Source organism: Microcoleus sp. MON1_C1, from assembly GCF_036701945.1.
Classification (GTDB): Bacteria; Cyanobacteriota; Cyanobacteriia; order Cyanobacteriales; family Microcoleaceae; genus Microcoleus.
Genome location: NZ_JAUBRO010000029.1, coordinates 57672 through 98536 on the forward strand (window position 1 = coordinate 57672; position 40865 = coordinate 98536).

Here is a 40865-nt window from a genome sequence, read left to right on the forward strand (position 1 = left end):
ACCAAAGTTTGCAAGCGCTGGGAAATTCAGAAGAGTTAGCAGCCGCTGCGGTAACAGAGCAAACAGATAGCGAAAATTTGTCCGATCGCCCAAACAACAACTCCTCCGATAAATCTACCGCAAAATCACCGCCTAAAATTGCCAAATCATTAGAAATAGTCATGGTAGCCGCCGAACCCGCGCCGGTGCAAGTCCGAGTGGAATGGTCCGACGGAAGAGTAACTAACGAATGGGAGTCGCCGCCCGCGCAGATAGACGAACTCAAACATAAAATTCTCACAATTCTTAACAGAGAAGGTCGATCGCTCCTCGCTCTAAATGCTTTAGTGGAAGCTAGAGATGCCGAAGCAAACATTGCCCGTCACGTTCTCAAATTGCGACAAACAGAAGCCGAAGATTTAATCTGGCAATTTGCCAAATATAAAGCTTTAGCTGTCGGTTTAAATCCAGTGGCATTCTTGGATGTAATGGGAGCAAGTGTCGCAGATTTAGCCTTAATTCGCTCTTTATCCAGACTTTACGGCTTACCCATGACTGGTTACGAAGCCGGGAAACTTTGGCAGACTATTTTCTCCAGTGCTGGCGGCGTACTTTTGGGAGAATTGGGTAGCAGTTTTCTATTGGGATTTGGCAAAAGTGCGGCGGCTGCAGCCCCCCACATCGGCTTTTCTACTTTTGCCGGAGTCGCTGTCACTCAAGCTAGTTTAGCAGCTTACGGAACCTACGCTGTCGGTCGTGCCGCCCAAGTTTACTTAGAAAAAGGCTGCACCTGGGGTCCGCTGGGACAAGATACGGTAATTCAAGAAATTCTCGCCACCATCGAGCGTAATACAATTATCGATCGCTTGCAGCAAGAGTTTAAAATTGGCAATTAAAAATTTCCCTAGTAGTTGAGTAGGGTACGTCAGCAAATGGTTATTTGTGAATAATCAAAAAGCTAGGATCTGACACACCCTACTGCTTTTATTCTTATACAATTTTCAAGAACAATGCAACTGTAGGTAAGCTCCAAACCACGATATTTATCAGTGATTCCCAATTCTTTAATCGAAAATCGAACATCGAAAATCGAAAATCGTATTACCGTCTGGCAATTCTAACACCTTCCCTAAAATGGGCGATCGTCGCAATTACCGCTATAGAAAAGTAAAATATTCTAATCAGCCAAAAACAAACCCGCATTGACCAAGAAACAATAGTCGGAGCAATACCTGTGAACTGTACAAATCGGGAATTAACTTTTTTTTCAAAGCTGTCGAGGTCTTTCATCTCCGATTGTTTCGTCGGAATAACCGGAAACTGACCAGTATATACGTAATAACCTATAAAACCAGGCACTCCTACTTTTCTATTCAAAAATGAGTTAGTTAAGGTTGCAGTTTGCGGAGGCGATAATTTATCCGATTCTTCCACTTTTTCCAGCCAAGAATTATATCGAATGGCTGGCGTAATCATGAAAACTAAGGGAACTATAACTATCAACACAGCAGCACTAATTTTGCGACCGTATTGAGGGTGTAAAAGCCTTGTCGCCACACCCACTCCCATACCGATAAAAGCAAATACCAATATATTTAACAGTTCAATAATTTCGATCCCCCTCAACAAATCGCCGATAATCAGAATTGTATATAATAATTTGTCGGCTAGTAGCAGAGCGGCCCACTTGATGAGAATTGAAACGCCTACAATAGTAGCTACAATCGCCACATACCCGATGGCACCTAGAACGTACAGGAAAATCGAACCGGCTTGTTTGAATGATTGCATGGAATTATTCACTAAGTGAAAGTTTAGGAGTCTGATTGACAAAAATTTTAAAATTTTAGAGCAATCTGGAGTTCCAAATTTGATTTTTAAAATAGATTAGCTTGACATCTTGAAATCAATCTAAAATCTACAATCTACAATCGATCGACAAGTTCCCGCGCCGCCGCTTTGGTGACTTGTGCGATCCGTTCCTTCACAACATCCTCTTCGATCGCCTTCGGCTCTGTTTCTTGTTCGCGATCGATCCCCAACCATAAAAGATACTCGATATTACCGGCCGGGCCAAGTAAAGGCGACCACGTTAAGCCGCGTTGCTGCCATCCTAAAGCTGTGGCTGCCTTCCACACTTGAAAAATCGCATCGGCTTGAGTTGCTGAGTCTCGCACTACGCCTTTCTTCCCGACTCTCTCGCGCCCTACCTCAAACTGCGGCTTTACCAGCAACACCGCTTCTCGCGGTGGTGCCAACAATTCCCACAGCGCCGGTAAAATCTTATCCAGGGAAATAAACGACACATCTACTACCGCCAAATCTGCTCGCTCAGAGTCGCCGTAAAGCTCAGCAGCAGTCATGTAACGCAAATTGGTGCGTTCTTTCAAAATTACCCTCGGATCGTTACGCAAGCCCCAATCTGCTTGACCGTAGCCAACGTCTACGCCGTACACTAGGGCGGCGCCGGCTTGCAGCAAACAGTCGGTAAAACCGCCTGTGGAGATGCCGCCGTCGAGACAAATTCTGCCTGCAACGGGAATCGCAAAAACTTCTAAAGCTTTAGCTAATTTGTCGCCGCCTCTAGAAACATAGCGCGATCGCTCTTTGATCTGAATTTTTGCTGAAATATCGACCTCAGTGCCCGGTTTGTCAACTACCTGTTGGTTGATGGAGACTTTCCCAGTCCGAATCAAGGCCTGAGCTTGCTGTCTGGAACTGCACAAATCTAGGCTGACCAATAATGTGTCTAGTCGCTGTTTAGCCAAGGTTTTTAATCTGTACGGATAGGGTTAAGAACAGTACCAGATTAGCACTTACGCACAAGCCCCACTGCTAATTTTTGGCGATTATTTTGGTTTTGCGATTGTCGCGGGGCGATCGCCCCCAGCTCACATGATGTGACTGAGATCGCTGTGAGTGTGTAGTTGGATCACAGATAAACATTCATAGAATCACACCATAATTTTTGTTACTAGCGGATGATTTATATGCAGCTAAAAGCGCTACAAATACCATCAAGGCGATCGACCATGAAAACAATTAACTTTCCTATCAGAAATCCTGGCAATTGTCAAGAAAATCCCCTAGCATTCGTCAGCGGTGACATCATCCACATTCTTTACCCCAACGGCGAAGTAGAAGCAACAACCGCCGAACAAGTGGATCTGGGTCAAACCAAAAATCCCCTGGACAAATGCCTCGTCTGGGGATGTGTTGACGATTTTTAGCACCAGTTTTAAACAAGAATGCAATTGTAGGGAAGCTCCCAACCCTTAATTCATCAGTCATTCCCAATTATTCAAATTTTTAATCTATTATTTTTAATCGAGAATTTTTAATCGGAAATCTTTAATCTAAAATTGTATAACCCATAAAAAAAGATCGCTTGGAGGCTGTGAGGCCAAAAAAAGCGATCGATCTAACTGCTGCTAACTGCAAGCCACAAGTGCAATTTGCTGTTAAAAGAATTAGCAAATTGACTTAAATATCTTGTTCGCTCAATTCGCGCATCAAGTAATCAAAAGGCTGCTCCAAAAAAGGCCCCACAGACAAGCCAGCAGCTTGCACTTGAGCCTTAACCATCTCCTTCATAATGCCAATCCCCATCACCGTCGGGCCAATGGGAACGCTTAGAGAATTGTAAGTTTCCCGCAAACCTTGCAGCACGCGCTCGTCCAGCACGTCGGTACTTCCAGCCACCAGGGCGTAAGTAGCATAGCGCAAGTAGTAGTCCATATCCCGCAGACAAGCCGCGTAGCGACGAGTCGTGTAGGCATTTCCCCCGGGACGGATCAGTTCCGGCTGTTCAGCAAATAGCTGGATACCAGCTTGCTTGACAATTGCAGCAGCATTGCTGTTAATCGCAGCCGCCGCCTGTACCCGTGCCGTGCCCGTTGCAAAATAAGATTTCAACCGATCGATACCATCTCGGTCTAAATACCTACCAGCAACATCATAATTTTCAATCAGGCTCGTCACTGCATCGCGCATAAGTTTCTCTCCCAAAAATCTTTATCAATACTTTGCTATCTGAGACAGACCGCCTATTGTAGACTACTACAAATCGGCGTTTGATTAAGATTTGAGATGGGATTTTCAGGGAGCGTAGTCTATCCTCGGCAAACGGCAGCAAAATTCAGCCGTTTGCCTTGTATCTTCAGCCGAAAAATAATCTACAGGGCAAGAATCACGAACGGCCCGGCCGCACTGGGCACCAATTTCAAAATTTTGTAGCCATAGATACAAAATAGTGGGTACTGAAGGCCTACGATCGCCCAAACAGTCTGAAATCGGCCGATCGCCAAGACACAACCAATATCAGGAGTAAGTCATGTTCCAGACACCCCAAGAAGCCTTAAACTACATACAAGAAAATAAGATCCAGATCGTTGACCTCAAATTCATCGATATGCCGGGGATCTGGCAGCACCTTTCCCTGTACCACGACCAAATCGACGAAAGCTCATTCACAGACGGCGTACCCTTCGACGGTTCCAGCATTCGGGGCTGGAAAGCCATCAACGAATCAGACATGACGATGGTCATCGATCCGACCACCGCTTGGATGGACCCGTTCATGGCAGAACCGACTATCAGCTTCATTTGCAGCATCAAAGAACCTCGAACCGGCGAACCGTACAGTCGCTGTCCGCGCACCATTGCCCAAAAAGCCATAGACTACTTGCTTTCGACCGGTCTCGGCGATACAGCATTCTTTGGCCCGGAAGCAGAATTCTTTATTTTTGACGACGTTCGCTTCGACCAAACCCAAAATTCCGGCTACTATTACGTAGATTCGATCGAAGGTCGTTGGAATTCCGGCAAAGAAGAAGTAGGCGGCAACCTCGGCTACAAACCGCGTTACAAAGAAGGTTATTTCCCAGTAGCACCAACCGATACCTCTCAAGATATGAGAACGGAAATGCTGCTGACAATGGCAAAATGCGGCGTACCCATCGAAAAACACCACCACGAAGTCGCCACCGGCGGTCAATGCGAACTCGGTTTCCGCTTTGCCACTTTAGTACAAGCCGCCGACTACTTGCTGACTTACAAATACGTCATCAAAAACGTCGGCAAAAAATACGGCAAAACCATCACCTTCATGCCCAAACCGCTGTTTAACGACAACGGTTCCGGGATGCACGTTCACCAGTCGATTTGGAAAGACGGCCAACCTCTATTTGCAGGCGATCAATATGCAGGTTTCAGCCAAATGGGACTGCATTACATCGGCGGCATTCTCAAGCACGCCCCGGCACTTTTGGCAATCACCAACCCCACGACCAATTCCTACAAGCGTTTAGTTCCGGGCTTTGAAGCGCCTGTAAACTTAGCTTACTCTCAAGGGAATCGATCGGCATCAGTACGGATTCCGTTGTCGGGAACAAACCCCAAAGCCAAGCGGTTAGAATTCCGCTGTCCCGATGCCACATCCAACCCCTATTTAGCATTTGCAGCCATGCTGTGCGCCGGCATAGACGGCATCAAGAATCAAATCGATCCGGGCGAACCTTTGGACGTGGATATCTACGACCTTTCCCCTGAAGAATTGAGCAAAATTCCTTCGACTCCCGGTTCTTTGGAAGGCGCTTTAGAAGCTTTAGAAAAAGACCACAGTTTCTTAACTGAAACCGGCGTATTTACCGAAGACTTCATCCAAACCTGGATTTCCTACAAACTCGACAACGAAGTCAACCCGATGCGCCTGCGTCCTCACCCCTACGAGTTTGCTCTCTACTACGACTGTTAGAAAATAAATAATTAAAAATTAAAAGTTAAAAATGGTGATTATACCATTTTTAACCGGTAATTTTTAATTAATAAGAACGCCGCCCTTAAAAGCGGCGTTTTTTTGGAGTTTAGAACTTCTGGATCAGAGCCCAGACTCTCCCGTTACCCGACACTATCTGGGCAACGCTGTTAGTAGTAGCGCCCTCTGTAGCCTCAGAGACATCCTCTACAGCCCATTTATTTGCTTTCTCATCAACAATAAACAAATCGTCAGCGGTAGTGCCTTCCTGAACCCGATATATCTTATTCAAAATGAAACGCTGTCGCGCCTCAGCTTTTGGTATGCCTGTAACTTCATCAGGATCGATAGAGAGGGCACTGCCTTCTTTTAATGTACCTTTCGAGTTACTTAAATTGCGATCTTCCCTTTGAGCAACCCGCACGCCGTGAAGCTGTAAACAAGGCTCTGTCTCAGAGATATTCGAGACAGCAGCTAGCGCCCCACTTTTTTCTAAACTGAGAACCGCTGCAAAAGCCGTCAAAATTAGCAAAAGCTTGAAATGATTCACTGTATTTATGCTCCTTTGTTTGTAAGGTGCTGCACTCATTTTAAATTAGCAATTAGCAATTAACAATGACCAAACGATGTCCGATATTTTTGTGATGATCCGCAATCAGAGCAACGTCGCCATGACTTCAGTTGACGGCATTGCCTTTGTCACTTTACTGACTCGGGAGGGACGAGTGCTGGCCGAGGAGACAGTTGACCTGTTTGAGGCAGATGTGAATTTTGATAACCTGAAGCAGGGAAAATATACTGTAGTTGTCAGGCACGAAGGCGTTGAACCTCGATCGGCAACCTGTAGTGTTACAATCACCGATGAAGATAAAGTAATCATGCTGACATTTGTTTACTTGGAGCTAGAACGGGTGCTGCTCCGCATTCAAACTTCAACAGAAGAAAGACTATGACCGTGAAAGTTACTCCGCCAAATTCAATTAAAATGTTTCGCTATCGAGTACATTTCTTGGCAAAAGACCTCTGGAGGGAAAAAAACCCGGTTTGTCGCATGAATCTGGCTTTACAGTTAGCCGATGTGGCGACAACTCTGGCTAGGTTGGAAGTAGAAGAGGCGCGAAAATTTCAACAAGAGTCTGCTATTGTTGAGGCAAAAGACTCGACGGAACCTGAAGAGTTTTGAGTGCGTGAGATTGCTTTCTGCGATCCTCGCAACGCTTGCGTGATAGCAGTTTAAAAAAATAACGTAACTGTAGAAAAGCTCCAAACCCTGATAGTCATCAGTCATTTTTAATCTAAAATCTAAAATCTAAAATCTAAAATGGTATGGCTCCCAACTCAAAACTATTGTCATTTGTTGAGCTAGTAAAAAAATTGTCTGTATAAAATTGAATCTCCGTGCTAAACAATAACTTTCTGCCTTGCGAGGTAATTGGTTGTCGAAAAAACTGCGTTACACTTATATAGGTATCTTTACAAAACAACATAAAAGCATGACTGTTGCCTACCCCCGCAAGCTTCGCAACGCAATGGGAGCGCGCGAGATTTTAGCTCAAGTAGTCCGCGATCGCGAAATTCACCTGATCACCCTCAACCGCTACCGCTACAGCGAACAGCGCAGTTGCAAAGACCTCACAGACGTAATCGAACAGCTAGACGGGAACCCGGCAGAACTGGTGCGCGACCTCTCGCGGCACATTTCCGACGAAGCGCGACACGCCATGTGGCTGACAGATTTGCTGGTAGACTTGGGCCACAATGTGGGAACGCCGCCAGGAGTCTCCTACATTGACGAATTTGAAAGGTTGTATGACAGCGAACAACAAGACCCCACCAAAGAGCGCGAAGACTTCGTAATTTCTTCCCTAGCCGCGATTAACGTCACCGAGAAGCGGGGCTGCGAATACTTCTCAGCCCACATCCACGCCCTCAAACAGGCTCCCCAAACCGACGAAAACATCAAAATCCGCGAAACAATCGAAAAGATTTTTCCCGAAGAAGCTGGTCACGTCCGCTGGGGCAACCGCTGGCTGGCCCAAATCGCCGACAAAAGCCCGGAACACCGCCAGAAGGTGGAACAGGCAAAGCGCAAGTATGTGGCGATCGAACAAGCAGCATTTGAATCGGGAATGGATATCATGCTGGGGGCAGAACTCCGCCGCGTCACCCGCCTCGTGGACATTGCCAACACCATGCCGATGTGGGAACGCCCGCAATACCTGATGGAACGCTTGCCCAGAACCCTGTTGGCCCCGGATCTGCAAATGACCAGAGTCGATGTAGCTCAGCGCGCCTGGAACCGCGACCCGCAGGCCTTTATGGAGAAATTGGTGCCCATGTTCCTCAACGGCTTGAATACCATTGAGAAGAAGCCGGCGACTAAGCCCAAGGCTTAAACACGATCGCGAACCTGGTTGAAACCGCTCTGCAAGTCAAACTTGCGCCTGCCTCCGCAAACAAGCGAGATCTACTGGTTCCCAGGCTATGCCTCGGAACCAGTTATTTAAAGTCATAATTTTAAGCTTTAGCAAGTAAACTGATTATTGGAATAGTTTTCCATCTAAATATAATCATGACTACCAGCGAGCCGAACATACAAACAGTTTCCACAGAAAGCCTTTTAAGTGAAAGCGCGATCGCCTCCGAGCAGGTCGAAAAAGCCACAGCCGTCACCTATGCAGAAGAAATTGAAACTGTCATCGCCAGCATGGCTGTAGACCAAAAAGTGATGGTCGGTCAAAGTGAAGCTGGCGGACATCTTTGGAAGTTCAAGTACGGCAGTGTCGAAGTGTTCGTGCAACTTACGGGCGAAACCGAAGATGATACTTTGACTGTTTGGGCTTTTGTACTGCAGTTGCCAGCGAACAATGAAGCTCAATTAATGCGGAAAATTCTAGAAATGAATTGGCTGTCTACTTTAGAAGCTCATTTTGCCATTGTTGATAATCAAGTTGCCGTAGTATCGACTCGGACGATGGCCGAAATCTCGACCGGGGAAATTTCTCGGGTTATTACTATTGTCGCCACGGTCGCCGATGACAACGATGACCTGCTGCAAGCAGAATTCGGTCAGTAGTCATTAGTTAACAGTTAACAGTCAACAGTTAACAGTCAACAGTTAACAGTTAACTAATATGCAGGCCCTGCGATCCAAGCAATAGTGATTCCCAGCCCCAAACCTACAAGCACTTGAAAAGGAGTGTGTCCCAGCAACTCTTTCAGGCGAGCCTCATTAAGGTTGTGATCTTCCTCAAAAAACTCGTCAATAATTTGGTTGAGGATGCGAGCTTGCTTGCCTGCTGCTTGGCGGACGCCTGCTGCGTCGTACATCACAATAATTGCAAAGATCGCAGCGATCGCAAAGTCCGGACTTTCCCATCCCATCGTTTGTCCCACTCCGGCAGCCAAAGCGCCCACAAAAGACGAGTGAGCGCTGGGCATTCCCCCCGTTGTTACCAAATACTGAAGATTAAACTTGCGATTTTTGACCAACTCGATCGGCAACTTCATGATCTGAGCCGCCAGACAAGCGAGCAAAGCAACCACGAGTACATGATTGTTGAATATGCCGCTGCAAATTTCCTGCATAGTGTTTGGTATTTCTAGTTACTGCGGCTGGTAATAAAATCGGCGATAGCCAGCAGCGGTAGAGCTTTGCTCCCAAACACTGCCAATTGATCCTTAGCATCAGCAACAAGCTGCGAAGCTTGGCGCCGAGACTCCTCAATTCCCCACAAACTCGGATAAGTGACTTTTCCTGCTTGAACATCTTTGCCAGCAGTTTTGCCCAGTTCTTCTTGGGTAGCAGTAATATCCAGAATGTCGTCAATTATCTGGAAAGCCAGCCCAATATTTTGAGCGAAACGAGACAGCCGCTGCAAATCCGCAGCCGAGGCCCCAGCCAGAATTGCCCCACAAACTACACAAGCCTCTAACAGCGCCCCTGTTTTGTGAGCGTGAATGTAATTCAAAGTTTCCAGAGAAACATCTGTCTTTCCTTCCGATTCCAAATCAACCACCTGACCGCCTACGAGTCCAGCAGCACCCGATGCCCGCGCTAAATGGGCGATCGTCTGCAACACCTGCTGGGGGGGTACGTTCTCAGTTTTAGTAGCGATAAATTCAAAAGCATAGGTCAGCAAACCATCGCCAGCCAAAATGGCGATATCCTCGCCGTAGACTTTGTGGTTCGTCAGTTTGCCGCGTCGGTAGTCGTCATTGTCCATTGCCGGCAAATCGTCGTGAATCAGCGACATCGTGTGGATCATTTCCAAAGCGCAAGCTGTCGGAATTGCCATAGATGTAGTGCCGCCGGCCAGTTCGCAGCTAGCCAGACACAGGATCGGACGCAGGCGCTTGCCCCCCGCTAGCAGCGAGTAGCGCATTGCTTCGTAAATTTTTTCTGGGTAGATGACCGGGAGTGCACTGTCGAGAGCTACCTCGATCGCCTCTTTTCGCTTGACTAGATAAGTAGATAAATCGAAAGAGGATTCCGGTTGGGACGAACCCATTTCTGTTGCCAATACCATCCCTTGCTCTCTTGTACTGAATAGTTATGTGGGATATTGTGAGCCGTTGGGGTCGCATCGTGCCGACTTTTACGGCGGTAGTTGCTCGAACTCCGAGCATCAATTAATCATTCTACGGGTGTTGTTGCACAGAAAATCTTTGAGTTTTGATAACTTTGTCAAATTACCAGTCAATCTAAAATTTACAATCTCAAATATCAAATCCGCTGATTTGTCTGGCAACTTCCAAAAACCGCTGCACCGCCGCCGTTGGATCGCTGCGCCAAATAAGAGCGATCGCCACAATGCAGGTTGATTCGGGTAACGCTTTGTAAACAACCCCGCAGCGCTGGAAATTTTGCATCGACGCCGGGACGATCGCCACTCCCATCTCGGCGGCTACCAGACTCACAATGGTTTGCATTTGAATTGCTTCTTGAGCTGCGATCGGGCTAAAACCTGCTTGTTGACAAAGACTGACGATCGCATCGTACAATCCCGGAGCCTGGGAACGCGGAAATAGGATCAACGGTTCGGTAGAGAGTTCGCGTAATTCTACCTTCGCGCGATCGGCCGCCGGATGCGTTTCTGGCAGTGCCACGATCAGCGGTTCTCGAAAAACGATTTCAGAATTTATCCCATCTTCCTCAACCGGAGGACGCACGAAGCCGATATCAATTTGCCCGAACCGCAGCCGCTGCAACTGTTCGTTTGTCGTCAGTTCGTGCAGTTCGAGCTTGACGGCGGGACACCGAGTGCGAAAGGCCTGCAAAATCGCTGGAACTACGTTGTGTGCTGCAGAACTCACAAAGCCGATCGTCAGTTGGCCGAGTTGGCCCCGACTGGTTTGTCGGCCGAGTTGAATTGCTCGATCGACTTGCTGCAGAATTTTCCCGGCCTCCTCGAAAAAAACCTGTCCCGCTGCCGTTAAATGCACCGTCCGCTTGGTGCGCTGAAACAGTTGAAACCCCAACTCTGCCTCTAAATGCTGGATTTGTTGGCTCAGCGGAGGTTGGGCAATATGCAGTTTTTCGGCTGCGCGAGTGAAATTCAGTTCCTCTGCAACTGCAATGAAATAACGCAAATGCCGAAGTTCCATAGCTCCTCAATCATTTATATTTAAAAAGTATAAGTTGTTAGTTAAACATATATTGGACATTTATGATGGCATTTAATACAGTGATTAATAGGCGAAATAGAGAAGTAAACAATGGCTAATTTGGATCTCATAATTAGAGAAGCAGAGCTGGCAGATTTGGAATTAATTGTGGCTTTTATTTCCCAAAAAAGCGAGTTCGACGGATGTAAAAACCTGTTAGCAGCAACAGCCGATAAATTGCAGCAAACGTTATTTTGCCAGCCTCCGCTAGTCCGGGTTTTGTTGGCTGAGGTTGCCGGAAAAGCGGTAGGATTTGCTCTGTTTTATTCCTCCTATTCAAGTTTATTGACGCAGCCGTGTCTTTGGCTTGATGATTTATTTGTGCAAGCTCCTATGCGCGGAATGGGAGTCGGTACAGCGCTGTTAAAGTATTTGGCAAAAATTGCTGAGTCCACAAATTGCGGGCGTATGGAATGGACTGTTAATACTGCCAATGCGCCGGGAATTGCTTTTTACCAAAAGCAGGGAGCGCGGATTTTGGAAAATATTAGGGTTTGCCGTATTGATGGGGATGGAATTAATCTGCTTGCTGGCAAATGATTTAATAACGAACCGCGAAGGCGCGAAGGACACGAAGAGAAGAGGAGAGAAGAGAAGAGATGTCACAAGATTTTTGGAATTCAGTGCTTTATGAGGGAAATCATGCTTTTGTTTGGCAGTACGGTGAATCGCTTTTGGAGTTACTCGCTCCGAAGGCTGGTGAACAAATTCTGGACTTGGGCTGCGGTACGGGACAGTTAACTGAAAAGATTGCTCAAAGTGGTGCTTTTGTGCAAGGTATTGATTCATCTTTGTCGATGATTTCTACGGCAACAGTAAACTACCCTCACATTAACTTCGCTGTCGCAGATGCGAGGACTTTTCAAGTAGAAGAGCCGTTAGATGCAGTGTTTTCTAATGCGGTTTTGCACTGGATTAAACAGCCGGATGCTGTGATTAATTGTGTGGAAAAAGCGCTGAAGCCGGGAGGGCGTTTTGTGGCTGAGTTTGGCGGTAAAGGGAACGTGGGGGCGATCGTCCGCGCACTTTTGAGTGTTTTGTCAGAAATTGGCTGCGAGGAGCCTGAAGCGCTTAATCCTTGGTATTTTCCGAGTATTGGCGAGTATGCTGGGCGTTTGGAAAAGCAGGGATTTGATGTGGGTTATGCGGTTTTGTTCGATCGCCCGACTCCCCTAGAAGGTGGCAGCGCGGGTATGGTAAATTGGATTGAGATGTTTGCTGGCGGGTTTTTGTCGGGGTTGTCTGATGATGTGCGATCGCACGTAATTAACTCCGTTGAAGAGCGTTTGCGATCGGCGCTGTACCGCGATGGTAATTGGATTGCAGATTATCGCCGAATTCGCGCTGTTGCTATCAAAAATTCCTCACGGTAAATCATAGTGATTAGTGGTTTCGATCGCAGCTTGAAATCGCTACTACACCAACTTTCGTCCACTCCCAGCGGACTCAAAGAGTAAAGAATTTTACAGGACTTACGCTGCATAGCCAATTTTTACACGACCCATAGTAGTAAGGTGCTTATTTCGCACCCTACTACTAGCGTTTCTGCGTAATTCCTGTAAATATCAGGAGTTAATTTGTGGCTAACAATATGATAAGTTTGTCAGTTCACCACTAATTGTCCTGAATTTAGAAACCCTGAACGGAAACAATCCTGCTTTGTAGTTCATTAGGCGTTACATCGCCTACCAAACCTAAAATCGCGTTAGAATTTCTAACTCTGATTAGAGTTCCTGGAGCAGGGCCGCTCAATTCGCTGGTCAGATCTGGAGGGAGGACTTGTAGTAAAGCTTGTGGGAAGTCGAACCTATATGTTAGTGTCACATCCTGTACCGGCTCCAACACTATATCATTGACCGTTAAGCCACTCGCTAATCCAATGCGATCAAAATCAGGATCAAAACCTGCGATCAGATCACTAGAATTGATATCTGTAGTGGCAGGATCTATTCCCAGAACGCATAAATTATTGCCAAACCCAAAAATTAATAAGTCTCTGCCCAAGCCGCCAACCAGAGTGTTATTGCCATCTTGGTCGTTTAAAAAATCGTTGCCTCTACCCCCAAATAAAATATCATCGCCAGCCTCTCCAAGAATAAAATCAGCATCTAGACCACCACTGAGGCAGTCATTTCCATCAGATCCATACAGGCCATCTCTTCCTTTCCCCCCAAATACAGAATCGTTGCCTGCAAAACCTATGAGAAAATCTTCCCCTTCATTTCCCAGGATTAACTCGCTAGCCCCTGAGCCATATACTGTATCATCGCCATCGAGCGCCCAAGCTCCTAAAGAGAAGTTTGTTAGCTCTCCAAGAGAAAGTTGAATCAATTCCGAAGTGTTGTCGCCAATTAAGCGCAATGTCCCTGACGCATCCGGTTTTAAAGCCATAGCTAAAATCTCTCTGTGTTGGTAGATTACTAACCCTACTAATTGAGCCAATACGGGATCACAAGTTGGCATCACTTCAATTAGAACCGTATTCAATATAACTCGAAACGGTATTTTCCCAAAGCATAGCAACAGTCATCGGCCCGATTCCTCCCGGCACCGGCGTGATAAATTCGGCTACTGTTTTAACAGCATTAAAATCCACATCTGGGGCCAAACGACTCGTACCGTCTGGATTGACGACGCGGTTAATACCGACATCAATATAGTCAATTTTTACACAACCGATAGTAGTAAGGTGCGAAATTCGCACCCTACTACTAGCATTTCTGCGTAACTCCTGTAAACATCAGGAGTTAATTTGTGGCTAACAATATGATAAGTTTGTCAGGCAACCAGTGATTTTCCTGAAATTAGAAACCCTGAACGGAAACAATCCTGCTTTCTAGTTCATTAGGCGTTACATCCTGTACAAAACCTAAAATCGCGTTAGAATTCCTGACTCTGATTAGAGTTCCTGAATAAACTCCGGTAATTCCGCCTCTGAGTTGAGTTCCTGAAGCAGATCCGCTAAATGCGTCGGCCGGATCTGGAGGGAGTAATGGTTGTAAAGCTTGCGGCAGATCGAAAGTATATGTTAATGCCACATTCTGTACCGGCTCCAACACTATATCATTGACCGTTAAGTCACTCGCTAATCCAATGCGATCCAAATCAGAATCAAAACTTTCGATTATATCACTAGAATTGATATCTGTAGTGGCAGAATCTATTCCCAGAACGCATAAATTATTGCCAAACCCACACTCTAAGAAGTCTCTGCCCAAGCCGCCAACCAGAGTGTTATTCCCATCTGTGCCGGATAACAAATCATTGCCTCTCCCCCCAAATAAAATATCATCGCCAGCCTCTCCAAGAATAAAATCAGCATCTAGACCACCACTGAGGGAGTTATTCCCCTCCTGTCCAAACAAGGCATCTCTTCCTTTTCCCCCCAATAAAGAATCGTTGCCTGCAAAACCTGTGAGAATATCTTCCCCTTCATTTCCCAGGATTAACTCGCTAGCCTCTGAGCCATTTACTGTATCGTCGCCATCGAGCGCCCAAGCTCCTAAAGGGAAGTTGGTTAGATCTCCAGGAGAAAGTTGAATGAATTCCGAGGTGTTGTCGCCAATTAAGCGCAATGCCCCTGACGCATCCGGTTTTAAAGCCATAGCTAAAATCTCTCTGTGTTGGTAGATTACTAACCCTACTAATTGAGCCCCTACTGGCTCACAAGTGGGTCATAATTCAATTAGAACCGTATTCAATATAACTCGAAACGGTATTTTCCCAAAGCATAGCAACAGTCATCGGCCCGATTCCTCCCGGCACCGGCGTGATAAATTCGGCTACTGTTTTAACAGCATCAAAGTCCACATCTGGGGCCAAACGGCTCGTACCGTCTGGATTATAGCAACAGTCCTCTGCCCGATTCCTCCCGGCATCGACGTGATAAATTCGGCTACTGTTTTAACAGCATTAAAATCCACATCTGGGGCCAAACGACTCGTACCGTCTGGATTGACGACACGGTTGATACCGACATCAATATAATAGTCAGTTTTTAAACAATCCATAGTAGTAAGGTGCGAAATTCGCACCTTACTACTAGCATTTCTGCGTAAGACCTGTAAACATCAGGAGTTAATTTGTGGCTAACAATATGATAAGTTTGTCATGCCACCAGTGATTGTCCTGAATTTAGAAACCCTGAACGGAAACAATGCTGCTTTGTAGTTCATTAGGGGTTACATTCTCTACATAACCTAAAATCGCGTTAGAATTCCTGACTCTGATTAGAGTTCCTGAAGAAAGTTCGCTAATTCCACTGACCAGATCTGGATCGAGCAATGGTTGTAAAGCTTGCGGCCCATCGAACCTAAGTGTTACTGTCACATTCTGTATCGGCTCCAACAGTAGATCATTCACCGTTAAGCCACTCGCTAATCCAATGCGATCAAAATCAGGATCAAAATTTACGATCAGATCACTAGAATTGATATCTGTAGTGGCAGGATCTATTCCCAGAACGCATAAATTATTGCCCAACCGACACTCTAAGAAGTCTCTGCCCAAGCCGCCAACCAGAGTGTTATTCCCCTCTTGGCCGTCTAAAAAATCATTGCCTCTACCCCCAAATAAAATATCATCGCCAGCTTCTGCAATAAGGTAATCAGCATCTAGACCACCACTGAGGCAGTCATTTCCATCAGATCCAGACAGGCCATCTCTTCCTTTTCCCCCAAATAAAGAATCGTTGCCTGCAAAACCTCTGAGAATATCTTCCCCTTCATTTCCCAGGATTAACTCGCTAGCCCCTGAGCCATTTACCGTATCGTCGCCATCGAGGGCCCAAGCTCCTAAAGGGAAGTTGGTTAGAGCTCCAGGAGAAAGTTCAATGAATTCCGAGGTGTTGTCGCCCATTAAGCGCAATGTCCCTGAGGGATCGGGTTTTAAAGCCATAGTTAAAATCTTTGTGTGTTGGTAGATTACTAACCCTACTTGAGCCAATACTGGCTCACAAGTGGGTCATAATTCAATTACAACCGTATTCAATATAACTCGAAACGGTATTTTCCAAAAGCATAGCAACAGTCATCGACCCGATTCCTCTCGGCCCCGGCGTGATAAATCCGGCTACTGTTTTAACAGCATTAAAATCAACCTCTGGGGCCAAACGACTCGTACCGTCTGGATTGACAACGCGGTTGATGCCGACATCACATCAATATAGTCAATTTTTACACAACCCATAGTAGTAAAGTGCGAAATACGCACCCTACTACTAGCGTTTCTGCGTAAGTCCTGTAAATATCAGCAGTTAATTTGTGGCTAACAAAATGATAAGTTTGTCAGCTCACCACTGATTGTCCTGAAGTTAGAAACCCGGAACGGAAACAATCCTGCTTGGTAGTTCATTAGGCGTTACATCCTGTACAAAACCTAAAATCGCGTTAGAATTCCTGACTCTGATTAGAGTTCCTGAATAAACTCCGCTAATTCCGCTGAGAAAAGCTGGAGGGAAGAATGCTTGTAAAGCTTGCGGTAAATCGAACCTAACTGTTACTGTCACATTCTGTAGCGGCTCCAACACTATATCATTGACCGTTAAGTCACTCGCTAATCCAATGCGATCCAAATCAGGATCAAAACGTGTGATCCAATCACTAGAATTGATATCTGTAGTGGCAGGATCTATTCCCAGAACGCATAAATTATTGCCCAACTCACAATTTAATAAGTCTCTGCCCAAGCCGCCAACCAAAGTGTTATTCCCCTCTTGGCCGCCTAAAAGATCATTGCCTCTACCCCCAAATAAAATATCATCGCCAGCGTCTCCAGTAAGGAAATCAGCATCTAGACCACCACTGAGGCAGTCATTTCCCTCATTTCCATACAGGGCATCTCTTCCTTTTCCCCCAAATAAAGAATCGTTGCCTGCCAAACCTCGGAGAATATCTTCCCCTTCATTTCCCAGGATTAACTCGCTAGCCCCTGAACCCTCTACTGTATCGTTGCCATCGAGCGCCCAAGCTCCTAAAGGGAAGTTGTTTAGATCTCCAGGAAAAAGTTGAATTCCTTCCGAGGTGTTGTCGCCAATTAAGCGCACTATCCCTGATGGATCGGGTTTTAAAGCCATAGCTAAAATCTCTGTGTGTTGGTAGATTACTAACCCTAATTGAACCAATACTGGCTCACAAGTTGGCACTAATTCAATTAGAACCGTATGCAATATAACTCGAAACGGTATTTTCCAAAAGCATTGCAACAGTCATCGGCCCGATTCCTCCCGGCACCGGCGTGAGAAATTTGGCTACTGTTTTAACAGCATTAAAATCAACATCTGGGGCCAAACGACTCGCACCGTCTGTATTGAAAACGCCGACTTCGCGTAGTTGCTATCAATAATTTCTCACGCTAAATCTTAGTGATTAGTGATTTCGCTCGCAGCTTGAAATCGCTACTTCACCAACTTTCGTCCGCCGATGCGGGATCAAAGAGTAAATAATTTTACAGGACTTACGCTGCACAGTCCAATTTTACACGACCCATAGTAGTAAGGTGCGAAATACGCACCCTACTAGCGTTTCTGCGTAACTCCTGTAAATATCAGGAGTTAATTTGTGGCTAACAAAATGATAATTTTTTCATGCCACCAGTGATTGTCCTGAGATTAGAAACCCTGAACGGAAACTATCCTGCTTTGTAGTTCATTAGGCGTTACAGCCTCTACAAAACCTAAAATCGCGTTAGAATTCCTGACTCTGATTAGAGTTCCTGAAGCAGAGCCGCTGAATTCGCTGACCTCATTTGGAGGGAGGGATTGTAGTATAACTTGTGGCAACTCTCGCCTCAATGTTAGTGTCACATCCTGTACCTGCTCCAACACTATATCATTGACCGTTAAGTCACTCGCTAATCCAATGCGATCTAAATCAAGATCAAAACCTCCGATCAGATCACTAGAATTGATATCTGTAGTGGCAGGATCTATTCCCAGAACGCATAAATTATTGCCAAACCCACAAATTAAGAAGTCTCTGCCCAAGCCGCCAACCAGAGTGTTATCCCCCCCTGCGCCGCTTAAAAGATCATTGCCTCTACCCCCAAATAAAATATCATCGCCAGCTTGTCCACCAAGGTAATCAGCATCTAGACCACCACTGAGGCAGTCATTTCCAAAAGTTCCATACAGGCCATCTCTTCCTTTTCCCCCAAATAAAGAATCATTGCCGTCAAAACCTGCGAGAATATCTTCCCCTTCATTTCCCAGGATTAACTCGCTACCCCCTAAGCCATATACTGTATCGTCCCCATCGAGTAACCAAGCTCCTAAAGGGAAATTGGTTAGAGCTTCAGGAGAAAGTAGAATGAATTCCGAGGTGTTGTCGCCAATTAAGCGCAATGTCCCTGACGCATCCGGTTTTAAAGCCATAGCTAAAATCTTTGTCTGTTGGTAGATTACTAACCCTAATTGAGCCAATACTGGCTCACAAGTTTGCCCCTATTCAATTAGAACCGTATTCAATATAACTCGATACGGTATTTTCCAAAAGCATAGCAACAGTCATCGGCCCGATTCCTCCCGGCACCGGCGTGATAAATTCGGCTACTGTTTTAACAGCATTAAAATCAACATCTCCGGCCAAACGACTCGTACCATCTGGATTGACGACGCGGTTAATACCGACATCAATTACTACTGCTCCCGGTTTGACCATATTAGCTGTAATCATTTCTGTGCGGCCGACTGCGGCTATTAAAATATCGGCTTGATTGGTAATAGATTCTAAGTTTTGCGATCGCGAATGAGCTACCGTAACAGTACAATCGGCTTCTAACAGCATCAGCGCCATCGGTTTACCTACCAAAATACTGCGGCCCAAAACAACGGCATTTTTTCCTTTTAAATCAATCTGGTATTCTTGCAATAACCGCATCACTCCGGCGGGAGTACAACTCCGCAAACCTTGCTCCCCGCGCACGAGACGACCTAAATTTACAGGGTGAAGTCCGTCAGCATCTTTGTCGGGAGCAATTTGGTACAGCAGCCCAATTGCATCTAAGTGTTCTGGTAGCGGTAATTGAACTAAAATGCCATCTACTCGATCGTCCTCGTTGAGCGCACGAATTGCAAGTTCTAGTTCGGCTTGAGTAGCGTTTGCGGGATAATGCTGGCCGAAGGAAGCTATGCCAACCTTAGCGCAGGCTCGCTCTTTGTTGCGAACATAGGCTGCGCTAGCTGGGTTGTCGCCCACCATCAGCACCGCAAGTCCGGGAGGACGCCCCTTTTGGGGTTGTAGGGCGCGGACTCGATCGCTCAGCTCGGTTTGAATCTTTGTCGCTAAAGCTTTGCCATCTAGTATTTGAGCAGTTTTGGCATCCATTGTAGACTCTGGGTTAGGGGCGGACGATTTTAGATTTTAGCTTAATCCCCGCCAAGGACTACACTAGAGAAATTTATTACTTGCGATCGATTCTTGGGATTCTGTTAAAGTAAGTCGTATCTCACATCTCAAATCTCAAATCAGTTGACCAATGACTACTGCAATTAAGCAAGTTTGGGTTCAAAGATTCTGCACCGGCTCTTTATCGCTAATCCTCGCCAGCGGTTTTTTCAGTTGTGGCAATTTACCTCTGTCTCAACTTAATCTTGGTTTTAATGTGGCTAGCATTGGCGACGTTCAACAAAAGCGGCAAGTGGATGCTGAAGTTTATCTCCGGGGAAAGGTGGAAAATCGCGCTCCGTTTGTGGGGAATGCGGCTTATCAACTTGAGGATGGTACTGGCAGTATTTGGATTTTAACCACGCAAGATTTGCCCCAGCTTGGCGATGAAGTGTTGCTGAAGGGAGAAGTCCGCTACAAGAGTATTACTCTGAAGGAATTGGCAGGAAAGGATTTAGGTGAAGTTTATGTTGAGGAAATGGAGCAATTAAAGCGCACTCCAGCGGCTAATAAATAAAAATACGAAGCTGCTAATTTATTTCAATAAGTAAGTCTATTTCCTACAAATCAAAGGTTTATAGTTGTGCTTGGGCGATTTGGAGCTGTTTATTTATCTTCAAAGTTCATCAACCATAATATTATGGTCTGGGCGGGTTTACCTATATTTTTGGTTAATTTTACAGATGTTGGTGAACCCGCTCCTACAGCACTTTTTTCCTTCTATTTTCTTTCTAACACATGACTAAAATTCACGTTGCGATCGCGATTTTGTACCGAGAGGGCAAGTTTCTCTGTCAGTTGCGGGACGATATTCCTCATATCAGGTATCCCGGACATTGGGCTTTGTTTGGCGGACACTTGGAACCGGGAGAAACGCCGGAAGTTGCTGTAGTGCGGGAATTATCAGAGGAAATTGGCTATGCTCCTGCAAGTGTTTCTTTTTTCTGTTGTGATGTCGAAAAAGATGTCGTTCGCCACGTTTTTCATGCACAACTTAGTGCGGATGTCAAGGATTTAGTTTTGCTTGAGGGGTGGGATATGAAGTTGTTGACACCCGAGCAGATTCGGGCTGGCAAATGCTATTCTGAGCAGTCAGGAGATGTGCGACCTTTTGGCATTGCTCACCAGCGCATTTTATTGAATTTTATTGAGTCGATGTGAGAAAATTTCCCCGCACCCTAGATGGGAGCGGTTTGAGCGGGGAGATATTCGTAAGGTGCGCCCGGTGGTACACCCTACATTGCAGGGTTTTAAAAGTTAAGAGCGAGCCGCAATCATTCCCGTTTGGCGCGCGTACTCAAACAGCCCTCCGGCATCTATTACAGGCCCTACTTCTCCTAAAGGTTTGAGCGAGAAAGTTCGATCGAGAGTGTGGTTGACAATTACCTCTGCTGTAAAGTCGATCGTCACTTCTTGACCGGTTACAAACAAGTCGCAGAGCCGCTCGACTGATTCCATCGGGTACAATTCCCCAGTAGCCGAGCAATTGCGAAAGAAAATGCGGGCGTAAGACAAAGCCACCACTGCTGTGACGCCGGCGGCCCCGAGAGCTATCGGAGCGTGCTCCCGCGAAGAACCGCAGCCAAAATTTTCGCCCGCTATGATAATCGGATACCGGGTTTTCTGTTCACCGGATTCGATAAACTTACCGTAGCGATCGGGCAACCCAATCATAGCGTAACTGCCTAGTTTCTCGTACTCATCCGGCTTCGAGGGAACCAGGGTCAGGTATTCGGCCGGGATAATTTGATCTGTATCGATGTTGTCGTCTACAACAAAAATTTGACCGCTAATTACTTTACCCATAGTTTATTTCCTGTTAGCCTCGCTCGATGCTGTGGTGATAATTTTAAGTGGATCGGTATGCAAGATTTGCATCTGTTCATTTTAACCTGGCAGTGTCAGTGATAACCTGTATGAGTAAAAATTAGATCCGAGACTTTGGGTTAACAATTAACAGATTGCTAAGCGTCAAGATAGTTTTATGGCCAATCCAATAGATGACATTGCTCGACAAGCTCGCGAGGGCTCGGTTGCATCGATTATTCAAATCCTTAATGACGAACTGGCACAGGTAGGGGTCAGGGCCCGAGCTGTGTTTGCAGAGGGGGTGCTGCAACTGCTGTGCGAAGCTGCAACGCCCCAAATGCTCGAAGAGTCTAGTTTGGTCGATCGAGTCCGAGAAATTTTGGAACGCATTTCGCCCCACAATATTCGCCGAGTCAACATCAACAGTCGGCTTGTCCGAGAACACCAACTGCTGTGGCTCGAAGAAATTAGCCGCGATCCCGATAATCAACTGTTGTGGTCTCAAGAAATTAAACTCCGAAAGCCGAATTTGTTCAAGCGTTTAGCCACCGCCCATCACGAACGCCAAGCTCTCTCCGGCAAGCGGGCTTTGCCGAGAATGGCTATACCTCGATCGATGCAGCAACCGCGGCAATTTCAGCGCGGTATCGTCGGCGGCATCAGCTTGACCGTGCTGTTACTTGCAGCAGTGGCAGCCATCTACAAAGGACTCAATTCCCAAGTGCCAAACAGCACACAAGCCACCACCCAAGCAGTTGCCACTGCCCCTTCCTCTGAGGCAAAACCTGCTTTGAAAATTTCTAAGGAGACTGTTAATTCTGCTGTTGACTCTTTTGCCCAAGCAGTGCGAGTAGCCGAACAAGCAGCCACCGAGGGCAAAACCGCTCAATCTCGCGAGGATTGGTTAGTCGTAGCTGCTAAGTGGCAGCAAGCTTCCGATTTGATGGCCGCCGTGCCTTCCAAGCACCCCCGCTACACAACGGCTCTGAACCGGACGGCACTTTACCGTCAAAATAGCGATAAAGCCCAACAGGAAGCACAAAATAAGTAAGCAGGTAAGTGGGAGAAATTTAACCAGAGACTTGGCTGCACGACTCTAGGTGTTGTGAAAAATGAGTTTTTGAGCAAAAACTCGAAAACTCTCAACTATGTTATGAGTGATAATTTTTTGAATGGGAATTTTTGCGATCGCTGTCACTCGATCGGCGGATTTGTATCAAAATAAAAATTTGTTAATATCGCAAACTTAAATAGGAAACATCACAGAGTGAGGAGAAGGGTGTCACTAAGCGGTCTCTAGAAAAGCTTCATACTATACAATAACAGTCAAAATTAGCGGGAATCGATTGATAATCATCCGGTAAAGGATGGTAAAGTTCATCCCGTACAGATCGAAGGGTAGAAAACGGGAAAATAGAACTCTGTCAGCTCGGGGTATATTTTCAGATATCTAGTGACCCGCCGACAGGCTGCACAAACACAGAAAGCAGGGTCATAACAGTCAAGCCGACAGTTATGGAAAGGTTCTATATTTGTTGCAGCGGGAGCCGGCTCAAACATCTTAGAATAAAGGCTTGGTTGCCATGATCGATTGCCAGGGAAATCAAGACTTTAGTCCGATCGACCGATCGCCGTCAGAGTCTTGCACTTTGCATTTACCGCAAATCGCAGAACCAGTATCAGTCCAAAAATTTCTGGATCGTCTTATGCAGTTCCAGGTCGATCCTGCCCTTCTCGGGCGACAAATTTGCCAAATTCTCGCCACCAGCTTTGATCGAGAACTCCTGCTGCTGCAAATAGCCAATACTTTGGGGGTTGCATGGGGGGCAGATTTCTGTTGGGTTACTGCTGTGGTTGACCAAAAAGTAGTAAATCCGAATGCTTACTGGCAAAATAGCAGCGATTTCCCCTATGTTGCCGGTGTTGCGGATTCCACCGAAACACCGGAACACCCGCAAACCCCAAGATTAAAACCGCCTAGCATATCACTCGAACATCCCGCTTGGGCAAACGTCCTAGCAGACGGCGAGATAGTGGCGATATCCGATTATCTTGATAGTCCGGCAGCTTCATCGCCCAATTCTCCTGTGACTGCGCTGCCTTTTCGGGCAATTTTGGCAGGGCCTGCCCGATTTGGAGGGGCTGTAAATGGCATGGTGATTGTTGGTAAGTCGCAACCTCACGAGTGGTCGGTAGCCGATCGGCAGCGCCTTGAAGCAGCATCAGAGGCGATCGGCATCGCGATTTCTCACATTCAAAAAACTCAAGAAATTGCCAGCTTAAACGAACAGTTACAGCGACAAGCTAAATACAAAAATCTACTCATGTCAGTTGCTGCATCGATCGACACAAATTCAGAAGTCGATCGAATATTGCAGCAAGTTATTGAAAATACCGTCGATACCCTGGAAGTAGATAGAGGTCAAATCCTGCTATTGAAATATACAGACCCTCTATTTAAAGATCGCTCCCCCAATCAAACGCCCAAAGCGAAAATCGAATTAGTTTGCGAATCCGTTGTAAAAAAAGCTCCAAACAAACAGGCAATAACACAAAGCGCTACTGGCAAAAAAAGCTCAACATCCAAAACAAAAAACAAGGATAAAACTGCTAATTCCCAATCCAAAATCCCCAACTCCAAACCAAATAACTCTCCCGCTTTTTGGCTGTCAGAATCTAATTTGTGCCGCCAAGCATTCCACGGCGCACCCAAACCCCTCGCCCTCGCTGACGCAGGCGAATTAATCGGCAAAGAACAAGAAGCAGCCAAAGAAATTTTGAAACTCCAAGGTATTCGCGGCTTGCTGCTGGTTCCCCTCACGGGCGGTTGCTGCCAGGAAACTGTTTTGGGTTTCTTGGTTTTGCAGCACTCCGAGCCGCGCACTTGGACCCCGGAAGAATTAGAAGTTCTCGAATCAGTCAGCGCTCAAGCGAGCAAGATGATTATCCAAACTCAAACGCTTAAGGAATTGCAAACCGCAGTCTTAGACAGAACCGCTCAGTTGCAGCAAAGCCTCGACCTGCAGGGGAAACTGTACGAACAATCTGCCAATCAGCTAGAGCAAATGCGGAAATTGAAGGTGATTAAAGACGAGTTTCTCAGCACTCTGAGTCACGAGTTGCGTACCCCTTTAACAATCATGAAGCTAGCGATTCTGATGCTCAAACAAGCTGAACTGCCGTCCGCGAGTCGGACTAAGTATCTCGACATTCTCGAACAGCAGTGTTCTAAGGAAACTGCTCTGGTTAACGATTTGCTGGCCCTCAAGCAGTTTGAGCCTCAGCAAGTCCCGATTTCTCTAATCAAAATCGATCTCAACCGTTTATTGCAAGATTTAGTTAAGGATTTTGAAAAACAGTGGGCGGATAAGCAATTGACTCTGAAGGTGGATTTGCCCAAGTTAACCCCTTGCTGGGAAACCGACCCGGACATTCTCAATCGGGTGCTGCTGGAACTGCTGACGAATGCTGGAAAATACTCTGCTTCTGGAACGGCGGTAGTTTTGGAGGCGTCTGAGGCAGCCGGCTATATTGTCCTGAGCATTTCTAATTTCGGGCGCGGCATTTCTGCTGCTGATTTACCCCACATCTTTGACAAGTTCCGCCGCGGCACTGGCATTACTGACCAAGCTATCGCCGGTACGGGTTTGGGTCTGGCTCTGGTAAAGTCTTTAGTGCAGCACTTGAATGGTAATATTGATGTATCTAGCTGTCCGGCAGAAAGTTCAGAATCTGACAATTTGTGGCGCACATCTTTTACTCTGACTCTGCCGCAATTTGCAGCGGAACTCTGTAATGTAGAAGAATAGTTCGGTTGAGAAGCTGCTGGGAATTGGCAGCGAACAGGCGAAACTAGAAAACTTGCCAGAAGAGGGAGATTTGGAAATGTCGTAAACCCTACCAAGTCCTCTGTTTTGAATTATTGGTCTGGTTGCAGTCTAAATTGCCGGTTCTTAATTGCTGATTTTCCCCAAGACTTATATTATGTCTAGTTATTGGGCTGTAATTAGCGCGTGTTTGTCGTGAGTACGACTGTCCTCTATTTATGAATAATTAATGAGGACTTGCATTACTTACTAGGAACTTAATTATAATTGTATAGTTGGAGATGACATTACGCAGTATAGACCAAAGAAACTGAGTTTTTTAACTGTTTCAAAGGCCTGCCATCCGTCTTTTCGTACAAGCCGGTTTCTGCGTCCTGGATTGTCCCCTAAAAATTGTCACGGTGCATGGAATTCGATAGCCAATATTATGCTCACAAAAGCTGCACCTAAAACCCTGCGTTGGCAACGTTCTAAATATTCGCCACTGGCACGGCAAATAGACATTTTTGCAGCGGCGGGAAAGTTTATGTTTTTTTTGTGGTGGGACGGACTGCTGCAAAATAATTCGCCTCAAACTAGAAGAATTCGGGCTCATTGGTTGGTCAATACTTTGCTGAATTTAGGCCCGACTTTTATTAAAATCGGGCAGTCTCTCTCGACTCGGGCGGATTTGCTGCCGCTTGAGTATGTCAAGGAACTCGAACAGTTGCAGGATCGGGTTCCTCAGTTTAGTTCCGAAGAGGCGATCGCTCTTGTAGAATCAGAGTTAGGCAAGGATATTTATGCTTTGTACCGCGATTTTGACCCGTCGCCGATCGCTGCTGCGAGTCTGGGACAGGTGCACAAAGCGAGGCTGCACACCGGGGAAGATGTGATTGTGAAGGTGCAGCGTCCGGGTTTGGAAAGTTTATTTGATTTGGATGTGAAGGCGGTGCGCCAAGTGATGCGTTTTTGCGATCGCTATTTGCCTGGGACGCGCAAATATGACCTGGAATCTATTTATCACGAGTTTTTTAAGATTTTATATCAAGAAATTGACTACGTGCAAGAAGGTAAAAATTCCGATCGCTTTAGCCATAATTTTCGAGAATATCCTCAGGTTATTGTCCCGAAAGTCTACTGGCAATACACGACTAAAAAAGTGCTGACTCTAGAATACGCACCAGGCATTAAGGTGGACGACCGCATTAGTTTAGAGGCGATTGGAGTGGATATTGTGAAGCTCAATCAACTCGGAATTTGCTGTTATTTAAAACAGTTGTTAATAGACGGTTTTTTTCAAGCTGACCCGCATCCGGGAAATTTGGCGGTGACAGAAGATGGTAGCTTGATTTTTTACGATTTTGGGATGATGGCTGAGATAAAGTCTCTGGCTAAAGACCAAATGGTCAAGACTTTTTTTGCTGTGATGAGAAAGGATACTGACGAGGTACTCAATACTTTAATTTCGATCGGCTTAGTTGAGCCGATGCCGGATATGATGCCGGTACGCAGGCTGATTGCTTTTCTGTTGGATAAGTTTATTGATAAGCCGATCGACCTTCAAGCTTTTAATGAAATTAAGAACGAACTTTACATCATGTTCGAGCAGCAACCGTTTCGCTTGCCTGCAGAAATGATGTTTATTGTCAAGTCCGTGACGACTCTCGACGGCATTGCTAGAACTCTCGACCCTAACTACAATTTCATAGCATCCGCTCAGCCTTTTGTCAAGAGTATTGCGGTGAGCAAGGGGCGAGGAAATGCGATCGGAGAATTGGCAAGGCAAGCGCGAAGTTTTATTACATATAAGTTACGGCAGCCGAGCAAATCGCAGGTTTTTATCAAGCGTTTGGAGCAGCGAATTGAAGAGGGCGAACTGCAAATTAGAGTGCGAAATATCGAGAGCGAAAGAGCCTTGAAACGCATTAATTTAGCTCTGAAAACTCTAATTTTCGCTTGTCTGACTGGTTTTGTGTTTTTGTCGGGTGCAGTGCTGCTAGTGGGCGGATATCAAACGGGGGCGATCGCAGCTTTTGCGGTTTCGGGATTCGGTGGCTTGTTTGTGTTGCGCTCGTTGTTAGACTTGTTGGTTAAGGAAAAGCTCGATCGAATGGTCGATCGATAAATATACTGGCTAATTGGGAATTGCGATCGTAGTCAGGACTTTAGCCCTCATTAAAAAGATTAATGCTGACTCATTTCTCCTGCATTTGTAGGTTATTTAATGCTGTCCAACGCTCATATTCCGATTCTTGGGCCACTAACTCTGCTTCTATCTCTGCTCAATTTTCGTGATAATCAGTGCAGGAGAAACCTGCGCTAAGCAGAGACGTTATACTCATCAATAAAATACCAAAGAGCTGCCTCTAATATAGGAGAGTATTTTAAAGTGGTATTTTTTTGATGACGACCATATATTCTTTGTATCAGACTATTATTAAATCTTTCTATATAGTTAGTCTGACCACTATCCTTTCCTACTGCTATATCTTGTTAAACAGGAGAATTGGTGATTTTTTGAGCCATCAAGTTTTTAATCTCGTGAGGCTCACTCTTGATGAGAGAAAAAGGAGATCCCTTTTTTGGCACACTATATATAGTGGGCCTGCGTAAGTCCTGTCAAAGCTAAAGTCCTCTTAGATATGACTCAAGAACTCATTAGTCCTCATAGCGAGCTCTTTAGCTAAAAACCCCGTCGGTTTCCACCCCTGGCGGACTTGCGGACGGTCGGCTGACGTTGGTACTGCAAAGTAAACTTGTTAAAATAATTTGCGACTTTAGGTAGGGGCGGATGCTCAAAGCACGAAGTTATACTCCTAACATATATTAAACGCGATCGCCCGCCCCTACAAAAAATGTACGCCCAAACATTGCTAAAACCAGACGGCCGCCCACTCACACTGTACAGTCGCTACCCAATCCCAGAAGGTATCGCGGCCGTAAGTCCCAGCAATGAACCAGTAGAGGCGAACCCGCACTTTCGCTGGCATCCTTTGCGGGGGGAATGGGTAGCATACGCCAGCCACCGTCAGGGAAGAACTTTCATGCCGCCGCCGGAATACAACCCGCTGGCTGCTACAATTAACCCTAAATTTCCGACAGAATTGCCGCCGGGAGAGTACGATGTAGCAGTGTTTGACAACCGCTTTCCCTCGATGACTTTGCAAGCAAAAAACGCACCTCCAAATATTGTAGAAACTTTGCCAGCTAAAGGCATTTGCGAAGTCGTTGTTTTCACTCAAGATCCGCTGGCTTCCCTCGGTTCTTTGGAGTTATCTCACTTGGAATTGCTGTTAGAAGTATGGGCCGATCGCACTTCAGTTATTGGCAGCAATCCCGAAATTCAATACGTCTTGCCCTTTGAAAATCGCGGCGTCGAAGTTGGAGTAACTTTGCACCATCCCCACGGTCAAATTTACGCTTATCCGTTCGTGCCACCGGTGCCGGCACGGATGTTAGAATGTCAATCGGTTTATTATCAAAAGAACAGTAGCGGTTTGCTGCAAGATTTGATTCAAAAAGAGATTTCCGACAAACAGCGAATTATTTATTTAGACGAAGAGGCGATCGCCTTTGTCCCCGCTTGTGCCCGCTACCCTTACGAAGTGTGGATTGCCCCGATCGCCCCCGCTGCTACATTTATCGATTTGACGGAAAAACAGCGGCAATCACTCGCTAAGGCCTTAAAAACAGTCACCCTCAAATATGACGGTTTGTGGCATCGCCCATTCCCTTATTTGATGGCTTGGTTTCAAGGGCCCACAGACGGGAAACCCCATCCAGAAGCGCATTTGCACGCCCAATTTTATCCGCCCTATCGATCGAGCGAGCGGCTAAAATACCTCGCCGGAACCGAACTCGCCGCCGGAATGTTTGCCAACGACGCTTTACCGGAAGAAAAAGCTAAAGAATTGCAAGCCGTATCGGTCAATCTATCTTAGATTTTAGATTTTAGATTTTGGGTCAATATATGATAAACTCATTCAACAAAGAAGTCGATATAAAACTCGAATTCATCCGCAAAGCCTTAACCGAAACAAAAGCGATCGCCCTTCGCTTGCGAGGCACTGACTGGTTTGCCTGGGCCACAGCCGGCGGTTCCCATACAGTATTGCTAACTGCAGAAACCGGAGTTGCAGAAATATTAATTACTGCGGAAAACGCTTGGGTTCTCACCGATGAAATAGAAGCTCAACGCTTGCAGGACGAGGAATTGTCAGCCAACTTTCAAATGCACATCTATCCTTGGGCAGATGTTGCACAGCGCGAAGCTTTCGTCAAAGAAATTACTGGTGACGGTAACGTCATGAGCGATCGGCCAATTTATCCCAAAGAAACGCCAATAATCGCATCTTTACAGTCTCGCAAACAGACAATGATGTCAAGCGAATTAGAGCGATACCGGCGAGTCGGGCGTTTAGCCAGCGAAGCGATGACAGAGGTACTTTCCGCAGCCAAACCAACATGGACAGAATATCAGCTAGCGGGAGCCGGTGCAGAGGCTTTGTGGGCGAGAGGTTTGCATCCAGCCCTGACATTAGTGGCTGGAGAAAGGCGTTTACCAATGTACCGCCACGCCACAGCTACCGCCGAACAAATTGGGCGACAAGCAATGTTAGTATTTTGCGCGAGGGGATGGGGTTTGTATGCAAATTTAACCAGATTTGTCTGTTTCGATTTTCTTGGGGAAAAGTATTCAGAGTTGCACCGACAAGTCAGGGAAATTGAAGCAGCGGCCTTAAATTTGTGTCAGCCGGGAGTAACGCTGAATGCGGTTTATGATACGCTTAAAACTACTTACGAAGAGCACGGATATCCTCAAGCAATTGCGGAACACCATCAAGGCGGAACTACCGGATATTTGGCGCGGGAAATTGTGGCGAATCCGGCTACTTCAGATATTTTGGCAGAAAATATGGCTGTGGCTTGGAATCCGAGTTTGTCGGGAGCAAAAATTGAGGATACGTTTTTAATTCACAGCGATGGAACGTTGGAAAATTTGACTTTTGATCCGAATTGGCCGAGTGTAGAAGTAGCGGGAAGGTTGCGGCCAGTACCGCTGGAAATATGGCACGATCGACCGTCGTCACTTTAACTTATCGCTTTATTTTTATCTCAGGCGCGATCGACAAGTTTTATCAATTTCGGTTGCACTCCTAAGGATGGCTTGACGAGTGACTGTCAGTCGAAAAACTGAATGATTGTTAAGTTTTGACTGTTGACTCGATTTTATTATTCCTTCCGATGCAACCGGAAACGATATCCTTGCTAAGGCATTATTTAGAATGAAATAGCCCTGGCTAGACGAGTTTAGGCAAAACTTTAAGATGTAGTATGACAAAGGCGTTTATCTCAAAAAAAAATAGGCTAGCCATATTTCACAGCGCCTATCTCAATCGAAATTTTAATGGCTCCCCGCAACGCCGTCTTACCTCAGCTTTTGACCTGGTATTTTACCAGGTGGGTACCGTGGCCCGTGCTTAAAGTTTCTGGGTACAAGCCCAGTTTACTGCTGCCCGAACATCTTGATTCCCGAGAGTTAAGAGTTATAGATCAAAAAAACATTATTGGCAGTCACCAACGTCGCAGTAGAACCTTTATTTAATATATACCAACTAACCAGATTTTGGCAACCTTCGAGCAATTTAACTTGCATACCAGATGGATTCTACGGTTTGAGCGAGATCCTCTGCTGACGATCGCCCCTGAGCCACCTTGTCCGCGTCGAGCACAACTGTAACGTGACCGAGTTTGCGGCCGGGACGCGATTCTTTCTTACCATACCAATGTACAAAAGCACCGCTAATTTGTGCCAGTTGTTTTCTTTTTGCTAAATAATCGGACTGGGCAGACTCGTAGCCTAGCAAATTTACCATGACAGCGCCTGCACATTTCAGAGCCGAATTGCCTAAAGGCAGTTGACAAACTGCGCGCAAATGCTGTTCAAATTGTGAAGTTTCGCAGGCATCAATGGTAAAATGTCCCGAGTTGTGAGTGCGGGGTGCAATTTCATTGACTAACAGCTTATTATCGGCGGTTAAAAATAATTCAATGCCGAATACGCCGACAGCTTGCAAACTGTTGAGGAGAGTGCGGGCGATCGCACAAGCTTCACTTTTCACCTCTAAACTAATATCAGCGGGCGCAATCACCAGGCGGCAAACTTGATTTTGCTGTTGGGTTTCTACGATCGGATAAATCGCAATTTCGCCAGTTGCCGATCGAGCCGCAATCACTGCCAATTCGCGATCGAACGGCACAAACTCTTCCACTAGCAAAGACTGACCTTGGAGTTTAGCACGAATTGACTCCAAACTCCCCCGATCCTTAACAATAAAAGTACCTTGGCCGTCATAACCGTGGCGGCGAACTTTGACGACAAAGGGAAAGTCGCTCGATCCAGCATCCGAGTCTCCTTCCATCTGCACGCTGTCGGAAACCGAAATTGCCGGAAAGTCGATCGCCACCGCCTTAGACAATTCTGGGGGCAAATCCGCGCTGCAATCCCATTCCCAAAACCTCGGAGTTGGTAAACCCAAACCTTGTAAATAACAGCGCTGAACGTACTTATCCAACAAAGGAGAAAGCGACGACAAACTCGGCTGAAATAACACACCTTGCTGTTCTAGCGGCCGCAAACCATCCAAATCCACAAACTCATTTTCAAAAGTAATAACATCGCAGCCAGCCGCCAATTGAGCCGTAGCCAAAACATCATCAACAGCAGCCAAAACAACACCAGCAGCAACAGAAACTGCCGGGTCAGTAGCATGGGGAGTTTGTACTACCAATTCAATACCTAGCGCCCTAGCAGCATCCCCCATCATCGAAGCTAGCTGGCCGCCGCCGACAACGCCCACCCGCTTAAATTTGGCAGACGAACTCGCAGCGGTTTGATTTGATTTCATGTGAGTAAAATTTCGCAAAGTCAACCTGCCTATCTTATCGCTATTTGGCCCTGGCTCTATTACAGTAATTGAAGAGTTAAAAGCCAGAAAAGAGTTTTAATTGCAGGATTAAATCGAGGCAGAACCCCTAAAAATTGGGCAGCTAAAGTCTTTAATTATTGCACGCTCCCAGCCATTGAGAAACAGCGGTCGAAGCCCACTCCTCCAGAAAAGTGCCACATCTAGCAATTCCCTAGCGCCAAGCATGGCATAATTGACAGCACTGCAAAAAGCAGATAGACAGATGCCAACACTGAAAATCAGACATTCAGGAAACAAAATTTATAGGTGAGGATACTGTGAAAGTTTTAGTTGTGGGAAACGGAGGGCGCGAACACGCCATCGCAAAAAAACTGCTAGAATCTACGCGGATTAAACAAGTATTCTGCGTACCGGGTAACGGCGGCACAGCTACGACCCCAGGCTGTCAAAATCTGTCGCTCAACATCGACGACTTCCAAGGCATCGAACGCTTTGTGATGGTCAACAACATCGGATTAGTCATCGTCGGCCCCGAATTGCCCCTATCGCTAGGCATCGCCGACTATTTCCAACAGAAAAAACTCATGATTTTCGGGCCCACCAAAGCCGGCGCCCAAATTGAATCCAGCAAATCCTGGGCCAAAGAATTGATGCTCCAAGCAGGCATCCCCACACCCAAAGCTGCCGTATTTACAGACGCAGAAGCAGCAAAAGCATACGTTCTGGAACAAGGAACCCCAATAGTCATCAAAGCAGACGGACTCGCATCAGGCAAAGGAGTCACCGTTGCCACCACCGTCAAAATGGCTCACAGCGCCATCAACACCATTTTCCGAGGCGAATTCGGCACCGACAACCTCCGAGTCGTCGTCGAAGAATTCTTAACAGGTCAAGAAGTCTCGATTCTCGCCCTCACCGACGGCATCACAGTGGAACCGTTGCTGCCGGCCCAAGACCACAAAGCTATCGGCGAAGGCGACCAGGGAGCCAACACCGGCGGTATGGGAGCCTACGCCCCAGCGCCCATTGTCACCCCGGAACTCATGGAAAGGATTCAAGAAGAAATTCTCGAACCCACCCTCGCAGCACTGCAAAAACGCAAAATCGACTACCGGGGTGTACTCTACGCAGGTTTAATGATTACCCCCGAGGGAGAACCCAAAGTCTTAGAATTCAACTGCCGTTTCGGAGATCCCGAAACTCAAGCGGTTTTGTCGCTGCTGGAAACTCCTTTGGAAGATTTGGTACTGGCCTGCTGTCAGCAGCGTCTCGGTGAATATTCTATTCGCTGGAAGTCGGGGGCCTCTGTTTGCGTAGTTTTGGCTTCTGGGGGCTATCCTGGAACTTATCAAAAAGGCAAAGCTATTACCGGTATCGAGGAAGCTGAAGCCAAAGGAGCAGAAGTGTTTCACGCCGGCACCCAGTTGAAGCAGCAGCAGTTGGTGAGCGACGGCGGCCGGGTTTTGGGCGTCACTGCGGCGGGAGAAACTTTGGAACAAGCTATCTCCAAAGCTTATGCAGCAGTTGATTGCATCCAATTTGAAGGGGTCTACTGCCGTCGGGACATCGGCCGCCGAGCTCTGGGCGATAAAAATTAGGAACTGCGACATCGGCCGCCATCCCACAGCCAAGCAATCTCAATGTAGAAATGTAACAATGAAGTTTGGTATCTCTGCGGTGGCGGTAGCGGACAAGTCGCTGCAGAAAATTCGATCGGGAGCCAACGGAATTGATCTTGCTTTTAATATTGAACGGGTGAACTGGTGAAATGCTGGCCATACTAAACAAAATCGGAGAAATTATTGCCCGCTGGTGGTCGGATTTTACCCTCCAGACCCGCCTGATGGCCGCTGCTACCCTCGTAGTGTCGTTAATTATGAGCGGCCTGACATTCTGGGCCGTGAATACTATCCAGCAAGACGCGCGACTTAACGATACTCGCTACGGCCGCGACCTCGGCCTGCTGTTGGCGGCAAATGTGGCGCCGCTGATTGCCAAAAACGATCGCTCCGAAGTAGCCCGCTTTTCCCGCCAATTTTACAGCAGCACCTTCAGTGTCCGCTATATGCTTTACGCAGACGAAGCGGGGGATATTTTCCTAGGGATACCCTTTTCGGAATCCGAGGTGGAAACTTCCCTGACGCTGCGCCGCCAGATCAAACTTCCCGATAATTTTATCGCCGATATTGAGGCGAGAAATTTAACTTCTTTGCCTTTGGTGCGACAGCATTTGACGCCAGATGGAGAAGTTACCGATGTATTTGTTCCATTAATTCATGAAGACAAATATTTGGGAGTTTTGGCGATCGGCATTAACCCAAATCCCGCAGCAGTTATCTCTTCAAATCTGACGAGGGATGTCACTTTAGCAGTATTTGTCACTATTTGGGTGATGGTAATTTTGGGGGCTGTCTTTAATGCCCTGACAATTACTCAGCCGATCAAACAATTAGTATTTGGGGTCAAAAACATTGCCAGCGGTAATTTTAAGCAGCGAGTTGACCTGCCTTTAGGGGGAGAATTGGGCGAGTTGATCGGCAGTTTTAATGAAATGGCCCAGAAACTCGAAAGTTATGAAGAACAAAATATTGAAGAGCTGACAGCGGAAAAAGCTAAGTTAGAAACTTTGGTTTCAACGATTGCTGATGGCGCGCTTTTATTAAACGCAAATTTGCAGGTTATTTTAGTTAATCCGACGGGGATGCGGATTTTTGGATGGCAAGGCAAAAAAGCGATCGGAGTAAATGTTCTGAACATTTTGCCTTCGGAAGTGCAGCAGGAGTTGGCGAGACCGTTGCAGGAAATAGCTGCGGGCGATCGCGAAGGCGGCGAATTTCGCATCTCTATGAGCGAACCCGTTAACCGTACAATTCGGATTGTTTTAACTACAGTCATTCTGCACAAAGCGCCCGGTGCCGAACCGCTGTGCAAAAGCTGCATCCGCCATGAGGAAGATACCTGTACCGAGCCACAACGCCCGGTAGCTGTAGAGTGTACTTTCTACGAGCAAACCTCCAAGCATCAATGTTCTGGAAATTACCGAGAAAGTCTCAAAGGCATTGCAATGACCGTGCAGGACATCACTCGGGAAGTAGAACTCAATGAGGCTAAAAGCAATTTTATCAGCAATGTTTCTCACGAATTGAGAACGCCTTTATTTAATATCAAATCTTTTATCGAGACTCTCCACGAGTACGGAGAAGACCTTCTAGAAAGCGAGCGCAGGGAATTCCTAGAAATTGCCAATCGAGAAACCGATCGACTAACTCGTTTAGTTAACGACGTGTTAGACTTGTCGCGACTGGAATCCTGCCGAGTTTATCACTTGGAGGCTGTTGACCTCCCGCAAGCTGTCGAACAAACCCTGCGGACTTATCAGTTAAATGCTAAGGATAAAGGCATTGAATTAGAGCAAGAAGTTGACCCGTATTTGCCGCCTGCTTTAGGTCATTACGATTTGTTACTGCAAGTATTTGCAAATTTAGTAGGAAATGCCTTAAAATTTACTCAGTCAGGCGGCAAGGTGGCCATTCGAGCGTATTTGCTAGAGCCGGAGGCGCCCACCCACAAAGACGGTCACTCCCTCAACCAAAACTTGTCACCGGATGCCAAACATTTTCCGGTAGTGCGGATCGAAATTTCTGATACTGGAATTGGCATAGATCCTGAAGACCAACAAGCAATATTCGATCGCTTTTTCCGGGTAGAAAACCGAGTACACACTTTAGAAGGAACGGGATTAGGTCTTTCTATTGTCAGAAACATTATTGACAAGCACCACACTAAAATTAATTTAGTTAGCGAAGTTAATGTGGGTACGACTTTCTGGTTCGACTTGGCAGTTTATCAGCCGAAACAAACACTAGAGATGGAAAATTCTTGGCCCGTGGAAGCAACGGTGGAGAGTGAAACAAGTTCGAGTCATCTTATATCGATTCCGGTTGCACCGGAATGATTGTTGACTGTTGACTGTTGATTAGGAATCCAGAAGAAAGCAGATTAGTTAGATTGGGATTTTTTAACCGCAGATATTAGCCGAGGGACACAGATGAAGACCGATGATTTTCTCTGTGTTTATCGGCGTTTATCTGCGGTTAAACCTAGATTCCTATTGTTTCCGGTAGATGGGGTTCTAATTACCTCAAGACTTAAGAAAGAGTCTTTCGAGCGCGTTCCGATCGCTCTTCTGCGGTATCCATAACATCCGCCATTTTATCCACCATTTCCCCGGGATAATTTTCCAGGACCCGAGTAGAAAGAGAAATCCGGCCACGACTTTCATCGAGGTCAAGCACGATCGCTTTCAGGGGTTGACCGGGAGCAAACACCTTTCCAAGGTTATCAATATATTTTTGGCTAACTTGCTTGATGTGCAGCAAACCGCTAACTCCTTCCAAGTCCACAAACACGCCAAAAGGCTTGATGCTGCTGACTTTTCCTTCCACCAACTGACCAATTTGCAAATCCTTGAAGGCATTCGATTGAGTGGCCATCCGCTGGGAAAGTACGAGTTTTTCTCGTTCGCGATCGACCTCCAAAAAATTAACGCTCAAAGATTGACCGATCAGCGATTCTAGGTTATCGCGTTCCACTAAGTGCGATCGGGGAATAAAACCGCGCATTCCCTGAACATCTACTGTCACGCCGCCCTTATTCGCCCCAGAAACCCGCACCTGAAGAACTTTACCGGTTTCCTGCAATTCAATTAAATCTTCCCAAGCTTGCTGAATTTGTAACTGCCGCAGAGACAAAGTAACTTGGCCATCTGCATCTTGTTCGCGGATAATCAAAAAGTCCCGTTCCTCGTCCAGCGGAACCACTTCCGACAAATCCGTTACTGTTCTCAAAGCAGCCTCTTCGATCGGCAAAAAAGCCGAAGACTTGCCGCCGATATCAACATACGCGCCGTTTGAGTCGTACTCGAACACTTTGCCGCGCACTACTTGTCCCTTCTGGAACTCGTAATTGTGCTGTTCGAGGGCTTTAGCAAAATCATCCATTGAAAAGGATGCTTTTGCGCTTTGAGAACCTGTAGATTTGGAATTCATGTCAGTTTAGTTGTCTGTTGTCAGTAATTTAGTTGCCAGTCGTCAGTAGAAAAAATTTTCCCACTCTCCCCATCTCCCTATCTCCCCATCTTCCACTCTCTAAGCTGGTTGAAGTTGCTGATGAAATAGCTGCTTCACCTGCACCCACGAGTCGGCTGCTGCCGTAGCGTCGTAACTGCCGCGGTGGTCGCAGAAGAAGCCGTGATCGGCATTGTAGCGGAAAATTTGGTGAGAAATACTGTGTTTTTGCAATTCTGCGGCGATTTGGTCAACTTGTTCTAAGGGAATGCTGGGGTCTTGAGTGCCAAAAAAGGCGTAGAGAGTGCCTTTAATGTCTGCTGTGCGGGCGATCGTCGGGGTTCCGCCCCCGGGGGTTTGGGTGGCGATACCGGCGCCGTAGAACGACGCTGTAGCCTTGATTTCGGGCAAAGTAGCGGCGAGGTAGGCGACGTGCCCTCCAAAGCAGAAACCGATGCAGCCAAAACCTTGTTGTTTGACAGAGGGTAGAGTTTTGAGGTAATCGATGGTGGCTTGGATATCGCCCAGAAGTTCGGAAGCTGTGGTTTTTTCTTTGTATTCTCTGCCGATTTGGATGGCTTCGGGTGTGTAGCCGGTTTCAAAGCCGGGGGCTTGACGCTGGTAAATGGCTGGGGCGATCGCCACATATCCTTCTTTTGCTATTCTTTCAGTAACTTCGCGGATGTGCGAGTTGACGCCAAAGATTTCTTGAATTACGATAACTGCGGGAAATTGCCCTGGGGAGGCTGGCTGGGCTAGGTATGCAGCTATTTGCAAATCCCCGTTAGGAACTGTGATGTTTTCGGTGGTAATTTCGGCTTTTGTCATAAGTAGTTTTAAGGTAAATGCCACTCTACTGATTTTAAGTTAATTTGGGGACTTTTTAGGCAATTAGCCAATAATATTTTTCGGAACCGCGAAGCGCAAATACCGCAAATATGGCAGGTAAAAATTCGTTATTTATTGAAGGTTTAGGTTTTGCTGAATAAGTCCGTGCCGATCGCTCCTAGCAATTAATTGGGGGTAAATATCGGTAAAATATAAGTTTTGGTCTGTGATTGGCTCAAACATAGATTTTGATAAGCCTAGGGTTGAGAACATTTTATCTGGCTTGTTCGTGAGATTTTTTAGATAAGTCTCTAACTCGATTAGCTGTTAAATATGAGCTATTTTTTTTACTATATCGGAGTAGTTTTTAAATCCCTTTGCTTTTTGGTGGGCGGAATCGTTGTGTTTTTTTTGCTAAGTTTAAGTAGTCTTTTAGGGCTATATTGCGGTAGGTTGTTGGTTTTTCCTTGAGCTTCCCTTTATGGGCAGTGGATGTAGTACAGTGTGTTTGAGTGTGCTGAATTGAGTGAGACTGAGTATGGTAATTTACGATCGCCACGCCGAACAAAGTCATCCAACCAGTTGAGGAGATGGATGCAGGCTAGGACTCAAGTCTAAGTTACGATCGCCACGCCGAATAAAGTCATCTAACCCAAGGAAGACTGTATTTTGTTTTTTCCGCTGTGCGCTTGCTGTCAGACTAAGATCGAAGGTATTGGTGGCGTAGAGCCCGTTGAGCGCAGAATATTTTTTGCTTAGTTTGCGTCAATGGGTAGCTGTTAAAATCGGAGTATCAAATTTTTTGGCTCGAACTCATGTGCAGCAAGAGTTTGATGCCCCTAGTGTGAAAAAAAGATTGACGGAAAGTCTGAAAGCTTTACAGGATAAGGTTTTGGAGTGATTATGGAAACTCGGGTATTGACAAGCCGAAGGCTGGAATGGTACTTTTTTTTTAGATGAACGCAACTGCACCTTGAAAACCAAATACACCGTGGCTTCTGGAACGGGCGGCCGAAAAAAACCTAAAACCCTATCAGGGATTGAAACAAATACTTCAAAGATGGCGAGCTAGAAAAAACACCAGCCGAAAAAAACCTAAAACCCTATCAGGGATTGAAACAACGTGATTCAACATTGAAAGTGCGGTACCGACTTGCGCCGAAAAAAACCTAAAACCCTATCAGGGATTGAAACCAACTATTTAATTTTCAATGTTCGGGGTTGCTTACTGCCGAAAAAAACCTAAAACCCTATCAGGGATTGAAACTGCAGCGCAGGTTGGGAGCCACCACAATTATAGATCGCCGAAAAAAACCTAAAACCCTATCAGGGATTGAAACCAACCCCCAAATAACCTATGTGGACGATGTATCAGAAGCCGAAAAAAACCTAAAACCCTATCAGGGATTGAAACAGAGCCGATGACGTTTCCACGGGAGAAGATTTAACGAGCCGAAAAAAACCTAAAACCCTATCAGGGATTGAAACTCTACTCTGATTTTAAGCTCAAGTCCCGGATTTTGGCCGAAAAAAACCTAAAACCCTATCAGGGATTGAAACTAAAATGCGATCGCTTTCCTCAGCATCCCGCCAGTGGGTAGAGCCGAAAAAAACCTAAAACCCTATCAGGGATTGAAACGGCGATGATGGATTTAAGGAAGCTAAAACAGCACGCCGAAAAAAACCTAAAACCCTATCAGGGATTGAAACGCCGAAAGGGAAGGTTCAAGAATCGAAGAAGAGATGCCGAAAAAAACCTAAAACCCTATCAGGGATTGAAACCTTCGATCGGTGGGGGCGTTACCCCTCCTTTTTGCCGAAAAAAACCTAAAACCCTATCAGGGATTGAAACCTAGTCAAGTCCATCCCCGCCCCGACCGAAGAATTGCCGAAAAAAACCTAAAACCCTATCAGGGATTGAAACTTATACTCTGCTTCAGTGACAATTTTGCCAGTCTCGGGCCGAAAAAAACCTAAAACCCTATCAGGGATTGAAACCAATTTGTTTCTGTTTCTGGCTAATCTCGAATGACTGCCGAAAAAAACCTAAAACCCTATCAGGGATTGAAACCTCCCCGCCCTCCCTTCTCAGTTGATGGAAATCGCCGAAAAAAACCTAAAACCCTATCAGGGATTGAAACAACCAAGGAAACAGCACCAGCACCAGCAAGCCCAACGCCGAAAAAAACCTAAAACCCTATCAGGGATTGAAACGGGCTTTGGTAGCGGATTTTACCACCTGGAGAGCGAGCCGAAACAAACCTAAAACCCTATCAGGGATTGAAACTGGGAAAAATATAAAATTCACCAGAAGCGACGGGCCGCGCCGAAAAAAACCTAAAACCCTATCAGGGATTGAAACTCAAGGAACTTAAGGAAATCGGCTACCAGCTCAAGCCGGAAAAAACCTACAACCCTATCAGGGATTGAAACTTCAATCAGAGCATACAGGCAATTGTCAATAATTTGGCCGGAAAAAACCTAAAACCCTATCAGGGATTGAAACCGCCAATCATCAGAACTCTTGGGCGGTGCCTCTTGCGCCGGAAAAAACCTAAAACCCTATCATACCAATTTAATATGAAGCTGCATAGAATAAAGCTTCCAGAATGAAAGTGTAAGAAGATAGTGAACTGATTTCT

Annotated in this window: 36 protein-coding genes, 1 other RNA gene, 4 pseudogenes and 1 CRISPR repeat array (1 of these 42 only partly in view); of the genes and pseudogenes, 18 read left to right on the plus strand and 23 right to left on the minus strand. The window is 46.2% G+C overall.

All coding sequences use genetic code 11. The features are described 5' to 3' along the window. Positions 1 to 875, plus strand: partial view of a DUF697 domain-containing protein gene (locus QUA62_RS17635; RefSeq protein WP_333405695.1) — the 3' portion only. 619 nt of this gene lie to the left of the window's left edge; only the last 875 of its 1494 coding nucleotides appear in the window; its start codon lies off the left edge, out of view; its stop codon occupies positions 873 to 875. Positions 876 to 1080: 205 nt separating this feature from the next. Here QUA62_RS17635 and QUA62_RS17640 read toward each other — a convergent pair whose 3' ends face one another. Further along, positions 1081 to 1770, minus strand: coding sequence for a hypothetical protein (locus QUA62_RS17640; protein ID WP_333405696.1), 690 nt, complete (start codon positions 1768 to 1770; stop codon positions 1081 to 1083). 134 nt (positions 1771 to 1904) lie between these two features. Continuing rightward, positions 1905 to 2747: a TlyA family RNA methyltransferase gene (locus QUA62_RS17645; RefSeq protein WP_333405697.1), complete on the minus strand. Its 843-nt coding sequence runs from the start codon at positions 2745 to 2747 to the stop codon at positions 1905 to 1907. A 222-nt stretch (positions 2748 to 2969) separates the two neighbouring features. On the opposite strand from QUA62_RS17645, the gene QUA62_RS17650 reads away from it, so the two are divergent. Beyond that, entirely contained in the window at positions 2970 to 3209 is a 240-nt protein-coding gene (locus tag QUA62_RS17650) for a hypothetical protein (protein ID WP_333289353.1), read from the plus strand. 253 nt (positions 3210 to 3462) lie between these two features. On the opposite strand, the gene apcB is transcribed toward QUA62_RS17650, so the two are convergent. Beyond that, entirely contained in the window at positions 3463 to 3972 is a 510-nt protein-coding gene (gene apcB, locus QUA62_RS17655; protein WP_006634129.1) for an allophycocyanin subunit beta, read from the minus strand. Between the two features lie 340 nt (positions 3973 to 4312). On the opposite strand from apcB, the gene glnA reads away from it, so the two are divergent. Beyond that, a complete protein-coding gene (glnA, locus tag QUA62_RS17660; protein WP_190658238.1) occupies positions 4313 to 5734 on the plus strand; it encodes a type I glutamate--ammonia ligase in 1422 nt (473 codons plus the stop codon). A gap of 109 nt (positions 5735 to 5843) precedes the next feature. Here the strand turns inward: glnA and QUA62_RS17665 are convergent, their stop codons facing one another. Then, positions 5844 to 6284, minus strand: a complete 441-nt coding sequence (locus QUA62_RS17665) for a hypothetical protein (RefSeq protein WP_333405698.1) — start codon at positions 6282 to 6284, stop codon at positions 5844 to 5846. Between the two features lie 76 nt (positions 6285 to 6360). On the opposite strand from QUA62_RS17665, the gene QUA62_RS17670 reads away from it, so the two are divergent. From QUA62_RS17670 to QUA62_RS17685, 4 genes are all read left to right on the plus strand, one after another. Further along, the gene (locus tag QUA62_RS17670) at positions 6361 to 6687 is read left to right on the plus strand and encodes a hypothetical protein (RefSeq protein ID WP_333289348.1); all 327 of its coding nucleotides are present in this window, start codon (positions 6361 to 6363) and stop codon (positions 6685 to 6687) included. Next, entirely contained in the window at positions 6684 to 6917 is a 234-nt protein-coding gene (locus tag QUA62_RS17675) for a hypothetical protein (RefSeq protein ID WP_333136746.1), read from the plus strand. Before QUA62_RS17670 ends, QUA62_RS17675 begins: the two co-directional genes overlap by 4 nt. Positions 6918 to 7227: 310 nt before the next feature. Continuing rightward, the gene (locus QUA62_RS17680) at positions 7228 to 8130 is read left to right on the plus strand and encodes a ferritin-like domain-containing protein (protein WP_333405699.1); all 903 of its coding nucleotides are present in this window, start codon (positions 7228 to 7230) and stop codon (positions 8128 to 8130) included. 176 nt (positions 8131 to 8306) lie between these two features. Beyond that, on the plus strand, positions 8307 to 8810 hold the full coding sequence (locus tag QUA62_RS17685; RefSeq protein WP_333405700.1) for a YbjN domain-containing protein: 504 nt from the start codon (positions 8307 to 8309) through the stop codon (positions 8808 to 8810). A 53-nt stretch (positions 8811 to 8863) separates the two neighbouring features. Here the strand turns inward: QUA62_RS17685 and QUA62_RS17690 are convergent, their stop codons facing one another. From QUA62_RS17690 to QUA62_RS17700, 3 genes are all read right to left on the minus strand, one after another. Continuing rightward, positions 8864 to 9322 (minus strand): divergent PAP2 family protein, encoded by a 459-nt coding sequence (locus QUA62_RS17690; RefSeq protein ID WP_190658220.1) that lies wholly within the window; start codon positions 9320 to 9322, stop codon positions 8864 to 8866. A 14-nt stretch (positions 9323 to 9336) separates the two neighbouring features. After that, entirely contained in the window at positions 9337 to 10263 is a 927-nt protein-coding gene (gene crtE / locus QUA62_RS17695) for a geranylgeranyl diphosphate synthase CrtE (protein ID WP_190658217.1), read from the minus strand. A 190-nt stretch (positions 10264 to 10453) separates the two neighbouring features. Continuing rightward, complete coding sequence (locus QUA62_RS17700; protein WP_333405701.1) at positions 10454 to 11341, minus strand: LysR family transcriptional regulator; 888 nt, start codon at positions 11339 to 11341, stop codon at positions 10454 to 10456. Positions 11342 to 11452: 111 nt separating this feature from the next. Between QUA62_RS17700 and QUA62_RS17705 the strand changes: the two genes are divergently transcribed. Together QUA62_RS17705 and QUA62_RS17710 are read left to right on the plus strand one after the other, a co-directional pair. After that, entirely contained in the window at positions 11453 to 11941 is a 489-nt protein-coding gene (locus QUA62_RS17705) for a GNAT family N-acetyltransferase (RefSeq protein WP_333405702.1), read from the plus strand. Positions 11942 to 12000: 59 nt separating this feature from the next. Then, entirely contained in the window at positions 12001 to 12774 is a 774-nt protein-coding gene (locus QUA62_RS17710) for a methyltransferase domain-containing protein (protein WP_333405703.1), read from the plus strand. A 256-nt stretch (positions 12775 to 13030) separates the two neighbouring features. Here the strand turns inward: QUA62_RS17710 and QUA62_RS17715 are convergent, their stop codons facing one another. The 11 genes and pseudogenes from QUA62_RS17715 to folD form a co-directional block, all read right to left on the minus strand. Further along, positions 13031 to 13888 (minus strand): calcium-binding protein, encoded by an 858-nt coding sequence (locus QUA62_RS17715; protein ID WP_333405704.1) that lies wholly within the window; start codon positions 13886 to 13888, stop codon positions 13031 to 13033. Continuing rightward, positions 13869 to 14057 (minus strand): annotated as a pseudogene (locus QUA62_RS17720) (bifunctional 5,10-methylene-tetrahydrofolate dehydrogenase/5,10-methylene-tetrahydrofolate cyclohydrolase); the annotation flags it as partial. The gene QUA62_RS17715 and the pseudogene QUA62_RS17720, both read right to left, overlap by 20 nt. 148 nt (positions 14058 to 14205) lie before the next feature. After that, the gene (locus QUA62_RS17725) at positions 14206 to 15006 is read right to left on the minus strand and encodes a calcium-binding protein (RefSeq protein ID WP_333405705.1); all 801 of its coding nucleotides are present in this window, start codon (positions 15004 to 15006) and stop codon (positions 14206 to 14208) included. A gap of 76 nt (positions 15007 to 15082) precedes the next feature. Further along, positions 15083 to 15283 (minus strand): annotated as a pseudogene (locus QUA62_RS17730) (bifunctional 5,10-methylene-tetrahydrofolate dehydrogenase/5,10-methylene-tetrahydrofolate cyclohydrolase); the annotation flags it as partial. A 17-nt stretch (positions 15284 to 15300) separates the two neighbouring features. Beyond that, a pseudogene (locus QUA62_RS29420) lies at positions 15301 to 15411 on the minus strand (hypothetical protein); the annotation flags it as partial. A 124-nt stretch (positions 15412 to 15535) separates the two neighbouring features. Continuing rightward, positions 15536 to 16297 carry a calcium-binding protein gene (locus QUA62_RS17740; protein ID WP_333405707.1) on the minus strand — a complete coding sequence of 254 codons (762 nt, stop codon included), beginning with the start codon at positions 16295 to 16297 and terminating at the stop codon, positions 15536 to 15538. 73 nt (positions 16298 to 16370) lie between these two features. Beyond that, on the minus strand, positions 16371 to 16547 hold the full coding sequence (locus QUA62_RS17745; protein ID WP_445301679.1) for a hypothetical protein: 177 nt from the start codon (positions 16545 to 16547) through the stop codon (positions 16371 to 16373). Positions 16548 to 16712: 165 nt separating this feature from the next. Further along, a complete protein-coding gene (locus tag QUA62_RS17750; protein ID WP_333405708.1) occupies positions 16713 to 17474 on the minus strand; it encodes a calcium-binding protein in 762 nt (253 codons plus the stop codon). 73 nt (positions 17475 to 17547) lie between these two features. Then, positions 17548 to 17715: pseudogene (locus QUA62_RS17755) on the minus strand (bifunctional 5,10-methylene-tetrahydrofolate dehydrogenase/5,10-methylene-tetrahydrofolate cyclohydrolase); the annotation flags it as partial. Positions 17716 to 18008: 293 nt separating this feature from the next. After that, complete coding sequence (locus QUA62_RS17760; RefSeq protein ID WP_333405709.1) at positions 18009 to 18770, minus strand: calcium-binding protein; 762 nt, start codon at positions 18768 to 18770, stop codon at positions 18009 to 18011. A 73-nt stretch (positions 18771 to 18843) separates the two neighbouring features. Then, positions 18844 to 19722: a bifunctional methylenetetrahydrofolate dehydrogenase/methenyltetrahydrofolate cyclohydrolase FolD gene (folD, locus tag QUA62_RS17765; RefSeq protein ID WP_333405710.1), complete on the minus strand. Its 879-nt coding sequence runs from the start codon at positions 19720 to 19722 to the stop codon at positions 18844 to 18846. 151 nt (positions 19723 to 19873) lie between these two features. Here folD and QUA62_RS17770 point away from each other — a divergent pair, with 151 nt between their 5' ends. Further along, the gene (locus QUA62_RS17770) at positions 19874 to 20299 is read left to right on the plus strand and encodes a DNA-binding protein (protein WP_242722186.1); all 426 of its coding nucleotides are present in this window, start codon (positions 19874 to 19876) and stop codon (positions 20297 to 20299) included. A 221-nt stretch (positions 20300 to 20520) separates the two neighbouring features. Next, entirely contained in the window at positions 20521 to 20943 is a 423-nt protein-coding gene (locus tag QUA62_RS17775; RefSeq protein ID WP_333213581.1) for an NUDIX hydrolase, read from the plus strand. A gap of 96 nt (positions 20944 to 21039) precedes the next feature. Here QUA62_RS17775 and QUA62_RS17780 read toward each other — a convergent pair whose 3' ends face one another. Continuing rightward, a complete protein-coding gene (locus QUA62_RS17780) occupies positions 21040 to 21588 on the minus strand; it encodes a LeuD/DmdB family oxidoreductase small subunit (RefSeq protein ID WP_190732517.1) in 549 nt (182 codons plus the stop codon). 178 nt (positions 21589 to 21766) lie between these two features. On the opposite strand from QUA62_RS17780, the gene QUA62_RS17785 reads away from it, so the two are divergent. From QUA62_RS17785 to QUA62_RS17805, 5 genes are all read left to right on the plus strand, one after another. Beyond that, positions 21767 to 22642, plus strand: coding sequence for a hypothetical protein (locus tag QUA62_RS17785; RefSeq protein WP_190732515.1), 876 nt, complete (start codon positions 21767 to 21769; stop codon positions 22640 to 22642). A 532-nt stretch (positions 22643 to 23174) separates the two neighbouring features. Then, positions 23175 to 25400, plus strand: a complete 2226-nt coding sequence (locus QUA62_RS17790) for a GAF domain-containing sensor histidine kinase (RefSeq protein WP_333405717.1) — start codon at positions 23175 to 23177, stop codon at positions 25398 to 25400. Positions 25401 to 25845: 445 nt separating this feature from the next. Continuing rightward, complete coding sequence (locus QUA62_RS17795) at positions 25846 to 27525, plus strand: AarF/ABC1/UbiB kinase family protein (RefSeq protein WP_333405711.1); 1680 nt, start codon at positions 25846 to 25848, stop codon at positions 27523 to 27525. A 730-nt stretch (positions 27526 to 28255) separates the two neighbouring features. Continuing rightward, positions 28256 to 29341, plus strand: coding sequence for a galactose-1-phosphate uridylyltransferase (gene galT, locus QUA62_RS17800; protein WP_333405712.1), 1086 nt, complete (start codon positions 28256 to 28258; stop codon positions 29339 to 29341). Between the two features lie 29 nt (positions 29342 to 29370). Further along, complete coding sequence (locus QUA62_RS17805; RefSeq protein ID WP_333405713.1) at positions 29371 to 30495, plus strand: M24 family metallopeptidase; 1125 nt, start codon at positions 29371 to 29373, stop codon at positions 30493 to 30495. Between the two features lie 313 nt (positions 30496 to 30808). On the opposite strand, the gene ssrS is transcribed toward QUA62_RS17805, so the two are convergent. Then, a non-coding RNA gene (ssrS, locus tag QUA62_RS17810) (6S RNA) lies at positions 30809 to 30995 on the minus strand. 50 nt (positions 30996 to 31045) lie between these two features. Then, on the minus strand, positions 31046 to 32308 hold the full coding sequence (locus tag QUA62_RS17815; RefSeq protein WP_333289527.1) for a 5-(carboxyamino)imidazole ribonucleotide synthase: 1263 nt from the start codon (positions 32306 to 32308) through the stop codon (positions 31046 to 31048). Positions 32309 to 32646: 338 nt separating this feature from the next. Between QUA62_RS17815 and purD the strand changes: the two genes are divergently transcribed. Further along, on the plus strand, positions 32647 to 33927 hold the full coding sequence (gene purD, locus QUA62_RS17820) for a phosphoribosylamine--glycine ligase (protein WP_333405714.1): 1281 nt from the start codon (positions 32647 to 32649) through the stop codon (positions 33925 to 33927). Between the two features lie 170 nt (positions 33928 to 34097). After that, complete coding sequence (locus QUA62_RS17825) at positions 34098 to 36284, plus strand: ATP-binding protein (protein WP_333289523.1); 2187 nt, start codon at positions 34098 to 34100, stop codon at positions 36282 to 36284. 193 nt (positions 36285 to 36477) lie between these two features. Here QUA62_RS17825 and QUA62_RS17830 read toward each other — a convergent pair whose 3' ends face one another. Next, entirely contained in the window at positions 36478 to 37377 is a 900-nt protein-coding gene (locus tag QUA62_RS17830; RefSeq protein ID WP_333289521.1) for a S1 RNA-binding domain-containing protein, read from the minus strand. A 99-nt stretch (positions 37378 to 37476) separates the two neighbouring features. Beyond that, entirely contained in the window at positions 37477 to 38223 is a 747-nt protein-coding gene (locus tag QUA62_RS17835; RefSeq protein ID WP_333405715.1) for a dienelactone hydrolase family protein, read from the minus strand. A gap of 1010 nt (positions 38224 to 39233) precedes the next feature. After that, a CRISPR array of direct repeats spans positions 39234 to 40729; the repeat unit is 37 nt; unit sequence GCCGAAAAAAACCTAAAACCCTATCAGGGATTGAAAC. Positions 40730 to 40865: the final 136 nt, after the last annotated feature.

Bases quoted from the DNA above. Each gene is read 5' to 3' on its own strand.
- crtE (WP_190658217.1), bottom strand. From the start codon at position 10,263: ATGGTATTGGCAACAGAAATGGGTTCGTCCCAACCGGAATCCTCTTTC.
- QUA62_RS17805 (WP_333405713.1), top strand. From the start codon at position 29,371: ATGATAAACTCATTCAACAAAGAAGTCGATATAAAACTCGAATTCATC.
- QUA62_RS17740 (WP_333405707.1), bottom strand. From the start codon at position 16,297: ATGGCTTTAAAACCCGATCCCTCAGGGACATTGCGCTTAATGGGCGAC.
- QUA62_RS17705 (WP_333405702.1), top strand. From the start codon at position 11,453: ATGGCTAATTTGGATCTCATAATTAGAGAAGCAGAGCTGGCAGATTTG.
- QUA62_RS17710 (WP_333405703.1), top strand. From the start codon at position 12,001: ATGTCACAAGATTTTTGGAATTCAGTGCTTTATGAGGGAAATCATGCT.
- QUA62_RS17825 (WP_333289523.1), top strand. From the start codon at position 34,098: ATGCTGGCCATACTAAACAAAATCGGAGAAATTATTGCCCGCTGGTGG.
- QUA62_RS17795 (WP_333405711.1), top strand. From the start codon at position 25,846: ATGCTCACAAAAGCTGCACCTAAAACCCTGCGTTGGCAACGTTCTAAA.
- QUA62_RS17690 (WP_190658220.1), bottom strand. From the start codon at position 9,322: ATGCAGGAAATTTGCAGCGGCATATTCAACAATCATGTACTCGTGGTT.
- QUA62_RS17790 (WP_333405717.1), top strand. From the start codon at position 23,175: ATGATCGATTGCCAGGGAAATCAAGACTTTAGTCCGATCGACCGATCG.
- QUA62_RS17775 (WP_333213581.1), top strand. From the start codon at position 20,521: ATGACTAAAATTCACGTTGCGATCGCGATTTTGTACCGAGAGGGCAAG.
- QUA62_RS17750 (WP_333405708.1), bottom strand. From the start codon at position 17,474: ATGGCTTTAAAACCCGATCCATCAGGGATAGTGCGCTTAATTGGCGAC.
- QUA62_RS17785 (WP_190732515.1), top strand. From the start codon at position 21,767: ATGGCCAATCCAATAGATGACATTGCTCGACAAGCTCGCGAGGGCTCG.
- QUA62_RS17770 (WP_242722186.1), top strand. From the start codon at position 19,874: ATGACTACTGCAATTAAGCAAGTTTGGGTTCAAAGATTCTGCACCGGC.
- QUA62_RS17780 (WP_190732517.1), bottom strand. From the start codon at position 21,588: ATGGGTAAAGTAATTAGCGGTCAAATTTTTGTTGTAGACGACAACATC.
- QUA62_RS17670 (WP_333289348.1), top strand. From the start codon at position 6,361: ATGTCCGATATTTTTGTGATGATCCGCAATCAGAGCAACGTCGCCATG.
- apcB (WP_006634129.1), bottom strand. From the start codon at position 3,972: ATGCGCGATGCAGTGACGAGCCTGATTGAAAATTATGATGTTGCTGGT.
- glnA (WP_190658238.1), top strand. From the start codon at position 4,313: ATGTTCCAGACACCCCAAGAAGCCTTAAACTACATACAAGAAAATAAG.
- QUA62_RS17830 (WP_333289521.1), bottom strand. From the start codon at position 37,377: ATGAATTCCAAATCTACAGGTTCTCAAAGCGCAAAAGCATCCTTTTCA.
- galT (WP_333405712.1), top strand. From the start codon at position 28,256: ATGTACGCCCAAACATTGCTAAAACCAGACGGCCGCCCACTCACACTG.
- QUA62_RS17700 (WP_333405701.1), bottom strand. From the start codon at position 11,341: ATGGAACTTCGGCATTTGCGTTATTTCATTGCAGTTGCAGAGGAACTG.
- QUA62_RS17640 (WP_333405696.1), bottom strand. From the start codon at position 1,770: ATGCAATCATTCAAACAAGCCGGTTCGATTTTCCTGTACGTTCTAGGT.
- folD (WP_333405710.1), bottom strand. From the start codon at position 19,722: ATGGATGCCAAAACTGCTCAAATACTAGATGGCAAAGCTTTAGCGACA.
- QUA62_RS17680 (WP_333405699.1), top strand. From the start codon at position 7,228: ATGACTGTTGCCTACCCCCGCAAGCTTCGCAACGCAATGGGAGCGCGC.
- QUA62_RS17815 (WP_333289527.1), bottom strand. From the start codon at position 32,308: ATGAAATCAAATCAAACCGCTGCGAGTTCGTCTGCCAAATTTAAGCGG.
- QUA62_RS17760 (WP_333405709.1), bottom strand. From the start codon at position 18,770: ATGGCTTTAAAACCGGATGCGTCAGGGACATTGCGCTTAATTGGCGAC.
- QUA62_RS17685 (WP_333405700.1), top strand. From the start codon at position 8,307: ATGACTACCAGCGAGCCGAACATACAAACAGTTTCCACAGAAAGCCTT.
- QUA62_RS17675 (WP_333136746.1), top strand. From the start codon at position 6,684: ATGACCGTGAAAGTTACTCCGCCAAATTCAATTAAAATGTTTCGCTAT.
- QUA62_RS17725 (WP_333405705.1), bottom strand. From the start codon at position 15,006: ATGGCTTTAAAACCGGATGCGTCAGGGGCATTGCGCTTAATTGGCGAC.
- QUA62_RS17650 (WP_333289353.1), top strand. From the start codon at position 2,970: ATGCAGCTAAAAGCGCTACAAATACCATCAAGGCGATCGACCATGAAA.
- QUA62_RS17835 (WP_333405715.1), bottom strand. From the start codon at position 38,223: ATGACAAAAGCCGAAATTACCACCGAAAACATCACAGTTCCTAACGGG.